Here is a 57,671-nt window from a genome sequence, read left to right on the forward strand (position 1 = left end):
CATCCAGAAAATAGCCCCTGGACCACCTAACGTAATTGCGACCGCCACGCCGGCAATATTACCGCCGCCCACGCGACCCGCCACGGACAGAACAAGCGCCTGAAAAGAACTTAAGTGGCCATGTTTATTACGCTTAAAGGCCTGACCTGACCCCAGTATGCGAAACATTTGGCTAAAATAACGAAACTGCACAAAGCGGGAAGTAACGGTAAAACCGATGCCAACGCCTACTAGCAGCACTAGCAGTACCTTTCCCCAAAGGAGCTCATTGAGCATATCAAGCATGTGATGTTCTCCGCGTTCTTGTATTAGCGTTATGTTGGAATTCGCGTCGTTTTATGTCGCGCTTCTTAAAACCGCGCCGCGGAGAACGTTTTACCAAGCATAGGAAAGAATTAAATTTGGCGCAGCGATGCAGTTGTATGCACTAACTGCGCCATTTGCTGCACCACAGTGCATCACATAAAAAACGGTGCGCGCCTTTTCAGGCTGCGCACCGTGCGATTTTACCTCTGTGGACACGGCCAACTAGAGGTTCGCTTTTTACTTACCCGCTTTAGCCGCCCGCGCCGCGTGAAGCTTTTTATAGCTTTCGATCAAGCGCTGGTGGCGTTCCAAGCCTTCTAGCTGCATGTTAGTCGGCGTTAAGCCATGGAAGCGCACTTCACCACTCACCGACCCCACGACCGCTGCCATGGTCGCTTCACCGAACATGCGCTGAAAATTGGGCAGGTAATCGTTGAGCTCCAGCTCATCATCCAGCGTGATCTCTAACACCGCGTTTACCGCCTGATAGAACAGACCCCGCTCAACGGTGTTGTCGTTGTACTGCAGGAACATCTGCACGCAGTCCAGCGCTTCTTCATGGCGTTGCAGCGCAAGGTAAACCAGCAGCTTCAGCTCTAGGATCGTTAGCTGCCCCCACACGGTGTTTTCATCAAACTCGATACCAATCAGCGTGATGATATCGGCGTGGTCATCCATCTGGCTCTCTTCCAACCGCTCCACCAGATCAGTAAGTTGAGCGTCATCCAAGCGGTGCAGATTGAGAATATCTTCGCGGTAATCCAACGCTTTATTAGTGTTATCCCAGATCAAGTCTTCAATCGGGTACACCTCTGAGTAGCCCGGCACCAAAATTCGGCACACCGGCGCGCCCAGGTCTTCGTGTACGGCCATGTACACTTCGGCCCCCAGCTCCTCAAAAATGCCAAACAGCGTCGCGGCCTCTTCCTCATTGCTGCCAGAGAAGTCCCACTCGCTGAATTCAAAATCGGGCTTGGCACTAAAGAAGCGCCAAGAAACTACACCCACCGAGTCGATAAAGTGCTCAACAAAGTTGTTGGGTTCAGAAACGGTTTGCGAGTTAAATGTTGGTAGCGGAAGATCGTTTAGCCCTTCAAAACTGCGGCCTTGCAACAGCTCCGTCAAGCTGCGCTCCAGCGCCACTTCAAAGCTTGGGTGCGCGCCAAACGAAGCAAACACGCCGCCGGTACGTGGGTTCATCAAGGTGACGCACATAACCGGGAACTGCCCCCCCATAGAGGCATCTTTTACCAACACGGGGAAACCCTGGGCTTCCAAGGCGTTAATGCCTTCTACGATATTCGGGTAGTTTGCCAGCACCGCTTGGGGCACATCCGGCAGGGTTAACTCCTGCTCGAGGATTTCACGCTTCACCGCCCGTTCGAAGATTTCCGACAGGCACTGCACCTGGGCTTCCACCAGGGTGTTGCCCGCACTCATGCCGTTACTTAGGAACAGGTTTTCAATTAGGTTGGAGGGATAATAGACCGTTTTGCCATCGGACTGACGCACAAACGGTAGCGATACAATGCCGCGATCTTCACGGCCAGAGTTGGTATCGATCAGATGTGAGCCACACAGCTCACCTTCAGGGTTGTAAATATCGCGACAGTGTTCATCGAGGATTTCAGCGGGGAGTTCATCGTTCGGCCCCGGCTGAAACCACTTCTCATTGGGATAGTGAACAAAGTCGCTATTGGCAATTTCTTCACCGAAGTACTGATCGTTATAGAAGAAGTTACAGCTTAAGCGCTCGATAAACTCGCCCAGTGCGGAGCACAGCGCGCTCTCTTTAGTCGCCCCTTTGCCGTTGGTAAAACACATTGGCGAAGCTGCATCGCGAATATGCAGCGACCAGACGTGGGGCACGATATTCCGCCAGGAGGCGATCTCGATTTTCATGCCTAGATCAGCCAGCATCGCGCTCATATTAGCGATAGTTTGTTCTAATGGCAGGTCTTTACCTGGGATATAAGTAGCGCTGCCCTCCGGCGCGCCCATCAGCAGTGCCTGGGCGTCCTCATCGATGTTTTCTACCGTCTCGATCTGAAAGTCGGGGCCGGTTTGAACAACCTTCTTTACCGTGCAGCGGTCGATAGAGCGCAGAATGCCCTGGCGATCTTTTTCAGAAATATCTTCAGGCAGCTCAACCTGGATTTTGAAAATCTGCTTATAACGATCTTCCGGGTCGACGATGTTGTTCTGGGATAGGCGAATATTCTCGGTAGGAATATCCCGAGCGTTGCAGTAGACCTTAACAAAGTAGGCGGCACACATCGCCGATGATGCCAAGAAGTAGTCGAACGGACCGGGAGCCGAGCCATCGCCTTTATAGCGAATCGGCTGATCGGAGATAACGGTGAAATCGTCGAACTTGGCCTCTAAGCGGAGGTTATCGAGGTAATTGACTTTAATTTCCATGAACGGGCATCCGGAGCAATGAGTGTGCCTCAGCTATTAACATCATAAGCCGATAGGCGGATTGCCGCCCATTATCCAGTTTTTCACCCGCTTCGTCTTGGGAAGCATTGCACTGACTGGCCCAAAGCGTCACATTAGCCGCACCGCCGCTTTCTGAGAACGTTGAAACCGCCCCCATGCATGATGATTTTGTGGCTAACTTACGCCTACTGTGCAGCTACTACCCATCCATTGCGGATGTTTGCCGCCGCTTATCCATCAACCGTGCCCAGTTTAACCGCTACCTTAGCGGGCGTTATTATCCAAGCCACGCCGCGCTACAGCGTATTTGCCACTTTTTTGGAGTAACGCCCGAAGATATCGCCCTACCCCACCACGATTTCCGAGCGCTGGTGCAAACAGGCCAGCTCAATGCGGATGCCTCACCTAGCACGCTACCCTGGCCCAATGCGCTCATTCAGCGGGGTAGTGAAGGCATGGAACGTTATCTGGGTCGCTACTTCGAGCTTTATCACTCGATGTCGCGCCCTGGGCATTTGATGCGCACGCTGGTGTGTTTAGAAGCCAGAGAAGGAGGCGTGGTGTACCAGCGCACAGAAAGAATGCACGTTGCGCCAGACACGCGTCCTTGCCATAACCGCTACGTAGGCACCGCTGTTAAACTTGCAGACCGACTATTTTTAGTTGACCACGAAACACTCAATGGTCATGAAATTACCCAAACTATTCTGTTTCCCAGCTTTCAAAGCCAAGTAACGCGTTTAACCGGGCTAAAAATGGGCGTGGCAGATAACAGTGAGCGGATGCCCTGTTGTGTGCGAGTGGTATACCAGCGCTTAGATGAACAGATAAGCTTGCGGTCTGCGCTAGCTCAATGCGGCCTGCTGTCACTTGTCGACCCGTCGCTAGATGAGTCGCTGCTGGCAGCCGTGTGCAATGATGTGGCTAGCGGAGAGCACCATTTTCGAGCACGTCACTAGCAGTGTACTTCGCAGGACGGCGATGGTGTCAGTACATGGGCAAAGAGAATCGACTCAAAGTGCTCCATTGGAACGACTGACTTAAGCGTTTTAGCGCGCAGTATGGCGCCTTCCCACCCGGATAATATAAAACTGGCAAGGGCTTCTGGAACAATCGCCTTATCAATATCGTTCTGATTTTGCGCATCTTTCAGACAGACGACAAAACGTTGTTCCCAGCGCTGGAACACTAGATTAAGGGCATCACGGAAGGTGTCGCTTTGGCCAGAAAGCTCCTGGCCAAGGTTACCAATCAAGCAGCCAGTGGTGTGGTCGCAGCCCAACATATGCTCACGCCCTGTGGCGAAGTAACGCCGTAGCCGCTCTAACGGCGGCAACGAAACGTCTTCAAGCAGTGTTGCCAAACTTTCATCGTACTCGCTAGCAAATCGCTCTATCACCGCCAGCCCAAAATCTTCTTTGCTGGAAAAGTAGTGGTAAAACGATCCTTTAGGCACACCGCAGGTTTTTAAGACGGCATTAATACCCGTCGCATTGTAGCCCTGCTGGGCAATCAGTTCGGCACCGGTTTCAATTAACTTATCGCGAGTGGCGGTGTTTTTCATGACGTCACATTAACCAGTGAATTTAGTGCTTTGCAAAATAATAATGACAGGTATTGTTAGGCCCGTCAGCGGTTAGACAGCACGCTGCAGCGATGCTTAATGGGTTGCACGCTATTTGCACATTGCTTACCTAATCATTGCTTGCGTATCGGTGATGCTAGCATGATACGCCATTTTCTCTGGAATTTTCGCCCTTAGCCAACGGATGCCGCGCGGTAATGACCTCCTCCCACTCTTACGCACCCTCTCAACAAGGCCGTATCGGTTTCGGTGCCTTGGCAGCGCTACTGGTCTTCGCCTGCGGTTTAGCCTTGGCTTGGTGGATTATCAGCCAGCCACCCCGCGTTGAGCGACGGCCGCCACCGCCCGCCGCACCACCCTTAGTGGATGTCATTACGGCGGAAGAGCGGCTGCAAGCTCCCATACTTAATGGCTTTGGACGAGTAGAAGCAGAAAAATCCACTATGCTTGCCAGCCGAGTTGCCGGCCAGCTAGAACGCTTTGGGGAGGGCGTACTCCCAGGGCAGGTCGTCGAACAAGGAGCGCCGGTTGCGTATATCGATCAGGCTGATTTACGCCTAATTCTCGAAGATGCTGAAGCGCAGTTGGCCAACGCTCAGGCGCAGTTAGCGCTAGAACAAGCGGAGCAACAGCGCGCCCGAAGTGAGTATGAATCTTTTGGCCGCCAACTTAGCGCCGAGCGCCGCGCCCTAGTACTACGTGAACCACAGCTACGCCAAGCTCAAGCTCAACTAACGCAAGCACGGGTAGTCCGCGACCAAGCAGCACTTAATCTTGCACGTGCCACGCTAGCTGCCCCTTGGCGAGCGATGGTGCAAGAGCGCTTGGTTGGTGCAGGAAGCTTGTTAAGCCAGGGCACTGAAGTACTCAGTTTGGTTGGTGTCGAGCAGTTTTGGGTCCGCGCTTCGTTGCCGGGAGATATCTTGGGCTGGCTAACACCCGGCAGCCCCGTCACGCTTACCAGCCAAGGCTGGCCAGAAGGCGCAAGCCGAGGAGGCAACTTAATTTCTATTCTGCCCAACCTAGAAGAGAATGGCTTACAGGCGCAGCTTTTGATTGCCGTGAATGACCCATTATCACTTGAGCACGATGGTCCCGCGCTGCGCCTTGGCGATGTGCTACGCGTTACCTTTCATAGCACAACCCAGGAGCCGCTCATCGCCCTGCCCTCTGCAGCATTGCGCCCAGGCGAGCAGGTATGGTGGGTAGATGATGAAGATCGCTTACGCAGCACCCAAGTCACCCTGGCCTATCGCGGTCAGGAAACGGCACTGGTACGCAGCGGTTTAGTGCCCGGACAGCGCGTGGTAATTGCTGGTTTGGCTCAGCCTCGTGAAGGCCAGCAAGTCCGTATTCGTCAGCGGGGAGACACCCCAGCCAGAGATGAGGACAGCCCATGATTCGCCGTGGCCCGCTTGCCTGGATGGTCGACCATGGCGTTGCCCCTAACCTGATGATGGTGCTGTTTATCGTCGGCGGTTTAATGGCATCTCTGGCCATTAAAAAAGAGGTTTTCCCAGAATTTGAAACGGAAATCATCCAAGTTAGCATCAGCTATCCTGGCGCCACGCCGGAAGATGTTGAGCAAAGTTTGCTGCTACCGGTTGAAGCTGCCATTGCTGATGTGGAAGGCATCGATGAATTAACCGCCAGCGCTGGTGAAGGTAGCGGCGTGGTCAGCGCCACGCTGATCGACGGCGTTGATGTAATGCGGGCCTATCAGGATATCCAGCAGGCTGTGAATGCTATCACCACCTTGCCTAACGCAGCAGACCCACCGCGCTTTACCCTGGCTGGCCGCTCTCGCAGCGTGGTGAGCTTGCAGGTGTATGGCTCCGTGGGCTTAGCCGCACTGCATGACGCCGCCGAGGATGTGCGCGCAGAATTACAGGCCACCAGCGGCATCTCCCGTGCAGAGCTCTCCGGCAATCGGGAACGTGAAATCCAGGTGCTTTTGGATGAAGAAGCCATTGAGCGCTTTGGGTTAGACCATCAACAACTTGCCAGCCGAATTGCCGAAGAAGCGCTTGATCTCGCCAGTGGCCAGCTTACGACCGCCGAAGGTGAGTGGTTAATTCGCTACCAGGGCCGCCGCAACAGTGCGGATGAGTTTGCCGCACTCCCCATTCTCACCACCACCCAAGGCTCTCCCGTTGTGCTGGGCGATATCGCTCGCGTAAGAGAAGGGTTTGCTGAAACCGACCGTGAAGAGTTCTATAACGGCGAGCCAGGCTTATCGGTGGATATCTATCAGATTGGCGATCAGACGCCGACCAGTATTTCCCAAGCGGTTTACGGTGAGCTGGAGCGGCTGCGCGCCAACCTACCCAACGGGGTGCGCCTGGATGTTTCCAGAGATAGCTCAGAAATTTACGAAGACCGCCTGAACCTGCTGCTAAAAAACGCCTGGATGGGCTTGGCACTGGTGCTAATTCTTATGGCACTATTTCTTGAGGCACGATTGGCCTTCTGGGTAACGCTGGGCATCCCGACGGCATTTTTGGGCGCAATGCTATTTCTGCCTTGGATTGGCGTCTCACTTAATATGATGTCGATGTTCGCCTTTATTATCGCCCTTGGCATTGTCGTAGACGATGCCATTATGGTCGGTGAGAATATTTACAGCTACCGGGAGCAGGGCTATTCCCTTCGCGATGCCGCGGTAAAGGGTGCCCAAGAAATCGCCACACCGCTTACCTTTGCGATTCTGTCTAATATTGTTGCGTTCCTACCGTTGCTGTTTTTACCCGGCTTTTTAGGGCTTATTTTTGCCACCGTGCCAGTGGTTGTTATCACGGTATTTATTATTTCCCTGGTGGAAGCACTGTTTATACTGCCTGCCCACCTCGCCCACGCCCGTAAGCCCCGCAAAACACCCGTATGGCAGCGCCCCATTGAAGCCGTTCGTTTACGTATGCAAAAGGGCCTGCATCACTTTACTTATCAACAGTTTGAACCATTCTTACAGCGGGCGCTTAACCAGCGTTTACTAACGGTATCGCTAGGCATCGCCTTACTATGTGTCGCACTTGCCTGGGCAATGAGTGGTCGACTTGGCTTTTCACTCATGCCCAGAGTGGAATCAGACCAAGTTCAGGCCAGCGTTACCCTGCCGATTGGCAGCAACATTAGCGTTAGCCGTGAATTGAGCCAACAACTGCTGGATGCCGCCGAGCAACTAAGCGAACGCGAGGCAACCCTCAGCTTTAGCAGTACCCGAAGCCGCTTGGATGGCGAGAGCCTAACGGTGCGTTTAGACATCGCCAGTGAAAGCCTGGATGACTGGCCACCATCGCGCATTGCACGAGAATGGCGTGACTTAACGGGCGATTTAGTCGGCGCGCAATCCGTGCGCTTTGAGTCAGATTTCGGAGGCCCCGGTAGTGGTGCAGCGCTGAGCCTGCGTTTATCCCACCCCAACACCCAAGTGTTAGAAGCAGCCGCTGCGCAGCTGGCGGAACAGCTGGCTGAATATGGGTTAACCGATATCGATAGCGGTCTGGGTGACGGCAAACCGCAGCTTGAAATGCGCCTGTCTGCCGAAGGGCGCGCGTTAGGGCTAACCGGGAACGAACTCGCCCAGGCGCTACGCGGCCCGCTACAGGGAGCTACTGCCATCGAGCAGTTTATCGGCCGCCGAGAAGTCAGCGTAGAGGTACGCCTGCCTGAGCAAGATCGTGACAGCCTCAATGAGCTTTATCGACTGCCGATCCAGACGCCTGACGGCCTAAGCGTCCCGTTGTCTCGCGTAGCCGATATTACGTTAAGCCAGGCCTCTAGTAGCCTTCAGCGAATCGATGGTCGTCGGATAATTACGGTTACCGCTGACTCCGAGGGTGACCAAGCGATTAATCAAGTGCTCGCCACACTGCAAGAAGATGTTTTCCCCACTCTTAGCAATACCTGGACAGGGCTTGAAGTGAGTATGGGCGGACGACAGCAAGATACCGCCGACAATTTAGCCACGTTGCGCAACGCCATGTGGCTAATGCTGGCCGCGCTGTATGCATTGTTAGCCATCCCTTTCCGTAGCTACCTTCAGCCACTTCTAGTACTGGCGGCTATTCCGTTTGGTATTGTCGGTGCCGTCGCAGGCCATATGTTGATGGGGTTCGGATTATCGATTATCAGCTTACTCGGTATGCTGGCACTTTCCGGCGTGGTGATTAACGATGCCCTGGTACTGATTGACTATGCTAACCGTAAGCGTCGTGAGGGCATGGATGCCCGCGAAGCGATCGTCGCTGCGGCGACCCGCCGCCTACGGCCGATTATGATGACGACCCTCACCACGTTTTTAGGCTTGGCACCAATGATTCTAGAAACCTCTCGCCAAGCGCGCTTTATGATACCCATGGCTATTTCACTAGGGTTTGGCATGCTATTCGCCACGGTTATCTTGTTACTGGTAGTGCCCTGCCTCTACCTGGGGTTAGAAAACCTGCGTGAACGGCTCAGCAAACCACCCCAACCAAGCCATGAGGGAGTCAGCTAATGAAACTGCTCGCTTCACTACGCCAGTGGCGCCCCTCCCAACTGGGTCTAAAGCTTTTTGTGGCTATTTTAAGCGTTAACGTAGCCATTGCAGCGAGCGTGTTTTTAGCAGTGACTTACAGTATTGATCGCGGCTTTTTAGAATATCTAAATCAAGCCCAAGAGCGGCGCGCTATGCTGCTGGCGGATGGGCTAATTACTCGCTGGGAAACTCAGGGTAGTTGGCAATGGTTGGAGCAATCGCCAGAACGCTGGCCCTATATTGTGCGCTTTGAGCTTGGCCAGGAACACCGTGATCGCCCTTCTCCTCTCGGCGAAACCCAAGACTTCGCGTTACGCAATAGCGATGGCCGCTTCGTCATCCCACCTGCTGAAACCGCACGCGGCTCAAACGATTGGCGATGGCTCACCCTTTATAGCGACGTGACCTCAAGCGGAAACAATGAAGCGATTGGAGAACTTGGGTTTCGTCCTCCACAAGATATGATGGAGCGCATGGAAAGCCGTTTTCTAGAGCGCCAGCAGCGCAATTTAGTGCTTATTGTTGTTTCTCTCGGGTTGGCATCGCTGTTACTGGCAGGAGGGCTTTCCTGGTGGCTAGGCCGACGTACCCGAGCATTAGCAGGGGCAACGCTACGTTTAACCGAAGGTGATTATCACACTCGGTTACCAGAACGCGGCCGGGATGAACTTTCCAGTTTGGCACGCGACTTTAACGTGCTAGCAGCCACCTTAGAAGCTAGCCGCGACGCCAGAGCACGATGGGTATCTGATACTGCCCACGAGCTACGTACCCCGTTAGCAGTGCTGCGCGGCGAAATCGAAGCGATGCAGGACGGGATTCGTCCGCTAAACCAGGAAAATCTTAGCTCACTGGCTCAAGAAGTCGCTCAACTGGAACGGTTAGTCACTGACCTGAGACTGCTTTCCCAAAGCGATGCAGGCGCATTGGATATTCAGCTAGCGCCAATGAATCTCAGCGAAAGCTTAAAAGGCCGTTTATCCGATGCTGACCGCTGGCTAGAAGAGAGCGGCCTGACCTTGTCATGCCAGCTTACCCCCGACATCATGATACAAGGGGATGCCCAGCGTTTGCGTCAATTATGGAGCAATCTGCTGGATAACAGCTGCGCCTATACGCAGCCACCAGGAGCGCTACGGGTTTCGTTAATCTGCGAAGCTAACCATGCCGTTATTATTTGGGAAGACAGCTCCCCAGGCGTGCCTGAATGCGAGCTTTCACGCTTAACTGAACGCCTGTACCGCGTGGAGGGCTCACGTAACCGCGCAAGTGGCGGCAGCGGGCTGGGGCTCTCAATTGCTAGCGCGTTAGTCAATGCCCATGGCGGCACGCTTTCGCCTGGCGTTTCTGAGCTAGGCGGTCTGAAATGGACGCTGCGCTTCCCGCTATTTATTGCCTCTTAACCTAAGCGAGCTGACTATGTCTGAGAATAGTTCACCCCAAGACGCCTCACTGCTCATTGTTGAGGATGAACCTAAAATCGCCCGGCTAATGGCAGACTACCTGGAAAACAATAATTTCACCCCGACCCTTATTGCCAACGGCAACGATGTTATACCCTGGCTAACCCAGCAGCTTCCGGCACTCATACTGCTAGATGTGATGCTGCCTGGTAAGGATGGACTAACGCTATGTCGAGAAATCCGTCAACACTGGCCTAGCGTTCCCATTATTATGGTGACTGCAAAAGTCGAGGAAGTTGATCGTTTACTAGGCTTAGAGCTAGGTGCAGACGACTATGTATGCAAACCTTTCAGCCCCCGCGAAGTGGTTGCCCGCGTAAAAGCGGTATTACGCCGCAGTCAAGCCGCTGCGCAAGTCGATGACGCTTCAGCCACCACCCCGCAAGCACCGGTGACACTCGATGAAGAGGGCTGGCAGGCGCTCGCCAATGGGCACGACCTTGGCCTCACCGCCGTAGAGTTCCAACTGTTGCGCGTCATGATGCAGTCCCCGGGACGTATCTTCAGTCGCGAACAGCTAATGGATCACATGTATCGGGATAACCGCATTGTCTCGGAACGTACCGTGGACAGCCATATTAAGAAGCTACGCAAAAAAATCCATGAAGCACTCCCCGAACTAGAGATTATTCGCTCCGTTTACGGCGTTGGTTACAAATATCAGCCAGAAGGATAATCCGTCTATTTGCTATCAACGACCTGCGGCTGAACCTGACGATTCAAGAAGGCGATACCGGCTTCGATCGCGCTATCACGAAGCAGGAAGCTGGCAAAATGACCATAGCCACGCTGTAAGTACAGCTCGCTTTCGGTGCCCTGGGCCTGGAGTGCTTGATAGAAGTCAGTCGCGTGATCAACGGGCACTAACTGATCCCAGCTGCCATGAAACAGAAAAAACGGTGGTGCCTGGAGTGTGATTTGCCGCGCAGGTGAAGCCAACGCATAGGCCTCTGGTTTTTCGGCGCGGGTGCCGCCAATAAAGTCGACCACCAAACGACCATCATCAAACTTCAGTAGGTCGCTGGGTAGACCGCCAACTAGCACCGCTGCTAGCGTTGCGTGCTCGCCGCCATAAGGTTCGCCCAGCGGGCCTTCATTGCCAGCTAAGGCAAGCAGGCTTATTAAATGCGCACCGGATGAAAAACCAACGCCCACGATGCGGTCAGTATCCACTTGCCAACGCTCAGCGTTACTATGAAGCCAGCTCATCGCCTGCTGTAAATCATATAGCTGTTCAGGGAATCGGTACTCGGGAGCAAAGCGGTGCTCAATATTCACTGTCACATACCCCTGCGCGGCTAACTGCTCAGCAATCGCCTCCATGTCGTCAGGACCACGGTTGCGCCAGCCACCGCCATGTACAATGAGTGCCGCTGGTCGACGCTCTGTCGCTGAAGTGTTTGGTAACAGCACCTGGGCGCTCAATGTTTGCGCCCAACCATCAGGTGTATAATGCTGGGTGGGTAGTCGAGTAAAGGTTTGCGGCGTATTCAGCATCCCCTGCTCAATGGCAGGTAGACCCCGGCTGGCTTGATGCGTTGCACCGCAGCCGCTCATCAAAAGAGCTAGCGCGCTTAGGCTCAGATATCGACGCATAAGACGTAAATCTGGCATTTAAAACTCCTTAATATGCCCCCTCAATACGACGCTTCCTCAACACGTTTATTTAACACGTTTCTTTGACGCAACGTTTCAACATGTCTTTTCGATACGTGTTTTGAAAACCGTAAGCCCCCGCCCAAACGATTGTGACCGCGTAAGCTAAGATAAGATCACGGTTGTTGCACACTTTGTGCAAACGTTTTACACCAAGCCCTTAGATACTGATATCGACAACTTACCATTTTTAGAATGTTTCGAGGTTTGCTATGAACATATCATTACGCCAATTATTTGCGCCTGCACTACTTGCCGTTGCCCTTATGCCTTTAGCCTTCAGCGCCAATGCTGGTCACCACAACAGTGCAGGTATTGACCGCGAAGCGATGCAGGAGCGCATGGAAGAGCGCCGTCAAGACGTTTATCAGCGCGCCGGTTTAAGTGAAGAGCAACAAACTGCCTTAAACGAAGTACATGCTGAACATCGTGATGCCATGCTGTCGCTGCGCGAAGAGCACCAAGCCAAGGTGGCCGAGATCCTAACCGAAGAAGAGCAACAAGCGCTGCGCGATGCCATGCGCGAGATGCATGCTGACAAACATGACGAGCGACGCCATAGTGAAGGCGGTCATGGCAAGCGCGACCATGAACGTCGCGGACACTACGGCGAAGCTGCTGAGGAAGACACAGCAGAATAAGCGTTTATTAAACGTCAAACCTTGCTCTAACGCCCGGCCTAGCCGGGCATTTTTGTTTCTATACTCCTGAAAAACGCTATTAACGATGGGCTGAAAGCTCCCCATCGACTTGAAGTAAGCTCTTAAACCACGTATTTTATTTGAACGTTCATTCAAAAATAACGCTGTTTTTAATCCTTGTCTTAACAACAGGAGTCCGCCTCCATGGCGAAAGACAACCCCAACCTCCCCTCACGCGACCGACTCAATCCTGTGGTTTTCCACGGGAGTGTGGCGGGTATTCTCATCTTTTTAGTATTGACGATGCTATTTACCGAGCAGGCCGGCACTTTTTTCGATGCCGGTCTTGCTTGGGTAAGCAAAACGTTCGGCTGGTACTACATGCTAGCGATTGTGGCTTATCTAGTCTTTGTCGTGATGATTGGCATGTCGCGCTTTGGCAGCATTCGCCTTGGCCCAGATCACTCACGACCTGAGTTTTCGCTATTATCGTGGTCAGCTATGCTGTTTGCTGCAGGTATCGGTATTGACCTGCTGTTCTTCAGCGTTGCCGAGCCGGTTGCCCACTATTTAGCGCCGCCTGATCTAACGCCTGAAAGCCAAGAAGCTATGCGCCAGGCCGTCGTTCAAACCTATCTGCACTGGGGGCTTTCTGGTTGGGGGCTGTACGTGTTGATGGGTATGGCGCTGGCCTATTTTAGCTATCGTCACCGCTTACCGCTGGCGATCCGCAGTGCGCTTTATCCGCTGCTGGGTAAACGTATTCACGGCCCTATTGGTAATGCAGTTGATATCACGGCCGTCATTTCAACTGTGTTTGGTATCGCTACCAGTCTCGGTATCGGGGTTATTCAGCTTAACTACGGGCTGAATTATATGTTCGATGTGCCTGAGTCCCTAACCGTGCAAGTTATATTAATTGCGATGGTTGTCATCCTGGCGACTATCTCTGTGGTGACAGGCGTGGAAAAAGGCATTCGCCGCTTATCCGAGTTCAATATGCTATTGGCGCTCGGCCTGATGCTATTTGTACTGTTTTCCGGCGACACGCTGGTACTACTTGATAAAGTTGTCAATAACGCTGGTGATTACCTTTCTGGCTTTGTAGGTGCCAGCTTTGATACCTACGCATTTGCCGATGAAGGCGCCCAAGAGTGGAAGATGTGGTGGACGATCTTCTTCTGGGGCTGGTGGATTGCTTGGACGCCGTTTGTCGGTCTTTTCTTAGCGCGTATTTCCCGTGGCCGTACTATCCGCGAATTTGTCGCTGGGGCGTTGTTTATACCACTGGCCTTTATGATGGTGTGGATGTCTATTTTTGGTAATAGCGGCATTGAGCTAGTCGCTAACCAAGGCGTAGCCGAGCTAGGTGAACAGGCGCTCAACACCCCGCAAACTACACTTTATACCCTGCTTGAGTACTACCCTTATGTAGGCATTACAGCAGCAGTAGTGACAGTATTAGGAATTGTGTTCTTTATTACCTCTGCAGACTCTGGTGCGCTGGTACTGGCCAACTTCACGTCTATTTTGAGTGACGTTAACCATGACGCCCCGATACGTCTGCGTATTTTCTGGTCGGCAGTAATTGGCTTGATCACCATTGCCCTGTTAATGGCTGGCGGCTTAAACGCTCTGCAAAGCGCCGTGGTAATTACCGCTCTGCCCTTCTCATTGGTGATTTTCGCGGTGATGGTGGGAATGTATAAAGCCCTGAAACTGGAAGGCAGCAAGGCCGACGCACGCCGTATGATTGCTGGTAGCGCCCCAGGTGGCGACTGGCGTGAACGTTTAGATCGCGCGCTGGACACCTCCAACCGTGCGGGTGCCGCGGCAACCATTCAGCACTCTATTCGCCCAGCAATGACGCAATTTGCCCAGGAGCTTGAGAGCCGTGGTCAAACCGCCAACGTTACCGAAGAGCATCTTGATGGCGAGTCGCTTCCAAATCTGACGCTGCAGGTTGACCTGGGCGACGCCACTAGCTTTGTCTATCAGGTATGCCCGCACCGTATGCGCACACCAAGCTTTATACCTGCGGATGACGACTTCTATGTTCGTTTGGACGTATATTTAGCTGAGGGCGGTCAAGATAAAGATCTGAACGGCTATACCCGTGGGCAAGTGATTGGTGATCTCGTGGCAGAGTACGAGCGCCACCTACACTTCCTTACTCTGGCGGGTCAGCAAATGGGCCACGTACAAGCAATGCCAGGTACCATCGGCGAACCGCCGGGAGATTCCCAGATGCAATGATCCGAATACCTCAATCAAAACCCCGACCATTTGGTCGGGGTTTTTGTTAGCGTGCAATAAACAAGAGCTGTTCACGCTACATCAGCCCACCATATCAAGCACAATACGGCCTTCTATCTTGCCGTCGATCATACGCTGGAAAACGTCGTTGATATTATCTAATGTGTCGGTCGCCACGGTCGCTTTGACTTTGCCTTCGGCAGCAAAATCCAGCGCTTCTTGAAGGTCACTGCGCGTACCCACAATAGAGCCACGAATAGTAATACCGTTAAGCACCGTGCTAAAAATTGGCAGCGGGAAATCCCCCGGTGGTAAACCATTGAGCACCAACGTGCCGCCACGACGCAGCATGTTTTGCGCTTGATCAAATGCCTTCGGCGATACCGCGGTAACCAGTGCCCCATGGGCACCACCAATGGTTTTCTTCAGATACGCCGCTGGGTCGGTTTTCATCGCGTTAACGGTCACCGTGGCGCCTAGCCGTTCGGCGAGGGCTAATTTACCGTCGTCAATATCAACAGCAGCGACGTTGAGCCCCATCGCTTTCGCGTACTGTACCGCCATATGTCCCAGGCCGCCGACGCCTGAAATAACCACCCACTGGCCGGGGCGAGTGTCGGTCATTTTCAAGCCTTTATAAACCGTTACGCCCGCACAAAGCACCGGAGCTATTTCAATGAAATCAACGGCGTCCGGCAGGCGACCCACATAGCCCGCATCCGCCAAGGTATAGTCAGCAAACCCGCCGTTGACTGAATAACCGGTATTTTGCTGAGACTCACACAGGGTTTCCCAGCCACCTAAACAGTGTTCACAGTAGCCACAGGCAGAATAGAGCCAAGGCACGCCGATACGATCGCCCTCTTTCACATGGGAGACGCCTTCACCGACCGCCACGATATGCCCTACCCCTCATGGCCTGGAATAAAGGGCGGCGATGGTTTCACCGGCCAATCGCCGTGTGCTGCATGTAAATCAGTGTGGCAAACGCCAGAGGCCGCTACTTTCATCAGCACCTCTCCCCGTTTGGGACGAGGCACACTTACTTCTTCTATCGTTAGCGGCTGGCCGAACTCACGTACGACTGCCGCCCGCATTGTGTTATCCATGATGCGACTCCTGATGGTTGTCGATGTGGCAACTTGTGGTTGCTCTTATCGTTACAGTAAGCGTCAGGGGAGTAGCAAAACGCCCGGCAGTGGCCGGGCGGTTTCATTGCAAAGCTGGCTACTAGAAGAAGCCTAGTGGATTAATATCATAGCTGACCAGCAGGTTTTTGGTTTGCTGATAGTGCTCAAGCGCCACTTTATGGGTTTCGCGTCCTACACCTGATTTCTTATAGCCACCAAACGCAGCATGGGCAGGGTACTGGTGGTAGCAGTTAGTCCATACGCGACCTGCTTGAATACCACGCCCCATACGGAAGGCGACGTTGATATCACGGCTCCATACGCCTGCACCCAGACCGAACTCGGTATCGTTGGCAATGGCCAGCGCTTCTTCTTCATCTTTGAAGGTGGTAACAGCGACCACAGGACCAAAGATCTCCTCCTGAAAGACGCGCATCTTGTTGTCGCCTTTTAGCAGGGTTGGCTGGATGTAGTAACCGCCGTTGATGCTGTCATCCAGGCTCTCTTTATCACCGCCAGCCAGGAACTCGGCACCTTCGTCACGGGCGATATCCATGTATGACATGATTTTGTCGAACTGCTCTTGAGACGCCTGAGCACCTACTTGCACATCGGTATCTAGCGGATTGCCACGCTTGATTGTCTTAGTGCGCTCAACCACCTTGGCCATAAACTCGTCGTACATGCTCTCTTGAATCAACGCACGAGAAGGACAGGTACATACTTCGCCTTGGTTGAAGAATGCCAGCACTAAACCTTCGACAGCTTTATCAATAAACGTCGGCTCAGCGTTCATGATGTCGGCAAAATAGATATTGGGCGACTTACCGCCCAGCTCTACTGTCGAGGGAATAATATTTTCTGCGGCACATTTAAGAATATGCGAACCAACCGGCGTTGAGCCGGTAAAAGCAATTTTGGCAATACGCTTGCTGGTGGCAAGCGCTTGGCCAGCTTCTGCGCCAAACCCATTAACGACGTTCAAAACGCCCGGAGGCAGCAGGTCGCCAATGACTTCCATCACTTTTAAAATGGAAGCGGGCGTTTGCTCAGCTGGCTTCAATATGACGCAGTTACCAGCGGCCAGTGCAGGGCCAAGTTTCCAAGCCGCCATTAAAATCGGGAAGTTCCAAGGAATAATCTGACCAACAACGCCCAGCGGCTCATGGAAGTGATAAGCCACTGTGTTGGCATCGATATCCGCAGCCGTACCCTCTTGTGAACGCAGGCAGCCAGCAAAGTAACGGAAATGGTCAACGGCAAGCGGGATATCTGCATTCAGAGTTTCACGAACCGCTTTGCCGTTATCCCAGGTTTCTGCGACAGCAAGCATTTCAAGGTTTTGCTCGAGACGATCGGCAATCTTAAGTAGGATGTTACTGCGCTCTTGAACAGAGGTTTTACCCCAGGCAGGTGCTGCTTTATGAGCTGCATCCAGCGCTTTCTCAATGTCTTCAGCGCTAGAGCGGGGAATTTCACAGAATACTTGGCCGTTAACAGGACTGATATTATCAAAGTATTGACCGTTGACCGGGGGAACAAACTCACCGCCAATATAGTTGCCAAAGCGTTTTTCAAAGGACACAACGGAACCAGCATCACCTGGGTTGGCGTAGATCATGGTAAAGCTCCTGAGTATTATGATTATTAAATAAGGTGCCTATCCAGTGTTGTCTACACGCGCCAATTACGATATAGCCCGATGGCAGGACTCACCCTCATCCCTTGGTAGGAGACGCCATGTACTCGTTGTTAGTGGCAGATGACCATCCACTGTTTCGCGATGCACTGCACGCGGTGATTAGCGCCGGATTAACAAGTGCCCAACTGTTGGAGTCAGACAGCTTAGCGGCAGCTATTTACACGATAGATAACCACGATGAGCTTGACCTGCTGTTACTTGATTTAAGCTTGCCCGATGCCGATGGGCTAGAAGGGCTGACAATACTTCGCGAAAGGTTTCCATGGCTTCCTGTCGCTATTGTCTCGGCGCATCAGGAGCGGCAACTGGTGTTAGATGCGATCACTCAAGGTGCCGTGGGCTATATTCCAAAATCAACCCCTCGAGAGCAGCTGTTAGCAGCACTCAACCAAATCCTGCAGGGGCAACTCTATCTGCCTGCGGATATTATGCGCCAGCCACCCCCTCGCATGGAGTCATCAGCGCTGGCATCTTCTTCATCGGAGCCGCCTCGTGAACGCCTTATACGCTTAACCGACAAACAGTTAGATGTATTGAGCTGCATGACTCAAGGAATGTCGAATAAGCAGATTGCTCGCGAGCTGCTAATTGCTGAAACCACGGTAAAAACCCATGTCTCAGCGGTTTTGCGCAAACTAGGCGCAACCAGTCGAGTGCACGCTATCGTGATTGCTGGTGAAGAAGAACTCGGGGCTTATCTTGCCAAACGCACTTCCACCAACTAGCCATCAACGTCTTGTTAAATGTGGCTCTCTAAGAGCGTTCCTAACAGCATCTTTAAGCGCAGTGGCTTAAGCGGTTTTAACAAACAGTGCATACCTGCTTCACGGGTGGCCCGCTTCAAAGCAGCTTCATGATTGGCAGTGATGACCACGGTGGCTAACCCTGGGTAGCGACGACGCAACCGTGCTGCCAGATCGATTCCATTTTCACGATGATCGCCCAGATGGTAGTCCACCAACAGTACGGCCGGATGCTCACCGTCACTCGCCGCTTCTAATGCACTCACTGTCGCCGCTGCCCTCACCCGACACCCCCAACTGCCCAGCAGCGCCTGCATCCCTTCTATAATAGCGGGATCATCATCAATCACCCATATGACACAGCCTTGCAAGGGATCCTGCTGCCAAGCTTCAGACATCGGCAGCGCTTTTTGAGCATACACAGCGGAGGATGAGCCTGCGCTTGAGGCTGCATGAGTTACTGACACAGAAAAAGGAACCAGCACAGAAAATAGAGAGCCATGCCCAAGCTGCGAGATAAGAGAAACAGGGTGCTCTAACATCGTGCTAATTCGGTCTACGATCGCTAGCCCTAGCCCAAGCCCACGGCTGTGATTGCTAGGAGATTGGTTGGCGCGGCGGAACTCCAGAAAAATCGCCTGGCGCTGTGGCTCCGGTATACCCGGCCCAGTATCGCCTACCATAATTTCAAGACCATTGGCGCGTCGTCGACAGCCCAGCAGTATGTGGCCCTGCTCAGTGTAGCGCACAGCATTGCTGAGAAAATTGCGCACGACACGCGCCAGCAGCGCTAGATCAGACTCGACCACCACGCTCGACGGTACGTAGTGAAGCGTCAGTCCACGAACGGTGGCCACCTGCCGGTACTCTTCTGCTAAGGCATCTAGCAGTGTACTTACGGCAAAAGGTGCTTTGTCTGCGTGAAGCACACCTGCATCTAAACGGGAAATATCTACCAGGGTGCCTAAAAGCCCTTCGACATCTTTTAACGAACGCCCTATGTGTCCCACCAAGGCTTGGGAGTCATCCGGCAACGCATGGGTTTCTAATGCACTGGCAAATAATCGCGCAGCGTTTAACGGCTGTAGCAGATCATGGCTAACCGCTGCCAAAAACTTGGTTTTAGAGAGATTAGCTGCCTCAGCTTCGGCATTAGCTGCCAGCAGCCGCGCATTCACTTGGCTGAGTTCGTCTAAAGTGCGGTGGAGTGCGTCGGTGCGTTCACGCACTTGCTCTGCCAGCAACACCGAACGCTCAAACGCTGCATAGGGGGCGCTGTTGGGGCTGGCGCCCGACTCCACACGCTCCATTAACGCTTGGCATACCTTACGCAAACGGCGGTTTTCCTCGCGTAGTGCGGCGTTATCCGCCGCTATTTCGCTATTCGCCGCTAGTTGGAAGAGCGCCAAAAGCCACCCCCGTAAACGTTTGATTCACATGCATGCCATGGTGCTGTTCACCGTAGGTATTAAACCCAACCACCCGTGCCTGCCGAAGCAGTGCGGATGCCTGATCTAGCTGTTGCAGGGACTCAAGCGCCATACGCCGTAAGAAGCAGTCACAGCCTATAATCGCAGGAGTTGCCCCTAGGCGCTGCTGCATACGCTTTAACATTGCGTCTAAATCGGAGAGTAGCGGCGCAGGCTGCATCGCCGTTAGCACAATGCCCGTTTCTACCGCACAGTAGAAGGTGAGACTGGCGTCTTCATTCACGCGTTGTATTGAACGGATATAATGTTGTCCGCCAATACAAACCGCTAGCGGGTGCTGAGCAAAAATGGATGGCGATAGTGCATCAACAGAACACTCTACTAGCGCTGCGTACACTTCCGCAGCAGGCAAACCGTTCAGCTCTAACACTCGCCGCTGATCTCGGTCAGCTTCTGTTACCACCAACTTATGGGCAAGCGGTTCAAGATGGTGGGTAGAAAACACCTCAAACGGTAGTCGCGTGTTAAGCATTACCACCACGGCGGCGCGGGTATGAAACTGCCCATTCGCATAAACATGGGTATGGGTAAGATGGTTATCATCACCGGCTGAGCCGCCAAAGCTGGGAATACGGCCAAGAGCAGCATCTAAGGTTGCTAATACCTGTTCTTCACGACTGGACAAACCATCTAACAACGTCAGTGCAAAGCTATGCTCATTCACTGGCGCGACCGCCTGCAGACGACATCGCTCCAGCAAGGTATCGATGAGGGGTTGTGCCCGGCTAAGGTCAAAGTGATCAAGGTCATCGATTAACGCAGTTTCAATCGCAAATAAGCGACTATCAAAACCTATCGCAACCACTGATCCTCGATCGTAGCCTTGCGGTGTAATTTCGCCAGCTGTTGTGCAGCCACTCATCGGCACTTTATCAAACACACCATCAAGGGCAGCGGCTAGTTCCTCTAACGGATACTCAGCACTACAAAAAAACAGTACAAACCCCAAGTGCTCATGAACTAGCTGTTGACCAAGTTCGTGGGCGGCTTGGGAGGGGTTTAGCTGGTTACTTGCGGCAGTCTCAATACCGCTATTCTTCGGTGCTGTCATCACGGCGCCATTTCTCCAACGCTGCATGGGTTCGCGAAGCGGTTTGTCTCAGTAGGCTCAGGCTTTCAGTCAAATCCTGCGATGAAGCAGTAGTGTTACTAACGAGTATTTCTAGCCGTTTTGCCTCGGCGGCCAAGCGTTCCGCCCCTACGCCAAGCGATTCACCGCGCAACTGGTGGGCTAAGCGCGCCACTTTCTTGGCTTGCTCTGTTGTTAGCAAGGCGGCACTTCCCAGGTAGGCAGCCAGCTGCGCAGAGTAATCACTTACTTGCTGGTGATATAGCATGATGAGTTGATCGATCCTTTCAGTCCCCAACGACACAGTCAACGTATCGAGTGTTTCACGGTTAAGTAAGGGCTGTGATTCATGCTGATCCTGATATGAAGGCAAGGCTGGCAATGCGTAGGGACGCGAAACCGTAAAGAGCTGCAGTGATAGCACATTGCTAAGGGCGAGTAAGGACAACGGTTTAGTAATGTAGTCGCTCATTCCTGCTGCCAAACAGCGCTGGCGAACATCGTCTATGCCACCAGCGGTCATGGCCACAATGGGTACGTTAGCCAACCACCCGCCTTGAGAGCGAAGACGCTTAGTCACAGTGATACCATCGATATCCGGCAGTTGGATATCCATAAAGATGAGGTGCACTTGCTGAGCCTGCACCATTTCCAGGGCATCTTGACCATTTTCAGCACAGACTACATCGCACCCGAGGCGCGCCAGTAGCCCAGTCGCGACTTTACGATTGACCGCATTATCTTCTACCAACAGTAAGGAAGTACCCGCAAAATCCAGCATCGGTTCGGACGGCAACGGCGCAGATACGGGGCTAGCTTCTACAAGGGGCAGCTCACACCAAAATGTGCTGCCCTGCCCTGGTATACTTCGTACTCCTAAGCGCCCCTGCATGGCTTCGCTCAAACGTTTACAAATCGCTAGCCCTAGCCCAGTCCCGCCGAATCGGCGAGCCACTGACTCGTCCGCTTGCTGGAAAGGTTCAAATAGTGATGCTTGCTGCTCCTCACTCAAGCCGCAACCAGTGTCACAAATCTCAAATGACAGGTAATTGACGGTGGAATAAATATGTATATTGACCTCTCCGTGGTCAGTAAATTTAATGGCGTTAGCAATGAGGTTAAGCAAAATCTGACGCAGCCGGCTAGCATCAATCATTACCCAGGCAGGCACCAAAGGATCAATAACTAACGTTAACTGCAGGTCTTTTGCTTTAGCACGAGGCGCAAAGAGTGAGATGACACTATCGACGAGTGGTTTAAGGGCGGTCGGCGAAGTTTCAAGTGTTAGGTGCCCCGCTTCGATCTTTGAAAAATCTAGAATTTCATTGATCATCGCCAGCAGCTGATTGGCGCTGTCATGAATCGTACGGGCATAGTCTTCCACTTGCGCAAGACTAGCTGGTTCACGCAACAATTCACTCATACCAATAACGCCATTGAGCGGCGTGCGAATTTCATGGCTAACCATCGCTAAAAAGTCAGATTTAGCATGATTCGCAGCTTGTGCCTGCGTGGCAGTGACTTCAAGTTGGCGGCTCAGTTGCTCTTGCTCACGCCGAGCAGCAGCGCTTTCTCTCATTTCACGCACAAGAAACACAATGACTAGCAGTACAGCGAAACTCATCCCCACCAGTAGCGACATTAGAAGCTTATATAACACACTTAATAAAGCGCGCTCTTGCGTCGCAGACTCGGCTAAAAAACCATTAATCGCGATCACAAACCGCTCTGTTAACCGAGTGAGTGCCAGTAGTTCCGTCTCTAGTTCAGCAACCGGCAGTTGAGGAAGCGACGCGTGGGGTTCAAACATTGGATCTAGCGTTTCTAGCTGCTGCTGTATTTGTGCTAATAGCGAGTTCGCCATGCTAATGTTTTCTAATAACAGGCTTACTTCGCCCTCTTGTAACAACGTCATACGACTATAAAGCAGCTCGAAACGCAGGTTGAGCTCATCTTGATCGGCAGGTGAAAGGGGCCCCCGGGTAGAAGCAAGCAGGTGATTGAATAGTTGAACGGCGTCTCGGTCAAGTTTATAGACGACCCAGGCTGTATCCTCTCTCAAACTTTGCGTCAAATTATCTTGACGCCAAGCCGCTAAGGCAGCCACTACCAAGGCTGCCGCGAATAGCAGGACGGTAATCATGGCAACCACTTTAAAGCGCCGTGGATAACGCAACAGCCGGGGGGCCCGTGCTATAGATCGGCTAACGGACATTTATCTGCATAACTTGCCAAACCGCTCTAAAACGCATTTTTTCACTCAGTAGTGCTTTATCTTGACTGAAGGGATAGAGCACCCAAAGAGGCCCATACTCACGGATTGGGATACTTTTACCTTCACGCTCTACTGCCAAAATCACGTCATACTCATAAAAATCACTGATCGGGATTTGTGCTTCGTACCCATTTAAGGCGGAGACATGAACACTGTTTTCGGTGTTATCTCCAGAAAGACCAACGTGCTCTAATAGCGTGCGCATTAGCGGCCCACTGTAAGCACTGCTGCCTTCTGTCCAGGGTGTGCCTGTTTCAAAAGAGTGTTGTGGCAAGGCTTGTAACATAGCGCGGTCAAAACGCGCCTCCTGTGCCGTATTAAACTGCTCAATGTTTCCCTTAATTGTCAGAATAACAGGCCCTTCTGGCGCAGTTAGCGTCCCTGCCCCCTCTTCCACTTGACCCGCTTGGGCAGCGCTGAATGCCAGCATAATCCACGCAAATAAAAACGCTTTCAAAACCTTCACCTCACAACACAAGGGCCAGCATTATGGCCTACCTCTGGGTAACCTTCTGGACAGGCAGGGCTCGTAATAAAAAAGAGATAGCGTACAGATTACGCTATCTCTTTTACCGGGTCAGGTTAACTACTATTTTACTTAACGACTAGCGTTTGAAACTCAATGTTTTTATACCGATTACCAGTGGTCATATCAGGTATTAAGTCAGATCTTGAGTCAGGTCTTGAGGTTTTCGACTGTCTCAATACGAACTAAATCTTCATAGGCATGCCAGCTTGCATGGCCTAGTACAGGTAGTATTAGTGCCAAGCCAATGTAAAAGGTCATCACACCAACCAGTACGCATCCAGTCAGAATAGCAGCCCACAACAGCATAGGACGGAAGTTTTTGGCAATACAACGTACGCTAGCTTCGATTCCTTCCATAAACGTAAGGTCTTGATCCATTAATGTTGGGATAGCCACTGAACTAATCGCAAACGCCCCAAAAGCGAGAATACCGCCTGCTACTGACCCTACAGCAATCATACCTAAGCCTTCAGGCGTAGTGAGCAAAGAAGTGTAAAGGGTTGCAGGGTTAGGTACCTCAAACCCAAAGAATAGCGCGAACAGCAGCGTTGCAAGACGAATCCAGGCGAGAAAGAAAATCATCATCATCACGCCCATCATTGCTAGCTGACCTGCGTGAGGACGCCAACTACCGAACGCATCTCCAAGATTAGGAACCCTTCCTCGCTCAAGAGCGAGACTAATACCATAAGAACCTACCGCTACCAGCGGCCCCACAAACATAAATCCCGCAATCATGGGTAACAACCAGTACCAATAGCCGAGTGTTATTGCGCCCGCGGTAATGGCGATGCTTAAACCCACCCAAAACATGCCGTAGGTCAAACTGATAGCCGTTGCACGACGAAAATCTTCAAACCCCGCGGCAAGCCATGCCCGCGGCCGATCCATTCCCACCTTATTAATCGTAATTTTCACGTTAGCCGTATCTGCTCGGTCGTGCGTTTTTGTTGTAGCTGCATTCATGGCATGACTCCTTAGATTGACCCCCACTACAGAGGTGGCTTTTCAAACTCAATTCAGAAGAGAAGCACAACGTACCTATCACCCTGAAAAAGTAGCCACATGCATGAGTTCGTTAACCCTGAGTTAATGGCTTAACGTCTATTTAATGTAGCTGAGCATTGGCAGGCTAGGGCCACCTAACGACATCGCGTACAAAAAATCCTGCTTTCATGCTCTTACCGCCAATTTATTCGATGCGTTAGCCAACGTTGATATACCCCACAAGCAAAAACTCCAGGCCAAATGGCCTGGAGTTCGCTTATCAACCAATCTTTACTGAAAAATCAGCGCACAATCATTACTGATACTTTGGCATGATGAACCACATGTTCCGCGTTGGGACCTAGCACGTAGTCGACAAATTTTCGCTTGGTGTGTGATGCCATCACGATCAGGTCGATATCTAGCTTTTTACCCACCTTAATGATGGCTTCCCAGGGAGATCCGTCGACAATCACACTCTGAGTCTTAATTCCCTCAGGCACATGTTCCTGAATAAACTTATGCTGCGCTTCTTTCAACGCGGCATGGGCTTTTTCAGAAAAGTTCTTTGGAAAGTACGCGCCGACCATGGGCATCGTAAACTCCGGAAGCACTGTAACCACGTGGAGTGAAGCTCCGAAGGTTTGGCATAGTGTAATGGCCGTGGGCAGCGCCTTTTTCCAAGACGCCTCCTCGTTCAAATCAACCGGTAGTAGCACTTTATGATACATAGCAACCTCCATTAGACAGTAGCGGCCGTCTCATTTTCTATCTCTTGACGACGCCGACGACGCTGCATAAGTACTACTAAGCCGAAGACCCCAAGTGCAGGTAGCCACATCCATTCTTTGGTCCAGCGATCTACCGGTGCGAGAACCTCAAGAATTTCCTGATCAAAATCGAAGCCTAGATCAGCCGCTTGGCTACCAAACTCAACAAAGTCGACTAGCGTCTGATCGCCATCAACATAGAGCTCTAAACCAAGATTGGCCAATCGCTCTTCGCCATTTTCGCCACGCGGTACAGGCACCAGAATATAGGTAGTCATTGGCGAGCCAAAATCATCTTCACCAGCGATCTGAACACGTAAATTACTACCGTCATCCACACGATCTAGGGCTTCTGTAAACTGCGCAGGCGGCACCGATTCGTAGGGGTCATGGATTTTATCCATCCAAAAACCAGGGCGGAACAGCGTGAAGGCAATCAATAACAACAGTAACGACTCATACCACCGATTACGAGTGACCATATAACCTTGGGTGCCTGCTGCAAAAATCAGCATTGCTGCCGTGGCAACAATAAACACCACTATCCCCTGCATCACCGTGACATCGATTAATAACAAATCCGTGTTAAAAATGAACAGGAACGGCAGTGCTGCTGTGCGCAAGCTGTAGTAAAACGCCTGGAAACCAGTGCGCAACGGATCCCCACCGGACACCGCAGCCGCCGCAAACGATGCCAACCCCACAGGTGGTGTCACGTCAGCCATAATGCCGAAGTAAAAGACAAACAGATGCACAGCAATAAGGGGAACAATCAGGCCATTTTGCTGGCCCAGCAGCACAATGACAGGAGCCATCAGTGCTGAAACAACAATGTAGTTAGCGGTAGTTGGTAGTCCCATCCCAAGAATCAAACTCAGTAGCGCCGTCAGCAGCAGAATCATCATCAGGTTACCCCCTGAGAGAATTTCCACTACGTCGGCCAATACAAGTCCTACGCCTGTTTGCGATACTGCACCTACTACAATTCCTGCTGTCGCCGTGGCAATACCGATACCGATCATATTGCGCGCGCCGGTTACCAACCCATCCCATAAATCTTTGAAGCCTTCTTTAATATCAGCCGCCATTTGGCTACGGCCACGGAAGATGGCAATAACAGGCCGCTGGGTCACCATGATAAAAATCATAAACACGGTCGCCCAGAAAGCCGAAAGACCTGGTGAAAGGCGCTCTACCATCAAACACCACACCAACACGACGACCGGAAGAATATAGTGTAACCCCACCATAACGGTTGGCCGTGTTTGCGGCAGCTCCACAAACTCAGAATTGGGATCATCCATCTCAAGCTCGGGATAATGAGAGCTTATTTTCAGCAGCCCAATATAAATAACAGCTAAGCCTATAGAAACAACCCACGGCGTTGCATCACCCAAAACGGGCTTTAACCAGCCAAGGCCATAGTAAACAGCAATCGAAAGTCCCATCAATAACAGTAGACCGGTCAAAAAACCAATCACTTTATTTAATAACGGGCGAGCAGGGTTACTTGAGGGTAGCCCTTTCATATTGGCTTTAAGCGCTTCAAGGTGAACAATATAAATCAGCGCAATATAAGAGATAAGAGCCGGTAAGAAGGCATGCTTAATGACTTCTACATAAGAAATACCAACATATTCCACCATAAGAAACGCTGCGGCGCCCATGACAGGTGGCATAATTTGGCCATTCACCGAAGAAGACACCTCAACGGCACCCGCCTTTTCTGCACTAAAGCCGACTCGCTTCATCATCGGAATCGTAAATGTGCCTGTTGTTACCGTGTTGGCAATCGACGACCCCGAGATCAAACCGGTCATACCGGAAGCAACAACCGCTGCCTTTGCAGGGCCGCCTTTAAAGTGGCCAAGCATTGAAAATGCCACTTTGATGAAGTAGTTACCTGCTCCCGCTTTATCTAGTAACGCGCCAAACAGTACAAAGAGGAAAACAAAACTCGTTGATACACCAAGGGCAATACCAAATACCCCTTGCGTTCCCAGCCACTGGTGGTTGATTAAACCACCCAGGCTGACACCACGGTGCGCCAAGATGCCTGGCATGTACGGCCCAAACAGCGAATAAATAATAAAAATAGCCGCCACGATCATCAACGGTGGCCCCAGGGCACGCCGCGTGGCTTCCAGCAGCATCAAAATGCCAATAATACCAACAACGATATCCTGGGTGATGGGCAGCCCTGGCCGCTGAGCCAAGTCCGAGTAAAAAATAAACAGATAGGCGCCACAGAATGTTGCGACTGCCGCTAATACCCAGTCAGCAAGAGGAATTCGGTCCCGAGGCGAACGCTTAAACGCTGGGTACGCCATAAACGCTAAAAACAGCGCAAACGCCAAATGAATTGAGCGTGCTTCTGTGGCACTAAATACGCCAAACCCCACCATGTAAGGAACTGGCGACGCAATCCACAGCTGAAAGAGCGACCAGATGGCTGCAATACTGACGAGCAGCTTACCGGGTACGCCAAGGGGCTTTCTGGCCCCAGTGTCGCTCGATGCGACCATATCCTCCAGGTCACTATCAGCAACTGCCGAAGGTTTTTTGTCATCACGCATACGCTTGCCCTGCCTAATGGTCAGCGCTGACAATCAGCGCTTTCAACAAGAAACGCGGACACCCAGGATGCCCGCGCTTTGCAAATCAAAACTGACACTATTTACCTTGTGCTAATAGCGCCCTTTATAGCCTTACTCGATCCAGCCACGCTCACGGTAGTAACGTGCTGCGCCGTCATGCAGTGGTGCGGTCAGGCCGTCTGAAATCATGTCTTCTTCGTTGAGGTTTTCAAACGCGGGGTGCAGACGCTTGAAGCGGTCAAAGTTTTCAAAAACCGCTTTGACAGTTTCATAAATAACATCTTCATCAACGGCAGTAGAAGATACAAACGTTGCCGCTACACCAAAGGTTTCCACATCTTCATCGTTACCACGGTACAGACCACCCGGAATAACAGAGCGAGTGTAGTAAGGATACTCTTCAATCAGGCCGTCAATCTCGTCACCCGTCACCGACACTATGCGTGCATCGATAGTCGTGGTTGCTTCCTGGATAGACCCATTAGGGTGCCCAACGACATACACCATGGCATCAATGTTGTTGTCAGACAGCGCGGCAGCCTGTTCAGCAGCATCTAACTGAGAAGCCAGTGCGAAAGTGTCTTCGTCCCAACCAAACGCATCCATGACAACATCCATGGTATTACGCTGACCAGAACCAGGGTTACCGATATTGACGCGCTTGCCAGGGAAATCGCTGATGTTCTCAATGCCGGAATTGGCACGGGCAACAACGGTCAGCGGTTCGCCATGCATAGTAAAGACAGCGCGCATATCTTCCCAAGCACCATCTTCTTCAAAGTTAGCTTCGCCGTTATACGCGCGGTATTGAACATCAGACTGGACAACGCCCATATCCAGTTCACCGCTCTTCATACCGTTTACGTTTGCAACTGAGCCACCGGTAGACGGTGCGTTACAGCGAATGTTGTGCTCATCACTACCGCGGTTCACCATGCGGCAGACCGACTGGCCTACCACGTAGTAAACGCCCGTTTGACCACCGGTGCCAATCGTGATGTAACGATCTTGCGCTACTGCCGGAGAGGCAAAGCTTGCCGCGGCAATCAACGCGCCGGAAAAGGCCGCCGTAGAAAATACATGGCGTTTCATAAACATACCTCTTTATCTTGATGTTGTGAGCGTTATGCGCTTTGAGTTCACCTGCTGAACGATTCCCTCAGGTGTTTTCTTCCAAAACGTTTTCAAGACAATCTGTTATCTCGCCGACAAGTTATGTCGACTGTTACTACTTTAGCGAAAAAAAACCTACTTGGCGAAATACGCAGCATGTCATTGCTGGTATATCCCCGACACATCCGAGTGCTTGTCATTAAGCTTCACTGTTTCGCAGACAAACTTTCTACTTAAAACAACGCACACAAAATGTTACATTGACGATTAAAACAACTCAGCCAATGCAATTAGATTACCTACCCATAACGTTTAGTTACCGTTAATTACCATGCCGTATTCGCATGGGGTATAGCGAATCAGGCAACGGCGACGTGCTAAAAGATAGAATTACTTACGCGTATATCAGATGTTATAACCAAGCACTGTCGGTAACCACAGGGCAATGCTTGGAAAAATAGCCACTAAAGCTAGTGCACACCCCATCGCTACAACAAACAGTAATGCCCAGCAGAGCGTCTCTTCCAAACGAATTTTGGCAACCTCTGTGGTGACCATCAAATTGACTGCAACCGGCGGGGTAAATTGCCCAATAGCAATATTCATAGCTAGCAGAATGCCGAACCAAACTGGGTTCCACTCAAAGTGTTGCATGACGGGAATCAGCACCGGCATCATGATGAGATAGATAGAGATAGCGTCAAGCAGCATGCCGGCGACCAATACCGCTAGCATGACAAGTACCAAAAGCAAAATACCATTGTCCGTTAAGCCAATAATCCACTCTGCCAAATGGCGGAAAGTACCCAGCATTGTGCCGGCCCAGGCAAAAATACCCGCTAGGGCGATAATCAACATCACCACACCAGAAATAATTGCCGCCTCTCCCAACAACTCCCACAGGTCACGTAACGAAAGCTCCTTTGTTAGCAACAGCCCCACAAGGGTGCCATAGGCAACCGCGACTACGGCAGCTTCGGTCGGGGTAAATAGACCTGAACGCAGGCCTCCTAAAATGAGCACGGGAGCAAACAAGGCGGGCAACGCCTGCCTAAACGTTGTACGAACGGTTAAGGTTTCAGAGCCAGCTATCGGCGTCCCCTCCCAGCCATAACGTTTAGCGACAATCATCGCAGGCACCAGCAGCGCTAGCCCTGCCAAAATGCCGGGAAAAAGTCCTGCAGCAAACAAAGCGCGCAGATCGACACCAGGCACTACAATCGAGTAAAGAATCAACGCCACGGAAGGAGGAATTAAGATAGCAGTGGATGCAGAGGCTGCGATGAGAGTTGCGGAAAATGGCTTTGGATAACCCGCTTTTGTCATGCTTGGCAGCATTACCATGGCCACTGCCGCCGCATCCGCTGGGCCGGATCCGCTCATACCTCCCATTATCATACACACCAGCACCGCAACCAGTGCCAGGCCGCCATGGCGAGGCCCTATCAGCGCTTGAGCAAAACGTACCAAACGTAGCGCCACGCCCGAACGCTCAAAAATCAGACCGGTCAATATAAATAGCGGTATCGCGATTAAGGGGTACTTGGCAATGCTGTTGTAGGTATTGGTACCCAACGTTGCCAGCATATCGGGCGAAAGCCCAGCCACAATACCCACCGAACCAGCCAACGCAAGTGAAAAAGCGACTGGCACACCTGCTATTAAAAACCCAGCGAAGGCAAGAATCATCCACACATCAGGCGTCATTATTCAGCCCTCCCTTTAATCGGTCATGGGTTTGCTGAACGAGACGCCATAGCATGGCAGCTGACAATATCGGCAGCCATACTAGGTACCACCACTGGGGCAACCCTAATCCAGGCGATAACGATTCCCACTGATACTCTTGCCAGGCCAATTTCCCGCCGTACCAAGTCACCAATCCCAATACAGTCAGCCCACACAACGCCTGAAATAAAATCAATGCACTACGCCAACGCGCAGGTAGGGCACGCTCTAAAAATCCGATACGGATATGACGGTTTCGTCTAATCGCCACCGATGCCCCCGCAAACGTAAGCACCACTAGTAAAAAAACAGAAAACTCTTCGGTAAACGAAAAGGAGCCGCCTGTTAAATAACGCGTAACCACATTTCCCAAGCTAATCAACGAAATAATAATAAGAGACAGCGCGCCCAGCCAGCGTTCAGGGCGTGCATCGGGAAAGCCTTTCATGGCAGCCTCACAACGAAAAGCTACCGGCCTTGAAGGCCGGTAGTTAAAGTAGTTAAAACTCTATGGGCGTCATTAACGCGCGTCGATCGCCGACTGAGCCGCGTTAACCACGTTTTCTCCAATACGTGGCGTCCATTTTTCATATACAGATTGTGTAGCGTCAACAAAAGCTTGGTACTGCTCATCGGTCAATTCAGTAACGGTCACGCCGCGTTCTTGAATGGCCGCTAGGCGCTCGCTTTCTTCCTCGCGCGTCATAGCAATTTCCCATTCACCCGCTTCAATTGCCGTTTCACGCAACAGCGCTTGCTGTTCTTCGTTCAGCGATTGCCATACCTGCTGGTTTACCGCAAAAATCAGCGGATCATTCATATAATTCCAGAGCGTTAAATGTACTTGCCCTACCTGATCGATACGCGCAACATCAAATACTGAAAGCGGATTTTCTTGTCCATCAACTGCGCCAGTCGTTAACGCCGGCTGAGCATCTGTCCAGCTCATCTGCGTTGGGTCGGCACCAAGGGCAGAGAAGGTATCCTGGAACAGCGGTGAACCTACAACGCGAATTTTCAGGCCATCTAAATCCGCTGGCTGGCTGATCGCTCCACGAGAGTTCGAGACCTGGCGGAAGCCATTTTCGCCCCAGGCCAACGGCATCACACCGCGCGACTCAATCGCTTCAAAGACCAATTCACCCGCTTCCCCACCGGTAACCGCATCGACAGCCGCCTCATCGGGAATAAAAAATGGCAACGAGAATAAGTTAAGTTCAGGCACCTGGGGTGACCAGTTGATGGTCGAGCCTACCGCGGCATCAATAAGCCCAGAACGCATAGCGGAAAACTCCCGGGTTTGATCTCCCGATACTAACTGAGAGTTTGGGTAAACTCGCAGCGTTAGTTCACCGCCACTGCGTTCTTCTACTAGCTCCGCCCACTTTTCCGCCGCCTGCCCCCATGGGAAAGCGTCAGACAAAACAGTGGAAACCGAGAGCTCACGTGCTTGCGCAGAAAAAGCAGCAGATAGCAGGGCAACACCAGCCAAGCCTACCGTTAAACGAGCTATAGAGCGTGTCAGCGTCATTATTGTCGATCCTTTTTTTATCAGTTAGTAGTCAGCGAGCGCGTTTATTTACCCACCGTGCTCCGCTATGTTGCTAAACAAGCTGTCATACGGGCAACGCTACATTGTAGGCACTCATGAACTTAAGGGAAGCCAATCATTAGCCTCAATACTCAACGTTGGGTAGTTGAATACTGAGCCATTACGCTGCAGTAGCACTTACTGATATGCTAAAGCCACTTTTTATATATTTTATATATTACTTACGGACATTAACGTGCCACTACGCGATCTGATGCTAGGCCTGTTGGTTATCGCCATTTGGGCACTGAACATTATTGTGATTAAAGTCGGCGTAGCAGAGCTACCACCGCTATTAATGACGACCCTACGCTTTATGCTAGTCGCTGCACTACTGGTGCCTTTCTACCCCGTCGCTCGTGCTCAGCTACCTTTTTTACTCTTGCTTTCCATCACGTTTGGTAGCCTGCATTTTGCGCTGCTGTTCATCGGGTTGGGCCAAGCTGAAGCAGGCACTGGCGCACTACTGGTGCAGATGGGCACCCCCTTTGCCACACTGCTGGCGGTGGTATTTCTTAAAGAAAAACTGGGGGCAAAGCGTATAGCGGGGCTGTTACTCTCTTTTTCTGGCGTGATTGTATTGGCTGGTGGGCCAACGCTACCCTCACCACTGCCACTGACCATTCTGTTGTTAAGTGCCTTTGGTTGGGCCGTTTCCCAACTATTGATTAAGCGCGGCCCGCCCATTGCCCCTTTGGCATTGGCGGGCTGGGTGGCGCTATTTGCGATCCCCCAAGTGGCGTTAGGGTCGTGGCTATTTGAAACCGGCCAGTGGCAGGCCATTCAGCAAGCAAGCTGGCGGGGGTGGGGAGCAGTGGTCTACACCGCGGTAATGTCGTCTATTGTGGCATACGGCATTTGGTATGCTTTATTGCGCCGTCACCCTGTCAATCGCGTAGTGCCTATGACCTTGCTAGTACCCGTGTTAGCAGTGGGCTTGGGCGCGCTATTGATGGGCGACAGCTTAGGCATTCACAAACTATTGGGCGGAGGGCTCGTGGTGGCCGGTATCGCGCTGATCGTACTCAATGTTGGCCAACGTCGACCGGCTACAGCTTAACAGCACACTTATTTTGACGGATACGCTAATTTCGCACCTTTTAAGCATCTAAGCGTCAGGACGGCAAAACCCTGCCAGAGCGGGAACAGATACGCAGTCACCCACCTGAATACCGCGCTCGGCGAAGTAGCCAGCATTGACCTCGAGCGCCGCATGATAAGACGCGCCAGCTGGATAAGAGGGGCATTCGCGGGGCGTATCGGATGTACAGGGCTGCATGGTGTTAATCGCCACAATGCGTCCTTCACCATCAATATAAGCAATATCTAACGGAATTAACGTACGGTACATCCAGAAGGCATTGCCTGCGGGCTGCTCACTTTCAAACCGAAACAGCATGCCACGCGCTTCTGGCAGGTGCTCACGTTCCATTAAGCCACGCTGTCGCTGGGAGGCGGTCTCCGCCACTTCAACGTCTAATCGATGGGGGCCGTCTTGGCTGTGGATCGCCAGCGGCAGTGTCGTGGTTTGCGCTTCGGCTGCCCAAACGTTTAACAGCGACATCGGCACGCTCGCCGCTAGCGAAACACCCAACGACGTTTTAAGCAGTTGACGACGAGAAAGGATCATGACGGGTTCCTTTTGTTATTAGGAGACGTGCTATTTCTTATAAGTGCCATTTTTCTAAGTGCCATTTTTCTAAGTGCTATTTTTCTAAGTGCTATTTCATCTAATGGGTGATATCAATACTCGCTATTCAGTGACGATACGCTATTCAACGCGTTAGCCACAGCCTCCTCCGAGCCTGACATAAGATAAACGCCTTTCGCCAGAAGCGACACATGTACCTGCTCTCCCAACGCTAACTGGTTGCGTCTAGCAGCATGAGTAGCAATATCAAAACGTAGCCTATCGCCATGAGAAACACGCAGCGAGATCGACGTCATACCACCAAGTACTACCATCTCATCCACTGTTGCGGCCACAGGATTTTCACGCTCACCCTGTGAAGGTCGATCACGACGATGTAACACAATATCAGAAGGCGGTAGGTACCAGGTGACGCTTTCCCCAAGCGGCAAATCGTCGAGACCTCCGGCAACTTCTAAACAGTACTTTCCCCACTGCAGTCGACGCTGGCCGTTGCTGCTGACCACCTGCCCTTCGAAGATATTGTGACGATCTAACAACCTTGCCACCAACGGCGAAGCTGGCCGCCGAAACAGTGCTTCGGGGCTTCCTTGCTGCAAACTCACGCCGTTATGTAACACGCAAATTTGATCTGCCAGCGCAGCGGCTTCTTCTAAATCGTGGGTCACCAGAATAATCGGGATAGAGATCTGCTGGCGCAGCAGTGCCAGCTCGCGCTGGAGCCGGCGGCGGGTCACCTGATCAACGGCTGAAAAAGGTTCGTCTAACAGCAGTGCCTGCGGCTCACGGGCCAAAGCGCGCGCAAGCGCCACCCGTTGGCGCTGCCCGCCAGAAAGCTGGCTAGGGAAGCGTTTTTCCAGGCCTTCCAAACGCACATTGGCAAGCCACTGTTTTGCACGGAGCTGGCGTTGAGCCTGGGGCAGATGCCCCATGGCAAGCTGGACATTCTCTAACGCGCTGAGGTGGGGGAACAGGGCATAATCTTGAAACACCATGCCGATTTTGCGCTGCTGGGGGGTAAGGGAGTAGCCTCGCTCAGTTGCCAACCACACGTTACCCGCACACGCCACAAGACCCTTTTCAGGCTGGTACAAACCAGCGATGGTACGCAATAGCGTGGTTTTGCCACTGCCAGAAGGGCCTACCAGCGCTAACAGCTGGCCTGCCGGGCAGCTAAACGACGCATCCAGCGGGATCGGCCCGCACTGCTTGGCCACCACCGTCAGTCCATTGCCTGTGATTATGTCAGCCACGCACCCACCTTCGCCTACCAGCCAACCCGTAAACTAAACCAAGGGTTGTTAACGACACGAACAACAGCAGTGCCGACATGCGCGCAGCACCTTGTTCATCAAACGCCTGTACTCGATCATAAATGGCAATCGCCAGCGTGCGGGTTTCCCCATCAATCGCGCCGCCAACCATTAAAATCACCCCGAACTCCCCCAACGTATGGGCAAACGTTAAGGCAGCTGCAGAGAGAATGCCCGGCCACACCAGCGGTAGCTCAATGCGTACCAGTGTCTGCCAAGGACTCAGCCCGCTGCACCAAGCAGCTTCTCGCAGGTTAGTTGGCACGTTCTCAAAGGCGCGCTGAATCGGTTGAATCGCAAAAGGTAAATTAGCGATTAATGAGGCTAACAAGATACCGCTAAAAGTAAAGTTGAGCCCACCTCCTGTCAGCGAGGCCCAAACGCCGCCTAAAGGCGCATCACGACCAAACTGCTGTAGCAAATAAAAGCCAAGCACGGTGGGCGGCAACACTAGCGGCAGCGCGATTAGTGCTTCACATAGCCCTTTGCCACGAAACTTTGCTGTTGCTAGCGTGCGGCCCAACCATATTCCTACGGGGAGTAAGAAAAGGCAGGTTAAACCTGCTAAGCGCAGCGATACTGAGAGCGCCGTCCAATCCATTATTCGGTACTAAAGCCATATTGCTGAAAAATAGCCAACGCGTCTGCTTCCTGCAGCCACGCATAAAATGCTTGCGCAACCTCGCCCGCCTGGGGAGTTAACACCATGCGTTGACGCAACGGCGTGTGCCATGTTTCAGGAATTAATACAAACTCACTGCGTTCGCTAAGTGCTGGCGCAAGCACCAGCGAGTAGGCAACTAAGCCTCCACGGGCATCATCAGAAAGGGCAAACTGCAGCGTTTGAGACACATTTTCTCCTTGAATGCGCAGCGGCTCACTGGCTTCCCATAGGTCAGCGCTTTGCAGTACCTCTTGGGCAGCTACGCCATAAGGTGCGTGCTCAGGGCTGGCAATGGCTATTCGCTGACGCTGTCCGGCGTCATGCGCAGCAATTGCCTCATGCACCCCCGCAAGCGGTGTCTGCTTATCAGGGAGGGGATACTTTCCTTTAGGCTGCGCCCATGCCAGCCGACCACGAGCGTAAATAACGCCCTCATTATCAACATGGCCTTGTTGATAAAGCGCCTGCACAAATACTTCATCCGCCGAAAGAAATAGCTCAAAAGGAGCCCCTTGAGCTATTTGGCGACGAAAATTTCCGGAGGAACCGAAATTGAGGCGCAGAACATGCCCCGTTTGCTGAGTAAAACGCTCAGCCGCCTCTTCTAATGCAAACTGCAGGTTAGAGGCTGCAGCAATAATAGGTGCGCCTGCAAATGCAGGCGCAGTAACCAGTAACAAACATATCAACAGCAGCGCTCGCATCATCTAGCGCTGTGCTTGTTCAACGTGCTGATCGTTAATCAACATCACCTTCATGGTATTGGTACCGCCATGAGCATTCATATGATCGCCTCGGGTCAGGATGACATAGTCACCAAGTTTAGCGACGCCCTGCTTAACCAGCAACGTTAGTGCTTCATCATTCAGCTCCGTAGCGCCCATTTCTGAGGTATCAAACGGAAGTGACACAACACCGCGATATAGCGCCATACGACGCTGGGCGATAGGGTTATGGGCAAGCCCAACAATGGGCAGACCTGAGCGGATACGTGAAGCAATCAACGGCGTGTAACCTGAGGAAGTCATACAGGCAATCGCCGTGACCCCTTGCATATGATTGGCGGCGTACATGGCTGAAAGCGCAATGGTCTCATCTGGCTGAGAGAAACCTTCATGAATACGGTGGCCTGATTCTTGGGCAGTTTTTTCTCGCTCAGCACCTAAACATACCCGTGCCATTGCTTCTACGGTTTCCACTGGGTAGTCGCCCGCGGCGGTTTCGGCGGAAAGCATCACCGCGTCGCTGCCATCCAGCACCGCATTAGCAACGTCGAAGACCTCGGCGCGGGTGGGCAGCGGCGCTGAAATCATACTTTCCATCATTTGCGTGGCGGTAATCACAGCGCGGTTAAGCGAGCGCGCACGCTTGATCATGCGCTTTTGCACGCCCACCAGTTTAGCATCTCCAATCTCAACCCCTAAGTCACCCCGCGCCACCATGACCGCTTCAGACGCTTCGATAATACCGTCAAGAGTCGCCTCATCCGCCACCGCTTCGGCGCGCTCTACCTTTGCCACCAAGCCAATATCTTTACCTGCTTCACCAAGTAAGCGGCGCGCTTCTCGCATATCTTCAGCATGACGGGGAAACGAAATAGCTAGATAATCGACGCCAATATCCACAGCGGTTTTTAGATCGTCTTTATCTTTTTCTGTTAAGGCAGGAGCAGATAGCCCACCGCCTTGCTTATTAATGCCTTTATGGTTGGAGAGCTTACCGCCAACCACTACTTGGGTATGCACCTGCTGGCCATCTACCCGGGTAACGTCCAACACCACACGGCCATCGTCTAGCAACAAGCGATCTCCGGCCGTGACATCCTGCGCCAACGTTTTGTAATCACAGCCCACCTGGTGCACATCGCCAGCATCGCCATCAAGCGCCATATCAAGAATAAACGGCTGACCCTCTTTAAGTACCACAGCGCCTTCTTTAAAGCGCGCAATACGAATTTTAGGGCCTTGAAGATCCCCCAATGCCGCGACGCTGCGGCCTAACTGAGCAGCGATTTCACGCACGCGCACTAAACGTCGACGATGATCATCTGCGCTACCATGAGAGAAGTTCAAACGCACCACATCAACGCCCGCCGCAAGCATGGCTTCTAAGACACCTTCCCGATCGCTGGCGGGACCAAGGGTGGCGACAATTTTAGTACGACGGATCGACGAGAAGTGCAGTGCGTTCATAAGAATCCAACCATTTAAATTATAGTTAATGACACTAATAAATCAGTGTAACGCGTCCAGTATGACAGCGATGCAACACCGTGAAATGATTTATGCCAAGGTTATGCAGATCGCGATAGGGAATTCATCACAGTTGTTGCCATCGCCACCACGGTCTACCACTAAAAACTCGCCTTCACGCTCAAGCACCGACTGTATCGCGTGCCAGGTGCCGGCCCGGTAGTTAACGCCCTGGCGGCCGTCTGTGACAAAGGCGCGGACATCCGCCTTATCAATGGTATCGCCAGGGGGAGCGACTACCACAATAAAGCGCTCTTGATGCAACGGCATAAAAGCTTGGCTACCTTGGGGATGACGCTCTAAAAAGGTTAATTCCAACGGCAGCGTAACTGGCTGGCTGACAAAAATATTGATCAGCGTATGGGCGTTTTCACCCAGCGTCTCTACGGTTGCCAGGTTGTGGTGTCGCTGGGTACGACCAGCATTAATGGGAAACGACGCTGACGTGCGGGCATCCAACACATCGCCAAAAGGCGCAAACGCCTCCGCTGTTAGCGGTTCAGCTATCAGTTTAATCATTATAACATCCTAAAATAACCTGCTTCGCTGGGGGAAATGCAGCGAAGCAGCCAACGTCATAGTCTAAGTACTGGAGAACAAGTACTGGAGAACAAGCACTGGAGAACAAGCACTAGAACTTGAGTGCGGCGTGGCGGTTGACGTCTTTGTACAGTAAGTAACGGAATGGCCCCGGGCCGCCGGCATAACACGCCTGAGGGCAAAATGCGCGAAGCCACATAAAGTCGCCAGCCTCTACCTCAACCCATTGCTGGTTAAGGTGATACACCGCTTTACCTTCCAACACATAAAGCCCGTGCTCCATCACGTGAGTTTCATCGAAAGGAATCACGCCACCTGGCTGGAAAGTCACGATATTGACGTGCATATCGTGGCGCACATCTCCAGGGTCGACAAAGCGCGTGGTTGCCCAGCGACCCTCTGTGCCAGGCATTTCATTGGGGGCGATGTCTTGCTCATTGGTGACAAAGGCCTTCGGTGCGTCCAACCCTTCCACAAACTCATAGGCCTTGCGAATCCAGTGAAAACGCACGGGCGCAGACGATTCGTTGCGCACCTGCCAGTGGCTGCCAGGGGGGATAAATGCATAGCCACCGGGGCGCATGGTGTGGCGCTCGCCTGCCAATGTGAGTGTTAACTCGCCTTCTACAATGAACAGCACGCCTTCGGCCTGGGGGTCTAACTCCGGCTTGTCACTGCCGCCTTCAGGCTGAACTTCCATGATGTATTGAGAGAACGTTTCAGCAAAGCCAGAAAGCGGGCGTGCCAGCACCCATAGCCGCGTGCCTTCCCAGAAAGGCAAGTTGCTGGTGACGATATCGCGCATCACGCCTTTAGGAATCAACGCATACGCTTCGGTGAATACGGCACGATCAGCGGTTAGCTGTGTTTGCGGCGGGTGCCCCCCTGTAGGGGCGTAGTAAGGAGATTTATTCATTATATTGCCTTTCAGCGAGTTGGAGCGGGATGCTGCTCAGCCCAGTGGCGAGCGATATCCACACGACGTGCTACCCATACGCGATCATGGGCTTCGATATGGTCTAAAAAGCGCTGCAGCGCGCGCAAGCGCCCAGGACGGCCTAGCAACCGACAATGCATGCCAATCGAGAGCATTTTGGGCGACTCATCTCCCTCGGCATACAACACATCAAAGGCATCACGCAGATAGGTAAAGAAGTGATCCGCGGTATTAAAGCCTTGAGGAGCGGCAAAGCGCATGTCGTTGGTATCTAGGGTATAGGGCACGATCAGGTGATTATGCTCACTGCCTTGGCTGTCTGTCACAGAGGTCCAAAACGGCAAGTCGTCACCATAGTAGTCACTGTCGTAGAGAAAACCGCCCTCATCTAGAATCAGCCGTCGCGTGTTCGGGCTATCGCGCCCGGTGTACCAGCCTTGCGGTTTTTCACCATAAAGACGCTGGAAAATGTCCATGGCTTTTTGCAGGTGTTCTCGCTCTACATGCTCAGGAACTTCTTGATAGTGGATCCAGCGATAGCCATGGCAGGCAATTTCGTGCCCCAGCTCTTTAAATGCCTGAGCGACGTCGGGGTTACGCTCTAGCGCCATGGCTACCCCAAATACCGTCAGTGGCAAATCACGCTTTTCGAACTCGCGCAGAATCCGCCATACGCCTGCCCTAGAGCCATATTCATAGATCGACTCCATACTTAGGTGCCGGTCTGGATAGCTGGCCGCGCCAATGATCTCAGACAGAAATTGCTCTGACCCTGCGTCACCGTGAAGAACGCAGTTCTCCCCGCCCTCTTCATAATTCAACACAAACTGAACAGCAATTTTTGCCTTGCCTGGCCAATTAGCCTGAGGAGGGGTACGGCCATAGCCTGCTAAGTCACGCGGGTAGGTACTTAAGAGTTGATCAGATGAAGTCGACATTCAGCAGCTCCTTTCATGGATGCAGCGCATTTTATTAATATTAACAATATCGCAATACAAAAAATAATTGTATACAAAATAGCGGCATTTGGTAATCACTTCAATCCAGCTGCACGTTAATTAGCTGACTCTACTTACATTTTAGCGCTTACATAGCGCTAAGCAGTTGAAAGCTGAACAGTTGGTCAAATTAACACTTTGTTTTATGCCATATAAAAGAGCTTGCGGTCTACGCGAAACACCCCTATTTTCGTATACAAGATATATAAAATTGTTTACCTGAAGGATGACTAACGTGCACATACGCATTATTAATCCCAACACGACGGCTTCTATGACTGCTGCCATCCATCAGTCCGCCCTGCGTCAGGCAGCAGCATCAACCACCATTACCACCACCCAGCCCGATGCAGGGCCAGTGTCCATTGAGAGCCATTTTGACGAGGCGATTAGCGCGGTAGGCGTAGCCGAAGAAGTTCTTAAAGGAGAACGTGAAGGCGGCATCGATGCTTATGTAGTGGCCTGCTTTGGCGATCCTGGTTTACTCGCAGCCCGAGAGTTAACCCGCGCCCCGGTCATCGGCATTGCAGAAGCTGCCTTCCACTTAGCCACGCTGGTAAGCACTCGCTTCTCTATTGTGACGACATTAGGACGCACCGGCATTATTGCCGAACACTTGCTGGAACAGTACGGCTTTCGCCACCACTGCCGCCGCATCCGCGCTGCAGAAATTCCTGTTCTTGATCTTGAACACCACCCAGACGCAGCCTTTACCCGCATTGTCGAAGAGTGTTGCCGTGCTCGTGATGAGGATGGTATTGGCGCCATTGTCTTGGGGTGCGGTGGAATGGCGAACCTAACGGCCGACATTAGCCGTGAAGTAGGGCTGCCTGTCGTCGAGGGTGTTAGCGCCGCGTTAAAGCTGGCGGAATCGCTGGTTAGCCTGGGCCTTCATACCAGTAAACACGGCGATCTGGACTATCCGCGCCCGAAATCGTTTACCGGCAAGTTTGCCGCGCTATCTGACCTGCAACTTCCTACCTCAAGGTGATAACCACTTAACCACTGACCATGCACTAATAAATAGCTCAATAACTAACAACATAACCATTAAGAAACAGCCGTTTCGTCAGCACGCTACGCCGCAAGCACTTCTTGGGCACACAACGCGCCCAGGCTACCAATAACATCGATAATCTTGCGAGGACGGAAACATGAGCAACTCTAACCCTGCTCTTACGTCAGAAGAAGCCCCCATTGCGAACACCGCCATAGCTGAGAAAGCTATAGGCGCTGAAAGCCTTGCACCGCAAAGCACGCGAATTATGGGACGAACATCCTACTTTTTAGCTTGGTTTGGCGGGTGTGTCTCTATTGGCACCTTCGCCATGGGTTCAAGTGTGGTTGGCACCTTAAACCTACTGCAAGCCACGTTGGCTATTGCCATTGGCTGTTTTGTGATTGGCATCGCACTGGCCATTAACGGTGCAGCGGGCTACAAATACGGCATTCCCTTTATGGTGCAGGCACGTAGCGCTTTTGGCTTTACCGGCACCCGTATTCCTGGCCTAGTAAGGGCCGTGCCTGCCGTGGTGTGGTATGGCTTTCAAAGCTGGATTGGCGCTGGCGCATTGAATATGGTCTCAGCCACTTTATTTGGCTTCGACAACCTCATTTTCTACTTTATTACCTTCCAGTTTTTGCAAATTGGTTTGTCAGTGTTGGGCTTTCAAGGCATTAAATGGCTTGAGAATATCGGCAGCGTCTTTATTTTGCTTTCACTGATGTACATGTTCTACGCCACGGTGCAACGCTATGGCGATGAGCTGTCGGCTAGCATTTTGACTATGGAAGGCTCTTGGGGCTTGCCGTTCTGGAGTGCCACCATGCTATTCCTGGGCATCTATAGCACCATGATGCTTAATGTCAGCGACTATTCGCGAGAACATAAGAAAGGCACGAAACAGAGCGTGTTAACCACTATCTACGCCATGTCGATTCTGCCCTGCACGCTGTTCATGGGCTTGATTGGCTATATGGTGTCAGAAGCGACGGGCACGGCTGACCCCATTCAAGTATTTGCCAATGCGGTTGATAACACGCCATTGCTGATGACCACGCTGCTTTTTATTGCCTTTGCCCAAGTCACTACCAACGTCCTTAACAACGTAGTGCCCCCCACCTACGTATTAATGGACGTATTTAAACTTAAGTTTCCGGTAGCCACCGTTATTGTTGGCTTGCTAGCCTTCGCCACTTTCCCTTGGAAGCTGGTTCAGCCTGAGTCCGCCGCTGGCCTGCAGCTCTTCGTACAAACATATTCGGCCTTTCTTGGCCCTATCTTTGCCATTCTGGTCGTGGATTACTACATCATACGCCGCCGTACGCTAGACATTAGCAAGCTGTACGACCCTTCTGGCCCTTATCAAGGTGTCAACAAAGCTGCCCTAATCGCAACCGTAGTTGGTATTGTGGCCGCACTAACCTTCTCTTCGATCTCTTGGTACGCCAGCCTTATTCCTGCTGGGCTGACCTATTACCTACTGATGAAGCATTGGCCTGCCTGCCAGCGGTTTACCCAGTAATAGGGACGCAACGCCCCTGCTGTGACTGCTCCTGAGGTGATGCTGTCCCAATGCCCAGACAATATTGTCTGGGCATTTTTTAACTTTACGAAGCGACTTAACCACCAAAAATCTGCTGTAGATCTGGTACGTTCTCTTCTTCTTCGACCATCGAAAGTGATGCTTCAATCGCTTTAAGATGGCGGCTCATAAATGCTTTCGCTCGTTCGCCGTTGCCCGCTTCCAAATAGCCGATCAAGTCATCGTGATCATGGGATTCACAGCCTAAGTGACCGCGATGGCCGTAAACCGCCAGAATCAACGACGAGCGTGAGCATAGACGCTCAACAAACTCAGCAAGCGTTGCATTACCCGAAAGCTGGGCAAGGCGCACGTGAAAGTCAGCCGACAGGCGAATAGCGACGCTTTGTTGACCATTGCGTAGCGCTTGACGCTCCTGGCGAGCCATTTCACGCAGTTCGGCGGCCTCTTTCTCTCCGATCCGCCTTGCCACATCAGGCATTAGCCCACACTCAATCATCTGACGTGCATCAAACACATCTTTTGCTTCGTCTGCAGTGGGGCGCGTCACGCTAGCACCGCGCCGCGGCGTAAGCGTGACCAGCTGCTCTAACGCTAAGCGTTGCAAGATCTTGCGGATGCCGGTACGGCTGATGCCAAAAACTTCTGACAAAGCATCTTCACGCAGCCGAGCGCCTGGCTTTAGCCGCTGTTCGACAATAGCGTCGCTAACCGCGCGATAGATCGACTCGTGGCGCTCCTCACCTTCTTTTTCCGAGGGTCTTTGCTTTAACGCCGCCTGCGCATCACTCATAGGATCTCCTGTCTATGACTTTAATCACTCCTCCCACGCGGCAATGATATCGCGCTCGTCGTCGCTCATGTTGGTGATATTACCAAGAGGCATATAGCGACTCGCGACAACTTGCTGAATTTGCGTTTGATGTCCAAGAATATCTTCCCAGCTATCAAACGCATAACCTGCGGGCGGCGCTGAAAAACCGGCATGTTCAGGTTGACGAGCATGGCATTGAGTACAATGCTGATCAATTAACCCTGAAATCTGGGCTTGGCTGGGCGCACCTGAGATACTCGCATTACCTGCACCAGGGCTAGGCGCGGCCACCCAAAATGCTAATAGAATAAGCCCTATCCCAACGGCAGGATAGGCGGGTTGCGTCTTTCCAGCATGCATTAATACAAAGAACTGCCTAATCAGCGCGCCAGCAAAAATAAACAGCACCATCACTACCCAGGAAAGCTCATGGGAGTAGATGAACGAGTAGTGATTACTCACCATCAGCAGAACGACTGGCAGCGTAAAGTAAGTGTTATGCACCGAACGCTGCTTGCCACGCTTACCATCTAGCGGATTAGGCGTTTCGCCAGCCTTCATGGCTTTCACCATGCGGCGCTGACCAGGAATAATCCAGAAAAAAACGTTAGCCGACATGGCTGTTGCCATCACCGCCCCAGTTAACAAGAAGGCAGCGCGCCCTGTGAACATCTGAGTGCTTAAATAGGCGACCACTATCATCATCACCGCAACGGCAACGCTGAGAAGACCATCGCGGTCCATGTTAGGACTTATGCGCTTACAAAGTTCGTTATAAACCACCCAACCACCAAGCAAGAAAGCCAATGCCAGTAGATTGGCCTGCCAGCCAGTCATACTAGCCGCCCACGCCCAGCTACTGTTGGGGTTAACTAGGTAGAAACCTGGGTTTGCCATATAAAGAATAACGAACAAAGCAAAGCCTGACAGCCACGTCGTATAGGCTTTCCAGAACGACCAATGAAGGTCGTTCGGCAGTTTAGCGGGTGCGGTAGCATACTTTTGATTATGGTAGAAACCACCGCCATGTACCGCCCACATCTCTCCAAATACGCCTTTTTCACGATCTTCGGCTGCTTTCGGCGTTCTTAGACCATTATCCAACATGACAAAATAGATCGACTCACCGATCCAGGCGATAGCCGCAATAACATGCAACCAGCGTAACAATAAATTTGCGAAATCAATAAGATAGGTTTGCATAACCGCCCCCTCAACTACCGCGGTAGGTAGAGTAGCTATAGGGGGACAGCAACAGTGGTACATGGTAATGCTGGCTGGCATCCGCAACGCCAAAACGTAAAGGAATAACATCTAGAAAGCGCGGCTCTTGAGAAGCTATGCCCTGAGCGCGCAAGTAGTCACCCGCGTGAAAAACCAGCTCATACTCACCTACTGTAAGGGCATCACCCTCTAAGATAGGCCCATCACAACGACCGTCACTGTTGGTGGTAACGCTGCCTAGGTGTTCACGTGTGTTCCCTGACAAGCGATACACCTCAATCGTGATCCCCTGACCGGGCTGCCCTTTGGCGGTATCGAGTACGTGGGTAGTTAACCGTCCCATAGCCACTCCTTAATAATCGCGGTTGTTGATAGTAGTTGTTCGACTTAACCTAGTGGTCAAAGAGTACCGTTGATACCATTTATTGTATACAGTATTTCCATTATTAAACACACTGGAGAGATTTTGTGCCTAACTCAACACCACTCACGCTTTCACCCGCCCCTAGCACATGCAGCTTGGAAACCTTTACCCACCATTATGGTGATGTGTATGAACACTCTCCTTGGGTAGCGGAAGCCGCCTGGAAGGAAGGGTTAAACAGTGCGCATGACGCACCGGACGCACTGGCTGATCTCATGGGCCTTATGCTTCAGCAGGCAACACCTGAGCAGCAAATTGCTGTTATTCAGGCACACCCTGACTTAGCAGGCAAAGCGGCAATATCGGGTGAGCTAACTCAAGATTCTACCCGCGAGCAAGCTGGTGCCGGGTTAGATCAATGTACGCCAGAGGAGTTTGCGCGCTTCGAACAGCTAAACGCAGCTTATAAAGAAAAGTTTGGCTTCCCCTTTGTGATTGCCGTGAAGGGGCTTGATCGTCACGCTATTTTGTACGCGTTTGAAAAACGCCTAAATAACGATCTTGCTGAGGAGAGAAAAACCGCCATTGAACAGATTATCCGTATCGCTCGCTTTCGGCTGAATGGGCGGGCCGAACAGCAGCTGTTGTAATTGGCATAATCTAAGTAGATACAAAAATGCCGCACCTAATTTTCAGCGCGGCATTTATCTACCAACTGATAGCGTTCAATCTTTTTCTTTCAAACGCTTATCTAAAGCATGGTGTATTACTGCTTTGTACTTTCCACTGCTTTCTTAGTGGTTTCTTCCGCCATTTTTTGGCTTTCTTGCATAAAGCTTTGGCTGATAGAAGTGACTTTCTCAGAGTCTCCCTTCATGCGCTCCATGAGGTCAGTTGCAGCTTTCTGCTGACTTTCCATGGCTTTTTTAAAGCTATCGGCATCTTTCACGTCTAACCATGTGCGTGCCTGTGCAATGGTCATATCGGAATAAGCGCGCGCTGCATCCATTTGCGCACTAACAATCTGTTGATAATAATCAAGCGCTGCCAGCGTATAAGAGCGCATGGGTGCTGAAATAACAGACTCAAACTGCTGACTGGTTTTCTCTGCGGCCTTGTTCATCACATAATCCCCTTGAGTGAGCTAGCGATTCGACTCGCATCGATGAGCGGTCGATGGTCAGGCGGTTGCCTTTACTAACAACTGCCTTTATTAGCTACTGTCTTTAGTAACTACTAACCTTAGTAACTACTACTTTCAGTAACTACTGTCTTAATAACAACAAAGCTAGCAGCGCTTTTTGTGCAGCGCAACATGATTTTTTCATAATCTTGCGTCAGATCATTAATATAAATATCCTGCTTTTTTGGCAGCGACGACTTAACGATTGCCAAACAAGTATTTACGCGCTTGTTCATCCATTTCTCCGCCTCCCTGCGGGTTGACGTCTTCGATCAAAGAATAAGCTTTTCGAACAGCAGGACGTTGCGCCACTTCATTAAACCATCGCTCTAAATCAGAAAACTCCTCCAGCGTTTGTCGCTGCTTATCCCATGGCACAATCCAGGGATAAATCGCCATATCAGCAATGGAGTAACAGTCACCCCCTACGTAGTGCTGCTGGGATAAACGCTGATCTAACACGCTATACAAGCGATGCGTCTCACGAACATAACGTTCGATAGCGTATTCAATTTTCTGTGGAGCATATTGGCAAAAATGATGGTTTTGGCCTGCCATCGGCCCAAGCCCACCCATTTGCCAATGAAGCCACTGCAACACGACATAGCGCTCACGCCCTTCTGAGGGTAGAAACTGGCCACACTTATCAGCCAAGTATTCTAAAATAGCGCCCGACTCAAAGAGCGCTAGGGGTTGGCCGCCATCTTTAGGCGCATGATCAACAATGGCGGGAATACGGTTATTAGGCGAAATGGTTAAGAATTCGGGATCAAACTGCTCCCCACGCCCAATATTAATAGGTTTTACCCGATAAAGAAGCTTAGCTTCTTCAAGCATGATGGAGATTTTGTGGCCATTGGGAGTTGTCCAGTAATACAGGTCAATCATTGCCATCTCCTCTCACACAGACGGCGTAAGCCGCTTGCGTGGTTTTACTAGTACATACGATTGGTACAGGCGGCAACGCTGCCGCCTGACACATTATAAATCACGAATAGTGACGGCCTTACCCGCGACCGCGTCGTGCACCTCCAGCATACGCTTAAACCATTCATCCACCGGATCATTCGCATCAACTAATAGCTCAAGGGACACGGTATACGCCCACATCATGCTACCGAATAACAGGTAATCCGCTCCGCTAGGGGCTTCACCATCCAGAAACGGACTTGTTCGCAACTGATCACGCACTGGGGCTAATAGCTGCTTTAGCTGAGCTCTCCCTTGCTCTGGATTGTTAACCTCTTCTAATCGCATACCAAAACGGGCTTCACGGGTCTCTCTGAAATAAGCACGATCGTCAGGATGGATGGCCTCCAATAAATCTAATGCCACTGTTCGAAAAAGTGCCGGTGTAACGCTACGCTCAACATAGAGCTTAAAAAAGTGCACACGCTGATAACTCACTCCTTCTCCCAACACGGGGTTCGCAGGGTAGGCTTCATCTAAGTAACGCAAGATGTCAAAGCTATCGGTGACCACAGTGTCGCCATCGGTTAATACCGGCACTTTGTCGTAATCTGCAAAGGCAAGCGCTTCTTTTTCACGAAAACGCCAAGGGACCGTCGTATATTCCAGCCCTTTGTGTGCCAGTGCCATACGCACGCGCCAGCAGTAGGGTGAAAAACGTAAGCGCTCATCGCGCCCACATAAATCATAAAGGGTTATTGCCACGGTAGCGGTCTCCTTGTTGTTGAAGAGAGTAGTTAAAAAGTTGTTTAAGCAAAATTGTCACAACGGAAGCTCCAATCAACAACAATGGGCGCAAGCCATCAAGGACGCAAGTGGCTTTGCCCAGGCTGATCGTCCTCCATCAGCAGGCAAATGGTCTTTATCAAGGAAAGGATTTCGCAAACGTTGCTGGCTCTGCACCGCTTACTTGGATGGAAACTGTACTGTCTATTAGTCTAATAACTTGATGCCAGCCTCACTACATTGAGGAGATTTAAAAGCAAATAAAAACAAATCGTTAAAATTAAAAAAGTGGTTCAAAGCCTATACGGATAGCTCCTCATAATTGGTCTTACCAATTATCCAATATAGCCATTTTTTCTACCTAACCGTATCTTTCGCACTGACCCGACCAGCATTGCCACAAACCGCTGGCATCTGCCGAGCACACCAAATCAATAACAAGGGGCCATTCCTCACATGAATGAAACTACACTTGCACTTCTGGCATTTCTGCCGCTGTTGCTTGCCGGTATTTTGCTCATTGGTTTTAAAATACCCGCAAAAATAGCGATGCCGATTGTTTTCCTGACGGCAGCCATCATTGGTCTAACCGCTTGGGATATGTCGTTTAGCCGCGTTGCCGCGTCTACTATTCAAGGTCTGATCCAAACAGCAGGCCTTTTATGGATTATTTTTGGCGCTATCTTACTGCTGAACACGCTCAAACATTCTGGTGGCATCACTGCGATTCGTAACGGTTTTTCAGGCATCAGCCCTGACCGTCGCGTTCAGGCGCTAATTGTTGCTTGGTTGTTTGGCTGCTTTATTGAAGGTGCGTCTGGTTTCGGCACCCCAGCCGCGGTTGCTGCGCCATTGATGGTGGCACTCGGTTTCCCTGCGCTGGCTGCGGTTGTTGTCGGCATGATGATTCAGTCTACACCCGTTTCTTTTGGTGCCGTCGGCACGCCGGTTGTTGTTGGCGTTGGTAGCGGGCTGGACCGTGCAGGCATCACTGCACAATTAGAAGCAAACGGTTCTACGTGGGATGTGTTTTTCCAGCAGGTCACCAGCTCGGTCGCCATCACTCACGGCATCGTGGGCATTTTAATGCCGTTGATTCTGGTGTTGATTATGGTGCGCTTCTTTGGTGCTAACCGCTCCTGGAAAGAAGGTCTATCTATTGCGCCTTTTGCCATCTTCACCGGCATTTCGTTCGTTGTGCCTTACATGCTGGTAGGTGTTTTCTTAGGCCCTGAATTCCCATCAATGATTGGCGCCATGGTCGGTCTGGCAATCGTTGTACCTGCCGCACGTAAAGGCTTCCTATTGCCGAAAGACACCTGGGACTTCCCTGAATCAACGTCATGGCCCGATGAGTGGATTGGTAACCTACAAATCAAACTGGATGACGTTGCTGGCAAAGCGCCAATGTCAACGCTAAAAGGCTGGATTCCTTACGTTCTACTTGCAGTCTTCTTGGTCGCGTCACGTATTATTGAGCCGCTGAAGTCCGCACTGACCTCTGTCAGCCTGAGCTGGACCAATATTCTGGGTGAGGCGGGTATCAGCGGTGGTGTGCAACCACTTTATCTGCCGGGCGGCATTATCGTTGCAGTGGTCATCGTCACTTACTTCCTGCACAGCATGAACCCGCAGAAAATCAGTGCGGCTGTCTCTGAATCGACTAAAACCATCTTTGGTGCCGGCTTTGTCTTAATCTTCACCGTTCCGATGGTGCGTATCCTGATTAACTCTGGTGTTAATGGCGCTGACCTTGTGTCAATGCCCGTCATGATGGCCCAAGCGGTAGCGAGCAGTGTTGGCGGTATCTATCCCTTCTTTGCGCCAGCCGTTGGTGCGATGGGCGCCTTTATTGCCGGTTCAAATACCGTTTCTAACCTGATGCTAGCGGAATTCCAGTTTAGCGTTGCCGAAACGCTCGGCCTATCTACCGCAATGATGGTAGCGCTGCAAGCAGTCGGTGCAGCAGCGGGTAATATGATTGCGATTCATAACGTTGTCGCCGCATCAGCAACAGTAGGTCTACTAGGCCGTGAAGGTACAACGATTCGTAAAACAATTATTCCCACCATCTACTATCTAATCTTTACTGGAATCATTGCGTTAATCGCTTTTTATGTGATTGGCATTACCGACCCATTAATGTGACGGTGAAGCGTTAGTCATTATTAAGCACTCTACGCTGGGTAGCCTTAGGGCTACCCAGCAGCCGTAAGAACGTTTTCAATGCTCAGCCATCTAAACCACGCCAGCATGTCTAGCCTTTTCACAGTATGAAAAAGTTTTCTAGTGCCGCTTTAGTTATTTATGGAAAGCTTTTCCATAAAGTGATTAGATACCTTCCTGCCCTCCTCATCCACAGGAGCTAACATGAATATTCATTTCGATGAACGCCTCGACGGCGAATTCATATACCGCGATAAAGCAGACGTATTAGAGGATCTGCAAAATGCAGTGCCCTCCTTAACACTGCTTCACAGGGAAGAGGATTTACACCCCTTTGAATGTGATGGCCTTGCCGCTTATCGAATCCTGCCAATGTTGGTTGCATTACCCGAAACGCTGGAACAGGTAGAAGGCCTTTTAAAGCGCTGCCATGCGTTAGGTGTTCCTGTGGTTACCCGTGGTGCAGGCACAGGACTTTCCGGCGGTGCCCTACCACTTGAGCGGGGCGTGCTGCTCGTCATGTCACGCTTCAACACCATCATTAATGTTGACCCAGATGCCCGCACCGCACGTGTGCAGCCTGGCGTGCGCAACTTAGCGATCTCTGAGGCTGCCGCGCCTTATGGGCTCTATTACGCACCCGACCCTTCTTCACAAATCGCTTGTTCTATTGGCGGCAATGTGGCTGAAAATGCGGGCGGCGTGCACTGTCTAAAGTACGGGCTCACGGTCCATAACGTAATGCGCGTTGATGTAATGACGATTGAAGGTGAGCGCATGACGCTAGGGTCCGAGGCACTAGATGCACCTGGCTTTGATCTTCTTGCGCTGATGAACGGCTCTGAAGGCATGCTGGGCGTGGTCACGGAGATCACCGTAAAACTGCTGCCAAAACCTGAAACTGCCAAAGTACTGATGGCCAGTTTTGATGATGTAGAAAAAGCGGGCCGTGCGGTTGGCGATATTATTGCTGCTGGGATAATTCCTGGCGGGCTAGAAATGATGGATAAACTTGCTATCAAGGCCGCAGAAGATTTCATCAAGGCAGGCTACCCCGTTGAAGCAGAAGCTATTCTTCTGTGTGAACTAGATGGCGTTGAAGCCGACGTGGATGATGATTGCCAAACCGTTCGCCGAGTCTTAGAAAAAGCCGGTGCAACCGATATTCAGCAGGCGCGCGATGAGGCCGAGCGTGCCAAGTTTTGGGCAGGGAGAAAAAATGCGTTCCCCGCCGTGGGCCGCATGTCGCCTGACTACTACTGCATGGATGGCACGATTCCACGTCGCGAGCTCCCCCGAGTACTCAAGGGCATTGCGGCCCTGTCGGAAGAGAGTGGGTTAGCGATTGCCAACGTTTTCCACGCCGGTGACGGCAATATGCATCCGCTGATTCTATTTGATGCCAACAAAGAGGGTCAGTTGACGCTCGCCGAAGATGTAGGCGGAAAAATTCTAGAGCTATGCGTGGCGGCGGGTGGCTCTATTACTGGCGAACACGGCGTTGGCCGCGAAAAAATCAATCAGATGTGCAGTCAATTTCACTCCGACGAATTAACGGTATTCCATGCATTGAAAGCCGCTTTTGACCCACAGCGCCTTCTCAACCCAGGGAAAAACATTCCCACCCTGGCGCGCTGTGCCGAGTTTGGAGCCATGCACGTGCACAACAACGAGCTACCGCATCCGGAACTACCACGCTTCTGATGCCACTCCTAGTCGACTAACCACTAGGAAGTATAATTATTAGGAATGACCATGACTGAACTAGCGATACATGCTGCCGACCGAGATATCGCTGCCGACCTGTGTGAACAGGTGCGCAGCGCCTATGCCGACCGCACACCACTGCGCATAGTAGGTGGCGACACTCGCGCTTTTTATGGCCGACCGGTAGAAGGCAACGCCCTCAACATGGCGGCCCATAGCGGTATTGTCTCTTATGACCCGGTAGAACTTGTGGTTACTGTTCGTGCTGGTACGCGTTTAAGCGAACTCAACGCTGCACTGGCTGAAAAAAATCAAATGCTGGCCTTTGAACCACCCGCATTTAGCGATGCCAGCACCATCGGCGGCGCTGTTGCCACCGGCATGTCTGGCCCACGCCGCCCATGGGCTGGCGCCGCAAGGGACTTTGTTTTAGGCACACGGGTGATCACCCAGGAAGGTAAACTGCTGCGTTTTGGCGGCGAAGTCATGAAAAACGTTGCGGGTTACGACCTGTCACGCTTGATGGCTGGCGCTCAGGGCACCCTAGGTGTACTGGCTGATATTTCCTTTAAAGTACTGCCTATCCCCACCGCCAACCACAGCCTGCGCCTTAGCATGGGCCTTGAAGAAGCGCTGGCCAAACTCGCCGAATTAGGACGACAGCCCCTGCCTATTACCGCCGCAGGATGGCACTCAGGCGAGCTATTTATTCGCCTGGAAGGCGGTGCAAGCTCAGTTAACGCGACCAAAGAGCGCCTGGGCGGTGAGTCACTTTCTAACGACTTCTGGCAGCAATTGCGTGACCACCAACACGCCTTCTTTAAGCTGAATGAGGGGCAGGCATTGTGGCGTTTATCACTCCCCCCCAATACGCCACCACTCGCCCTAGAAATTCCTCAAAGCGATCTTTTTTATGACTGGGGCGGCAGCCAACGATGGGTAAAAACTCATATGACGGCTGACACATTGCGCGCGGCTTGCGAGCAAGCCGGTGGCCATGCCACCTGTTTCACTCCTTTCGCTCAAGGCGGAGCAGAATCGCCGTTTACTCCGCTCAACCCTGTAGTTGAAAAGTATCATCGCAATCTGAAGGCCGAGCTGGATGCCTACGGCATTTTCAACCCAGGTCGTCTTTATGCGGCGTTTTAATCAGGAGAGCTGACATGCAGACGCACTTTACCGATGCTGACCGCCAAAAACCGCATATTCAGGAGGCTGAGCGTATTCTACGCACCTGCGTTCACTGCGGCTTCTGTAATGCCACCTGCCCCACCTATCAGCTATTGGGCGACGAGCGTGATGGCCCTCGTGGGCGCATCTATTTAATGAAAGAGTTACTGGAGAGCCGCGATGACGATGACCAGGTCACTGAAGAAACGCGTCTACATTTAGACCGCTGCCTTTCCTGCCGCAACTGTGAAACTACCTGCCCATCGGGCGTGGAGTATCACAAACTTTTAGATATCGGCCGTGCAGAAATTGATCGCCGGGTACCTCGCCCAATGGCTGAACGCGCCCAACGCTATGCGCTACGTAAAATGCTGGTGGACCCTAAGCGCTTCAAAGCACTTCTGACATTAGGGCAAACCTTCAAACCTCTGGTGCCTGGCAAACTGCGTAGCAAAATGCCGCCAGCACCAGTAGATGCAGGCCAACGTCCGGATAGCCAGCGCCATCCTCGTAAGGTGTTAATATTAGAAGGGTGCGTTCAACCAGGCCTATCTCCGAATACCAATGCAGCGACCGCTCGACTTTTAGATCGGCTCGGCATTAGCGTAACGCCTATCAGCGAAGCAGGCTGCTGTGGAGCCATTGATTTCCACTTGAATGCCCAGGATGATGGCCGTGCCCGCATGCGGGCTAATATCGATGCTTGGTGGCCACAGATTGAACAAGGAGCTGAAGCCATTGTTCAAACGGCCAGTGGCTGCGGTGCCTTTGTTAAAGAGTATGGTGACATGCTCAAAGACGACCCAGCCTATGCAGAGAAAGCGCAAAAAGTAAGTGCGCTAGCGAAAGATATTGTGGAAATCCTGCGTGATGAGCCAGTAGAGAAGCTACAGCTTAAAGAGCATCAACGTCTCGCGTTTCACTGCCCGTGTACGCTACAACACGCCCAGAAGCTCAATGGTGCAGTTGAAGGCGTACTAAGCAAGCTGGGCTTTTCGCTAACACCAGTGAAAGACGCCCATTTATGTTGTGGCTCAGCAGGCACCTATTCGGTGACTCAACCAGAACTTGCTACCCAGCTACGCAACAATAAGCTCGATGCGCTTGAAGCGAGTAATCCTGAGGTTATCGTTACTGCCAATATTGGCTGCCAAACCCATCTAGCTAGCGCCAATCGCACCCCGGTAAGGCACTGGGTAGAAGTGGTTGATGCCGCTCTGGTATAAACACTAATTCACTTTGCCGCGCTAATACGCTTTTACAAGCAACACTGGCGCGGCATTTTACTCCCCTTGATAAAAAGGAAAGATTGATGCAAACCAAAGCTGTTCTCGGCCAAACCGACGTTATTCAAGTGCTAGATGCTGCTCAAAAAGAAGCCGATAACAACGGATGGCCGGTCACCATTGCCGTAACAGATGATGGAGGACACTTACTTGCCCTGCGTCGTTTAGATAATGCTGCGCCGTTCAGTGCAGAGGTAGCGACCCAAAAAGCACGCAGTGCAGCGTTAGGTCGTAAAGAAACACAAGTTTTTGAAGAGATGATTAACGGCGGCCGTACTGCATTTTTGTCTGCTCCACTACCAGGCCTATTATCAGGTGGCGTTCCTATCATCGTAGATGGCAACGTCGTAGGTGCTGTCGGCATTTCAGGCGTAAAACCGGATCAGGATGTACAGATCGCCAAAGCAGGTGTAAGCGTTATAGCTTGATGCTACCGTGCAGCCTAATGGCTGCACGTAATGGGCTAAAGGTGCTAATTTATGGGAACTAATTTATAGTTCCTAACTTATACGCAATAAAAAACCCAGATCATTGATCTGGGTTTTTTGAATTCGTTCGACTGACATAGCAAGTCGATTACTTTTTTACATCAACAAATCTATAACAATAAACACTTAAATGGCGGACCGGACGAGACTCGAACTCGCGACCTCCGGCGTGACAGGCCGGCATTCTAACCGACTGAACTACCGGTCCACGTTAAGTGACTTCTTATCTACCATTAAGTTAGCTATCTATAAGCGGTTCAGAGGCGCTTAAAATATTAAACCAAATGGTGGGTGGTACTGGGTTCGAACCAGTGACCCCCAGCTTGTAAGGCTGGTGCTCTCCCAACTGAGCTAACCACCCAAGGCACTGCAAGCTTTATGCTTAGCAATGGTACAACTAATGTAAGCTATCGTGGCGGACCGGACGAGACTCGAACTCGCGACCTCCGGCGTGACAGGCCGGCATTCTAACCGACTGAACTACCGGTCCGAATAGCGATAACTTATGCACAGTGATAATTGATGATGGCGGACCGGACGAGACTCGAACTCGCGACCTCCGGCGTGACAGGCCGGCATTCTAACCAACTGAACTACCGGTCCACTTAATGCATCAGTTACTACTGCTTCACGTTCCCAAACGACCAATTAAATGGTGGGTGGTACTGGGTTCGAACCAGTGACCCCCAGCTTGTAAGGCTGGTGCTCTCCCAACTGAGCTAACCACCCGCTGGTCACGTGGCGCTGCATTCTACAGAAGCTTAGTAATTTGTCAATACGATGCATTTAAATTTTTGATTTAAACCAGCGTAATGACTTTACTACACAAGCTCTGCAACATCTGCTTGATGAGCGCGGACGAAGGATGCCGCAAGTAGGGCTGCTTCGTCAATCAAAACCTGCTGATTTAACCCAGAAATACGTCTGGGCTTAAAGTCATGATCCCCATCCGCCAGCCAAACAACATTAATATTCAGACTGCTGACAAAGCCCTGGCCCTTCGGCCAGGGTTTTGCTTTTATAAGCGTATCGTTTTTTGTGGTGGCCGATATGCTCAAAGACCCTTCCCCCCAGCAGCACGAACTGGAGATGGTGACGCTCGAAGAACTCGTGCCCTCAAACCATCTACTGCGTCAGATCGAGGCTGCCCTTGACTTCAGCTTTATCCGCGATCGTGTGCGTCATCTCTACTGCGCTAATAATGGTCGGCCCGCGCTTGATCCCGTGCTGCTTTTTAAGGCCTTGTTTATCGGCTATCTGTTTGGCATTCGTAGCGAGCGCCAGTTGATGCGCGAGATCCAGGTTAACGTCGCCTACCGCTGGTTCCTCGGCTTGCGCTTGACCGACAAAGTGCCCGACGCCTCAACCATCAGCCAGAACCGACGCCGCCGCTTCTCCGATAGCACGATCCACCAGGAGATCTTCGATACCATTGTCGAGCAGGCCATCGCACAAGGCTTGGTGGGCGGCGAAGTGCTCTATACCGACAGCACGCACCTCAAGGCCAATGCCAACAAGCATCGCTTTGAGCGCCAAGAGGTCGAGACAACGGCGCGAGACTATCTGGAAGCTCTGGACGTGGCGGTTGAGGAGGACCGCGCCCAACACGGAAAAAAGCCCTGACGCCGCGTGCCAAGGCACCGGCTACCGTCGAAAAGAAAATCAGCCTCACCGACCCGGATAGCGGCTATATGGTGCGCGATGGCAAGCCGACCGGCTTCTTCTATCTGGATCACCGCACGGTGGACGGCAAGCACGCCATTATTACCGATACCCATGTTACCCCAGCCAGCGTGCACGATAGCGTGCCTTACTTGGCGCGGCTGGATCATCAGTGCCAGCGCTTCGGGCTGGACCCCGTCGGTGTCGGCCTCGACGCCGGTTACTTTACGGCGGCGATCTGTCATGGGCTGGAGGAACGCGGCCTGTATGGCGTCATCGGCTACCGCCGCCCCAGTAAACTCAAGGGTTATCTACCCAAGCGTGCCTTCACGTATGACGCGGCGACTAACACCTATCGGTGCCCAGAGGGGCAGTCGCTGATCTATGCCACCACGGATCGCCATGGCTACCGCCACTATCGC

Annotated in this window: 49 protein-coding genes, 5 tRNA genes and 1 pseudogene (2 of these 55 cut by a window edge); 18 read left to right on the forward strand and 37 right to left on the reverse strand. The window is 51.8% G+C overall.

Going from position 1 to position 57,671, the window contains the following annotated elements:
- Together CR46_RS0113955 and CR46_RS0113960 are read right to left on the reverse strand one after the other, a co-directional pair.
- Positions 1-285, reverse strand: partial view of an alanine/glycine:cation symporter family protein gene (locus CR46_RS0113955; protein ID WP_030073925.1) — the start only. Its footprint begins 1,179 nt before the window's first position; the window shows 285 of its 1,464 coding nt (coding positions 1-285); it begins with the start codon at positions 283-285; its stop codon lies off the left edge, out of view.
- A 258-nt stretch (positions 286-543) separates the two neighbouring features.
- On the reverse strand, positions 544-2,727 hold the full coding sequence (locus CR46_RS0113960; RefSeq protein ID WP_030073926.1) for an OsmC domain/YcaO domain-containing protein: 2,184 nt from the start codon (positions 2,725-2,727) through the stop codon (positions 544-546).
- A gap of 176 nt (positions 2,728-2,903) precedes the next feature.
- On the opposite strand from CR46_RS0113960, the gene CR46_RS0113970 reads away from it, so the two are divergent.
- Positions 2,904-3,707 (forward strand): helix-turn-helix domain-containing protein, encoded by an 804-nt coding sequence (locus CR46_RS0113970; RefSeq protein WP_030073929.1) that lies wholly within the window; start codon positions 2,904-2,906, stop codon positions 3,705-3,707.
- Here the strand turns inward: CR46_RS0113970 and CR46_RS0113975 are convergent.
- Positions 3,704-4,312 (reverse strand): TetR/AcrR family transcriptional regulator, encoded by a 609-nt coding sequence (locus CR46_RS0113975; protein WP_030073931.1) that lies wholly within the window; start codon positions 4,310-4,312, stop codon positions 3,704-3,706. The genes CR46_RS0113970 and CR46_RS0113975 overlap by 4 nt on opposite strands.
- Before the next feature lie 218 nt (positions 4,313-4,530).
- Here CR46_RS0113975 and CR46_RS0113980 point away from each other — a divergent pair, with 218 nt between their 5' ends.
- The 4 genes from CR46_RS0113980 to CR46_RS0113995 are packed head-to-tail and all read left to right on the forward strand — an operon-like array spanning position 4,531 to position 10,988.
- Positions 4,531-5,733 carry an efflux RND transporter periplasmic adaptor subunit gene (locus CR46_RS0113980; RefSeq protein WP_030073933.1) on the forward strand — a complete coding sequence of 401 codons (1,203 nt, stop codon included), beginning with the start codon at positions 4,531-4,533 and terminating at the stop codon, positions 5,731-5,733.
- Positions 5,730-8,828 carry an efflux RND transporter permease subunit gene (locus CR46_RS0113985; protein WP_030073934.1) on the forward strand — a complete coding sequence of 1,033 codons (3,099 nt, stop codon included), beginning with the start codon at positions 5,730-5,732 and terminating at the stop codon, positions 8,826-8,828. The genes CR46_RS0113980 and CR46_RS0113985 overlap by 4 nt, the downstream gene beginning before the upstream one ends.
- Positions 8,828-10,252 carry an ATP-binding protein gene (locus CR46_RS0113990; protein WP_030073936.1) on the forward strand — a complete coding sequence of 475 codons (1,425 nt, stop codon included), beginning with the start codon at positions 8,828-8,830 and terminating at the stop codon, positions 10,250-10,252. Before CR46_RS0113985 ends, CR46_RS0113990 begins: the two co-directional genes overlap by 1 nt.
- Positions 10,253-10,268: 16 nt before the next feature.
- Positions 10,269-10,988 (forward strand): response regulator, encoded by a 720-nt coding sequence (locus CR46_RS0113995; RefSeq protein WP_030073938.1) that lies wholly within the window; start codon positions 10,269-10,271, stop codon positions 10,986-10,988.
- Positions 10,989-10,993: 5 nt separating this feature from the next.
- Here CR46_RS0113995 and CR46_RS0114000 read toward each other — a convergent pair whose 3' ends face one another.
- Positions 10,994-11,926, reverse strand: coding sequence for an alpha/beta hydrolase (locus tag CR46_RS0114000; protein WP_030073940.1), 933 nt, complete (start codon positions 11,924-11,926; stop codon positions 10,994-10,996).
- Between the two features lie 254 nt (positions 11,927-12,180).
- On the opposite strand from CR46_RS0114000, the gene CR46_RS0114005 reads away from it, so the two are divergent.
- Both CR46_RS0114005 and betT read left to right on the forward strand, forming a co-directional pair.
- On the forward strand, positions 12,181-12,609 hold the full coding sequence (locus tag CR46_RS0114005) for a type 2 periplasmic-binding domain-containing protein (protein WP_035536748.1): 429 nt from the start codon (positions 12,181-12,183) through the stop codon (positions 12,607-12,609).
- A gap of 204 nt (positions 12,610-12,813) precedes the next feature.
- The gene (betT, locus tag CR46_RS0114010; protein WP_030073944.1) at positions 12,814-14,865 is read left to right on the forward strand and encodes a choline BCCT transporter BetT; all 2,052 of its coding nucleotides are present in this window, start codon (positions 12,814-12,816) and stop codon (positions 14,863-14,865) included.
- Between the two features lie 81 nt (positions 14,866-14,946).
- On the opposite strand, the pseudogene adhP reads toward betT, so the two are convergent.
- Positions 14,947-15,974, reverse strand: a pseudogene (gene adhP / locus CR46_RS17835) (alcohol dehydrogenase AdhP).
- 121 nt (positions 15,975-16,095) lie between these two features.
- Positions 16,096-17,616: an acetaldehyde dehydrogenase ExaC gene (exaC, locus tag CR46_RS0114020; protein ID WP_030073945.1), complete on the reverse strand. Its 1,521-nt coding sequence runs from the start codon at positions 17,614-17,616 to the stop codon at positions 16,096-16,098.
- A gap of 119 nt (positions 17,617-17,735) precedes the next feature.
- Between exaC and CR46_RS0114025 the strand changes: the two genes are divergently transcribed.
- The gene (locus tag CR46_RS0114025) at positions 17,736-18,422 is read left to right on the forward strand and encodes a response regulator transcription factor (protein ID WP_030073946.1); all 687 of its coding nucleotides are present in this window, start codon (positions 17,736-17,738) and stop codon (positions 18,420-18,422) included.
- A gap of 14 nt (positions 18,423-18,436) precedes the next feature.
- Here the strand turns inward: CR46_RS0114025 and CR46_RS0114030 are convergent, their stop codons facing one another.
- From CR46_RS0114030 to CR46_RS0114080, 11 genes are all read right to left on the reverse strand, one after another.
- Positions 18,437-19,849, reverse strand: coding sequence for a hybrid sensor histidine kinase/response regulator (locus tag CR46_RS0114030; RefSeq protein ID WP_030073948.1), 1,413 nt, complete (start codon positions 19,847-19,849; stop codon positions 18,437-18,439).
- Positions 19,821-20,981 carry a nitric oxide-sensing protein NosP gene (gene nosP, locus CR46_RS0114035; RefSeq protein WP_030073950.1) on the reverse strand — a complete coding sequence of 387 codons (1,161 nt, stop codon included), beginning with the start codon at positions 20,979-20,981 and terminating at the stop codon, positions 19,821-19,823. The genes CR46_RS0114030 and nosP overlap by 29 nt, the downstream gene beginning before the upstream one ends.
- Positions 20,962-23,214: an ATP-binding protein gene (locus CR46_RS0114040; RefSeq protein WP_030073952.1), complete on the reverse strand. Its 2,253-nt coding sequence runs from the start codon at positions 23,212-23,214 to the stop codon at positions 20,962-20,964. The genes nosP and CR46_RS0114040 overlap by 20 nt, the downstream gene beginning before the upstream one ends.
- Positions 23,204-23,704 (reverse strand): putative pterin-binding protein, encoded by a 501-nt coding sequence (locus tag CR46_RS0114045; protein WP_035536788.1) that lies wholly within the window; start codon positions 23,702-23,704, stop codon positions 23,204-23,206. Before CR46_RS0114045 ends, CR46_RS0114040 begins: the two co-directional genes overlap by 11 nt.
- A gap of 246 nt (positions 23,705-23,950) precedes the next feature.
- The gene (locus tag CR46_RS0114050; RefSeq protein WP_030073956.1) at positions 23,951-24,769 is read right to left on the reverse strand and encodes a DUF2189 domain-containing protein; all 819 of its coding nucleotides are present in this window, start codon (positions 24,767-24,769) and stop codon (positions 23,951-23,953) included.
- 323 nt (positions 24,770-25,092) lie between these two features.
- Positions 25,093-25,521 carry a universal stress protein gene (locus CR46_RS0114055; RefSeq protein ID WP_030073958.1) on the reverse strand — a complete coding sequence of 143 codons (429 nt, stop codon included), beginning with the start codon at positions 25,519-25,521 and terminating at the stop codon, positions 25,093-25,095.
- 11 nt (positions 25,522-25,532) lie between these two features.
- Positions 25,533-28,136 carry a TRAP transporter permease gene (locus tag CR46_RS0114060; RefSeq protein ID WP_030073959.1) on the reverse strand — a complete coding sequence of 868 codons (2,604 nt, stop codon included), beginning with the start codon at positions 28,134-28,136 and terminating at the stop codon, positions 25,533-25,535.
- A gap of 132 nt (positions 28,137-28,268) precedes the next feature.
- A complete protein-coding gene (locus CR46_RS0114065) occupies positions 28,269-29,249 on the reverse strand; it encodes a TAXI family TRAP transporter solute-binding subunit (protein WP_030073961.1) in 981 nt (326 codons plus the stop codon).
- A gap of 426 nt (positions 29,250-29,675) precedes the next feature.
- A complete protein-coding gene (locus tag CR46_RS0114070; RefSeq protein ID WP_030073964.1) occupies positions 29,676-30,977 on the reverse strand; it encodes a TRAP transporter large permease in 1,302 nt (433 codons plus the stop codon).
- Positions 30,967-31,446, reverse strand: coding sequence for a TRAP transporter small permease (locus tag CR46_RS0114075; RefSeq protein ID WP_030073965.1), 480 nt, complete (start codon positions 31,444-31,446; stop codon positions 30,967-30,969). The genes CR46_RS0114070 and CR46_RS0114075 overlap by 11 nt, the downstream gene beginning before the upstream one ends.
- Positions 31,447-31,518: 72 nt before the next feature.
- Positions 31,519-32,529, reverse strand: a complete 1,011-nt coding sequence (locus tag CR46_RS0114080) for a DctP family TRAP transporter solute-binding subunit (protein WP_030073967.1) — start codon at positions 32,527-32,529, stop codon at positions 31,519-31,521.
- 256 nt (positions 32,530-32,785) lie between these two features.
- Between CR46_RS0114080 and CR46_RS0114085 the strand changes: the two genes are divergently transcribed.
- The gene (locus tag CR46_RS0114085; protein ID WP_030073969.1) at positions 32,786-33,649 is read left to right on the forward strand and encodes a DMT family transporter; all 864 of its coding nucleotides are present in this window, start codon (positions 32,786-32,788) and stop codon (positions 33,647-33,649) included.
- 48 nt (positions 33,650-33,697) lie between these two features.
- Here CR46_RS0114085 and CR46_RS0114090 read toward each other — a convergent pair whose 3' ends face one another.
- From CR46_RS0114090 to puuE, 8 genes are all read right to left on the reverse strand, one after another.
- Positions 33,698-34,219 (reverse strand): DUF192 domain-containing protein, encoded by a 522-nt coding sequence (locus CR46_RS0114090; RefSeq protein WP_030073971.1) that lies wholly within the window; start codon positions 34,217-34,219, stop codon positions 33,698-33,700.
- 113 nt (positions 34,220-34,332) lie between these two features.
- Positions 34,333-35,493 (reverse strand): ABC transporter ATP-binding protein, encoded by a 1,161-nt coding sequence (locus CR46_RS0114095; protein ID WP_156963072.1) that lies wholly within the window; start codon positions 35,491-35,493, stop codon positions 34,333-34,335.
- A complete protein-coding gene (modB, locus tag CR46_RS0114100) occupies positions 35,486-36,154 on the reverse strand; it encodes a molybdate ABC transporter permease subunit (RefSeq protein ID WP_030073975.1) in 669 nt (222 codons plus the stop codon). Before modB ends, CR46_RS0114095 begins: the two co-directional genes overlap by 8 nt.
- On the reverse strand, positions 36,154-36,924 hold the full coding sequence (gene modA, locus CR46_RS0114105) for a molybdate ABC transporter substrate-binding protein (protein ID WP_232222393.1): 771 nt from the start codon (positions 36,922-36,924) through the stop codon (positions 36,154-36,156). Before modA ends, modB begins: the two co-directional genes overlap by 1 nt.
- Positions 36,925-38,409: a pyruvate kinase gene (gene pyk, locus CR46_RS0114110; RefSeq protein WP_030073978.1), complete on the reverse strand. Its 1,485-nt coding sequence runs from the start codon at positions 38,407-38,409 to the stop codon at positions 36,925-36,927.
- Between the two features lie 90 nt (positions 38,410-38,499).
- Positions 38,500-38,988, reverse strand: coding sequence for an ureidoglycolate lyase (locus CR46_RS0114115; RefSeq protein ID WP_030073980.1), 489 nt, complete (start codon positions 38,986-38,988; stop codon positions 38,500-38,502).
- Between the two features lie 112 nt (positions 38,989-39,100).
- A complete protein-coding gene (locus tag CR46_RS0114120; RefSeq protein ID WP_030073982.1) occupies positions 39,101-39,925 on the reverse strand; it encodes a bifunctional allantoicase/(S)-ureidoglycine aminohydrolase in 825 nt (274 codons plus the stop codon).
- Positions 39,926-39,936: 11 nt separating this feature from the next.
- A complete protein-coding gene (gene puuE / locus CR46_RS0114125; RefSeq protein WP_030073984.1) occupies positions 39,937-40,884 on the reverse strand; it encodes an allantoinase PuuE in 948 nt (315 codons plus the stop codon).
- 295 nt (positions 40,885-41,179) lie between these two features.
- On the opposite strand from puuE, the gene CR46_RS0114130 reads away from it, so the two are divergent.
- On the forward strand, positions 41,180-41,935 hold the full coding sequence (locus tag CR46_RS0114130; protein WP_030073985.1) for an aspartate/glutamate racemase family protein: 756 nt from the start codon (positions 41,180-41,182) through the stop codon (positions 41,933-41,935).
- A gap of 163 nt (positions 41,936-42,098) precedes the next feature.
- Positions 42,099-43,469, forward strand: a complete 1,371-nt coding sequence (locus CR46_RS0114135) for an NCS1 family transporter (protein WP_030073986.1) — start codon at positions 42,099-42,101, stop codon at positions 43,467-43,469.
- A 97-nt stretch (positions 43,470-43,566) separates the two neighbouring features.
- On the opposite strand, the gene CR46_RS0114140 is transcribed toward CR46_RS0114135, so the two are convergent.
- The 3 genes from CR46_RS0114140 to uraH are packed head-to-tail and all read right to left on the reverse strand — an operon-like array spanning position 43,567 to position 45,871.
- Positions 43,567-44,283: a GntR family transcriptional regulator gene (locus CR46_RS0114140; RefSeq protein ID WP_030073988.1), complete on the reverse strand. Its 717-nt coding sequence runs from the start codon at positions 44,281-44,283 to the stop codon at positions 43,567-43,569.
- 24 nt (positions 44,284-44,307) lie between these two features.
- Positions 44,308-45,507 (reverse strand): urate hydroxylase PuuD, encoded by a 1,200-nt coding sequence (locus CR46_RS0114145; RefSeq protein WP_030073990.1) that lies wholly within the window; start codon positions 45,505-45,507, stop codon positions 44,308-44,310.
- A 10-nt stretch (positions 45,508-45,517) separates the two neighbouring features.
- Positions 45,518-45,871, reverse strand: coding sequence for a hydroxyisourate hydrolase (gene uraH, locus CR46_RS0114150; RefSeq protein ID WP_030073991.1), 354 nt, complete (start codon positions 45,869-45,871; stop codon positions 45,518-45,520).
- Between the two features lie 125 nt (positions 45,872-45,996).
- On the opposite strand from uraH, the gene uraD reads away from it, so the two are divergent.
- Positions 45,997-46,542 carry a 2-oxo-4-hydroxy-4-carboxy-5-ureidoimidazoline decarboxylase gene (gene uraD, locus CR46_RS0114155; RefSeq protein ID WP_030073993.1) on the forward strand — a complete coding sequence of 182 codons (546 nt, stop codon included), beginning with the start codon at positions 45,997-45,999 and terminating at the stop codon, positions 46,540-46,542.
- Positions 46,543-46,658: 116 nt separating this feature from the next.
- On the opposite strand, the gene CR46_RS0114160 is transcribed toward uraD, so the two are convergent.
- The 3 genes from CR46_RS0114160 to CR46_RS0114170 form a co-directional block, all read right to left on the reverse strand.
- Positions 46,659-47,015: a phasin family protein gene (locus CR46_RS0114160; RefSeq protein ID WP_030073995.1), complete on the reverse strand. Its 357-nt coding sequence runs from the start codon at positions 47,013-47,015 to the stop codon at positions 46,659-46,661.
- Between the two features lie 258 nt (positions 47,016-47,273).
- A complete protein-coding gene (locus CR46_RS0114165; RefSeq protein WP_030073997.1) occupies positions 47,274-47,963 on the reverse strand; it encodes a glutathione binding-like protein in 690 nt (229 codons plus the stop codon).
- 93 nt (positions 47,964-48,056) lie between these two features.
- Positions 48,057-48,749, reverse strand: a complete 693-nt coding sequence (locus CR46_RS0114170) for a glutathione S-transferase family protein (protein WP_030073998.1) — start codon at positions 48,747-48,749, stop codon at positions 48,057-48,059.
- Positions 48,750-49,226: 477 nt separating this feature from the next.
- Between CR46_RS0114170 and CR46_RS0114175 the strand changes: the two genes are divergently transcribed.
- The 5 genes from CR46_RS0114175 (at position 49,227) to CR46_RS0114195 (ending at position 55,527) form a co-directional block, all read left to right on the forward strand.
- Positions 49,227-50,918, forward strand: coding sequence for an L-lactate permease (locus CR46_RS0114175; RefSeq protein ID WP_030073999.1), 1,692 nt, complete (start codon positions 49,227-49,229; stop codon positions 50,916-50,918).
- A 222-nt stretch (positions 50,919-51,140) separates the two neighbouring features.
- Entirely contained in the window at positions 51,141-52,640 is a 1,500-nt protein-coding gene (gene glcD / locus CR46_RS0114180) for a glycolate oxidase subunit GlcD (RefSeq protein WP_030074001.1), read from the forward strand.
- A 51-nt stretch (positions 52,641-52,691) separates the two neighbouring features.
- The gene (gene glcE / locus CR46_RS0114185) at positions 52,692-53,792 is read left to right on the forward strand and encodes a glycolate oxidase subunit GlcE (protein WP_030074003.1); all 1,101 of its coding nucleotides are present in this window, start codon (positions 52,692-52,694) and stop codon (positions 53,790-53,792) included.
- A gap of 14 nt (positions 53,793-53,806) precedes the next feature.
- Positions 53,807-55,039, forward strand: coding sequence for a glycolate oxidase subunit GlcF (gene glcF / locus CR46_RS0114190; protein ID WP_030074006.1), 1,233 nt, complete (start codon positions 53,807-53,809; stop codon positions 55,037-55,039).
- Between the two features lie 86 nt (positions 55,040-55,125).
- Entirely contained in the window at positions 55,126-55,527 is a 402-nt protein-coding gene (locus CR46_RS0114195) for a heme-binding protein (RefSeq protein ID WP_030074008.1), read from the forward strand.
- Between the two features lie 191 nt (positions 55,528-55,718).
- Here the strand turns inward: CR46_RS0114195 and CR46_RS0114200 are convergent.
- From CR46_RS0114200 to CR46_RS18695, 6 genes are all read right to left on the reverse strand, one after another.
- A tRNA-Asp gene (locus tag CR46_RS0114200) sits at positions 55,719-55,795 on the reverse strand.
- Between the two features lie 77 nt (positions 55,796-55,872).
- A tRNA-Val gene (locus CR46_RS0114205) sits at positions 55,873-55,948 on the reverse strand.
- 52 nt (positions 55,949-56,000) lie between these two features.
- Positions 56,001-56,077 (reverse strand) — tRNA-Asp (locus tag CR46_RS0114210).
- Between the two features lie 36 nt (positions 56,078-56,113).
- Positions 56,114-56,190, reverse strand: a tRNA-Asp gene (locus tag CR46_RS0114215).
- Between the two features lie 50 nt (positions 56,191-56,240).
- Positions 56,241-56,316 (reverse strand) — tRNA-Val (locus CR46_RS0114220).
- Positions 56,317-56,408: 92 nt separating this feature from the next.
- Complete coding sequence (locus CR46_RS18695) at positions 56,409-56,645, reverse strand: alpha/beta family hydrolase (protein ID WP_420038469.1); 237 nt, start codon at positions 56,643-56,645, stop codon at positions 56,409-56,411.
- Between CR46_RS18695 and CR46_RS17840 the strand changes: the two genes are divergently transcribed.
- A protein-coding gene (locus tag CR46_RS17840; protein WP_232222394.1) for an IS1182 family transposase occupies positions 56,638-57,671 on the forward strand; the annotation gives its coding sequence in 2 pieces (ribosomal slippage) (positions 56,638-57,208 and positions 57,208-57,671; 1,473 coding nt in all); it runs 438 nt beyond the window's last position. The two genes, CR46_RS18695 and CR46_RS17840, sit on opposite strands and share 8 nt — an antisense overlap.

This window comes from Vreelandella neptunia, from assembly GCF_000712975.1.
Lineage (GTDB): Bacteria > Pseudomonadota > Gammaproteobacteria > Pseudomonadales > Halomonadaceae > Vreelandella > Vreelandella qaidamensis.

Excerpts from the sequence above, each read along its gene's own strand:
- modA (WP_232222393.1), bottom strand. The coding sequence starts at position 36,924 with ATGATGCGAGCGCTGCTGTTGATATGTTTGTTACTGGTTACTGCGCCT.
- CR46_RS0114040 (WP_030073952.1), bottom strand. The coding sequence starts at position 23,214 with ATGTCCGTTAGCCGATCTATAGCACGGGCCCCCCGGCTGTTGCGTTAT.
- CR46_RS0114060 (WP_030073959.1), bottom strand. The coding sequence starts at position 28,136 with ATGCGTGATGACAAAAAACCTTCGGCAGTTGCTGATAGTGACCTGGAG.
- glcF (WP_030074006.1), top strand. The coding sequence starts at position 53,807 with ATGCAGACGCACTTTACCGATGCTGACCGCCAAAAACCGCATATTCAG.
- CR46_RS0113995 (WP_030073938.1), top strand. The coding sequence starts at position 10,269 with ATGTCTGAGAATAGTTCACCCCAAGACGCCTCACTGCTCATTGTTGAG.
- puuE (WP_030073984.1), bottom strand. The coding sequence starts at position 40,884 with ATGTCGACTTCATCTGATCAACTCTTAAGTACCTACCCGCGTGACTTA.
- glcD (WP_030074001.1), top strand. The coding sequence starts at position 51,141 with ATGAATATTCATTTCGATGAACGCCTCGACGGCGAATTCATATACCGC.
- CR46_RS0114080 (WP_030073967.1), bottom strand. The coding sequence starts at position 32,529 with ATGACGCTGACACGCTCTATAGCTCGTTTAACGGTAGGCTTGGCTGGT.
- CR46_RS0113990 (WP_030073936.1), top strand. The coding sequence starts at position 8,828 with ATGAAACTGCTCGCTTCACTACGCCAGTGGCGCCCCTCCCAACTGGGT.
- CR46_RS0114175 (WP_030073999.1), top strand. The coding sequence starts at position 49,227 with ATGAATGAAACTACACTTGCACTTCTGGCATTTCTGCCGCTGTTGCTT.
- CR46_RS0114055 (WP_030073958.1), bottom strand. The coding sequence starts at position 25,521 with ATGTATCATAAAGTGCTACTACCGGTTGATTTGAACGAGGAGGCGTCT.
- nosP (WP_030073950.1), bottom strand. The coding sequence starts at position 20,981 with ATGACAGCACCGAAGAATAGCGGTATTGAGACTGCCGCAAGTAACCAG.
- CR46_RS0113960 (WP_030073926.1), bottom strand. The coding sequence starts at position 2,727 with ATGGAAATTAAAGTCAATTACCTCGATAACCTCCGCTTAGAGGCCAAG.
- pyk (WP_030073978.1), bottom strand. The coding sequence starts at position 38,409 with ATGAACGCACTGCACTTCTCGTCGATCCGTCGTACTAAAATTGTCGCC.
- CR46_RS0114160 (WP_030073995.1), bottom strand. The coding sequence starts at position 47,015 with ATGAACAAGGCCGCAGAGAAAACCAGTCAGCAGTTTGAGTCTGTTATT.
- CR46_RS0114090 (WP_030073971.1), bottom strand. The coding sequence starts at position 34,219 with ATGATCCTTTCTCGTCGTCAACTGCTTAAAACGTCGTTGGGTGTTTCG.
- CR46_RS0114120 (WP_030073982.1), bottom strand. The coding sequence starts at position 39,925 with ATGAATAAATCTCCTTACTACGCCCCTACAGGGGGGCACCCGCCGCAA.
- CR46_RS0114140 (WP_030073988.1), bottom strand. The coding sequence starts at position 44,283 with ATGAGTGATGCGCAGGCGGCGTTAAAGCAAAGACCCTCGGAAAAAGAA.
- CR46_RS0114050 (WP_030073956.1), bottom strand. The coding sequence starts at position 24,769 with ATGAATGCAGCTACAACAAAAACGCACGACCGAGCAGATACGGCTAAC.
- CR46_RS0114000 (WP_030073940.1), bottom strand. The coding sequence starts at position 11,926 with ATGCCAGATTTACGTCTTATGCGTCGATATCTGAGCCTAAGCGCGCTA.
- CR46_RS0114145 (WP_030073990.1), bottom strand. The coding sequence starts at position 45,507 with ATGCAAACCTATCTTATTGATTTCGCAAATTTATTGTTACGCTGGTTG.
- exaC (WP_030073945.1), bottom strand. The coding sequence starts at position 17,616 with ATGATCTACGCCAACCCAGGTGATGCTGGTTCCGTTGTGTCCTTTGAA.
- glcE (WP_030074003.1), top strand. The coding sequence starts at position 52,692 with ATGACTGAACTAGCGATACATGCTGCCGACCGAGATATCGCTGCCGAC.
- CR46_RS0113970 (WP_030073929.1), top strand. The coding sequence starts at position 2,904 with ATGCATGATGATTTTGTGGCTAACTTACGCCTACTGTGCAGCTACTAC.
- CR46_RS0113980 (WP_030073933.1), top strand. The coding sequence starts at position 4,531 with ATGACCTCCTCCCACTCTTACGCACCCTCTCAACAAGGCCGTATCGGT.
- CR46_RS0114165 (WP_030073997.1), bottom strand. The coding sequence starts at position 47,963 with ATGATTGACCTGTATTACTGGACAACTCCCAATGGCCACAAAATCTCC.
- CR46_RS0114045 (WP_035536788.1), bottom strand. The coding sequence starts at position 23,704 with ATGCTGGCATTCAGCGCTGCCCAAGCGGGTCAAGTGGAAGAGGGGGCA.
- uraH (WP_030073991.1), bottom strand. The coding sequence starts at position 45,871 with ATGGGACGGTTAACTACCCACGTACTCGATACCGCCAAAGGGCAGCCC.
- CR46_RS0114065 (WP_030073961.1), bottom strand. The coding sequence starts at position 29,249 with ATGAAACGCCATGTATTTTCTACGGCGGCCTTTTCCGGCGCGTTGATT.
- CR46_RS0114070 (WP_030073964.1), bottom strand. The coding sequence starts at position 30,977 with ATGACGCCTGATGTGTGGATGATTCTTGCCTTCGCTGGGTTTTTAATA.
- betT (WP_030073944.1), top strand. The coding sequence starts at position 12,814 with ATGGCGAAAGACAACCCCAACCTCCCCTCACGCGACCGACTCAATCCT.
- CR46_RS0114025 (WP_030073946.1), top strand. The coding sequence starts at position 17,736 with ATGTACTCGTTGTTAGTGGCAGATGACCATCCACTGTTTCGCGATGCA.
- CR46_RS0114135 (WP_030073986.1), top strand. The coding sequence starts at position 42,099 with ATGAGCAACTCTAACCCTGCTCTTACGTCAGAAGAAGCCCCCATTGCG.
- CR46_RS0114005 (WP_035536748.1), top strand. The coding sequence starts at position 12,181 with ATGAACATATCATTACGCCAATTATTTGCGCCTGCACTACTTGCCGTT.
- CR46_RS0114195 (WP_030074008.1), top strand. The coding sequence starts at position 55,126 with ATGCAAACCAAAGCTGTTCTCGGCCAAACCGACGTTATTCAAGTGCTA.
- CR46_RS0114075 (WP_030073965.1), bottom strand. The coding sequence starts at position 31,446 with ATGAAAGGCTTTCCCGATGCACGCCCTGAACGCTGGCTGGGCGCGCTG.
- modB (WP_030073975.1), bottom strand. The coding sequence starts at position 36,154 with ATGGATTGGACGGCGCTCTCAGTATCGCTGCGCTTAGCAGGTTTAACC.
- CR46_RS0113985 (WP_030073934.1), top strand. The coding sequence starts at position 5,730 with ATGATTCGCCGTGGCCCGCTTGCCTGGATGGTCGACCATGGCGTTGCC.
- CR46_RS0114115 (WP_030073980.1), bottom strand. The coding sequence starts at position 38,988 with ATGATTAAACTGATAGCTGAACCGCTAACAGCGGAGGCGTTTGCGCCT.
- CR46_RS0113975 (WP_030073931.1), bottom strand. The coding sequence starts at position 4,312 with ATGAAAAACACCGCCACTCGCGATAAGTTAATTGAAACCGGTGCCGAA.